The organism is Naumannella huperziae, from assembly GCF_054073625.1.
Map to the genome: position 1 here is coordinate 2,610,635 of NZ_JBSXPH010000001.1, position 56,924 is coordinate 2,667,558.

Sequence of the window (56,924 nt, forward strand, 5' to 3'; positions counted from 1 at the left end):
CGAGCGACTGCAGGTTGAAGGTGACGACCACGGGACCGGCGGCCGCCTCGGCCGCGAGCGCCTGGCCGTCGTCCTGGGTGATCCCGGTGGTCGGCACGTACCCCTCGTTCGGCGCGCTGAGCGTGCCGTTCAGCATCCCGGGCTCGTTGTTGTAGATGATCAACGCACTCGCCCCCGCCTCGCCGGCCGCCAGCGACTTCTGGCTGAACGAACAGGCGCCGCGGCTGACCAGGGCGATCTTGCCGGTGGCGTCGGTGTCACCCCACTCCGAGGCATCGCATCCGGTCACGGTGGCGGGCTGGACCAGCTCGCCGGTGATGCCGCCGACCGGGGTGTCGGGCCCGTAGCTCATCGGGCGCTGGTCGATCGATCGCGCGGTCGGTGACACCTCCTCCAGCGAGGTGGTGGTCTCGGTGTAGGTGAAGCTGAAGGGCTGGCGCCAGGTCTGATAGCCCGCCGCCTGCAGGGTCCGCTCCACATAGCGCGCGGACTCCTCGTAGCCGGACGTACCGGCCGCCCGGTTGCCGCCGTTGGCGTCGGCGATCGCCTGGAACTGCTCCAGGTGACCCATCACCGCCTCGGCGGTGACCGCCTTGGTGAACTTCTTCGGGTTGTTCGGGTTGCCCCCCGGGGCCGCCGTCGCGGGCGGCACCGAGACCGCGGCGAGCGCGATCGCCGCCGTCGCGGCCAGCACCGCGCTTCCTGGTTGAATCTTCATGAGTCTCCTCCGGTTCGACCCGGGCGGATCACACCCGGGCCAGACGTGATGTGTGTCACAGTGTGGCGGCAACCTACCCAGCCCGGAGGCGGCTGTCAGGCGATTGGCGCGCTCAGCTCCGGCCGGGATCGGTACGCCGGGGCGCGAACGCCTCGTCGGCGAGGTCCTCGTCCAGTCCCTCATCGGCCTCGACGTCCTCGGCGGTGAAGTCGACCACCCCGCGCCGCATGGCCCCGACGGCCCGGCGCGCGGCGTCGCGGACCGCGGTATTGCCGAGCTGCCCCGCCGCATTGCCGATCTGGTCGGCGAAGTCGATCACCTGGCGTACCCAACGGACGAAGTCGCCGGCGGTCAGCCCGGATTCGCCGAGCACGCTGGCCAGGCCGGCGCCCGAGGCCCAGGCATGCGCGGGGCCGGCGAACCCGGCGTCGGGATCGGGGCCGCGCTCCAGTCGGGCATCCCGCTCCGCCAGCGAGACGCGCCGATGAATCCGCCACACCTCGTCAATGGCGGCCTGCGCCGCCGCGTCGGCCACGCGCCAGACCGGACGGCGATCGTCGCTGCGCCGGGCCTCGTAGACCAGGCTGGACAGCACGGCGGCAAGCTGGGCGGGATCGAGATCGTCCAGCACGCCGGCGCGCAACACCTCGGCGGCGACCAGGTCCAGCTCGTTGTAGATCCGGGCCAGCATCCGGCCCTCCCGGGTCACCTCGTCACCGTCGAGATAGCCGTGCGACTCCAGCACCCGGCAGATCCGGTCGAAGCGGGTCGCGATCGTGTTGGTCCGCGTCTGCATCCGCCCCCGGAGCTTGGCGTTCTCGTCCTCCAGCCGCAGCGCGCGTTCGGCCCACCGGGCGTGGGCCTCGCGGTCGGGGCAGCCATGGCACGGGTGGGCGCGCAGCTCGGCGCGCAGCTCCTCGATCCGCGCGGCCACCTCCGCGTCCATCGCGCCGGGCCGGAACCGTTCGGGGGTGGCGTCGATCTCCGCCAGCCGGGCATCCATCGCCGCGCCCAGGCTGCGCCGGGAATGCGAGTCGCGCGGGGAGAACCGCTTCGGCACGCGGACCCGGCTGACCGGTTGCACCGGCACCGCGAAGTCGGCCAGGCCGAGCCTGCGGACCTGCCGGTCCTGGCCCAGCACGAGCGGGCGCGGCCCCTGGCGGTCGTCGCCGACCCCCGGTTCGATCACCACGGACCAGCCGCCGTGCCGCCCGCTCGGCACCCAGACGATGTCGCCCGGCCGCAACGCCTCCAGCGCGACCTGGGCCTCCGCGCGCCGATCGCTGCGCCGACTGCGCGCGGCCTGCGCCTCCAGCGTGGAGATCTCCTCGCGCAACCTGGCATAGGAGGCGAAGTCGCCACGCTCGCAGGCGGCGCGCTGCCACAACTCGGCCGCGGCCTCCTCGTTGCGGCTCACCCTGCGCGCGAGCCCGACCACCGAGCGGTCGGACTGGAACTGCGCGAAGCTCTGCTCCAACAGGCTGCGCGCCCGGTCCCGGCCGACGGCGCCGACCAGGTTGACGGCCATGTTGTAGGTCGGCGCGAAGCTCGATCGCAGCGGATAGGTACGCCGCGACGCCAGGCCCGCCACCGCCCGCGGGTCGAACCCCGGCTGCCAGAGCACCACCGCATGCCCCTCGGTGTCGATCCCGCGCCGACCGGCGCGGCCCGTGAGCTGGGTGTACTCCCCCGGCGTGATGTCGACGTGGCTCTCGCCGTTGAACTTGACCAGCTTCTCCAACACGACGCTCCGGGCCGGCATGTTGATGCCGAGCGCCAGCGTCTCGGTGGCGAAGACGACCTTGATCAGCCCGCCGACGAAACACTCCTCGACGCACTCCTTGAGCGCCGGCAGCATCCCGGCGTGGTGGGCGGCGATGCCGCGCAACAGGGCGTCGCGGAACTCGCCGTAGCCGAGCGCGGCCAGATCGGCCTCGGACAGGCCGGCGATGTGCCGGTCGGCGATCGCGGCGATCCGCGCCTTGTCCGCGCGCGTGGTCAGGTCGACCCCGTCGTGCAGCAACTGCCCGACGGCAGCGTCGCAGCCGGCCCGGGAGAAGATGAAGACGATCGCCGGGAGCAGGTTGTCGCGGCGCAGCGCCTCGACGACATCCCCTCGGCGCGGGATCTGGAACCGCTTCGGCACCTTGGCCCGGTGATCTCGGTGCGCACCCCCGCCGTAACCGGAGCGCCGCCCGCTCTTGCCGCGTCCCGACCTGCCCCGCGGCCGGCGGGCGTCGTCGCGGACCAGCCTGGACTCCTCCTTGGCGAAGCGCACCAGCGCCGGATTGACATCGTGCCGGGCCGCGGCGACGGGCTCCGCCGCGGCCGTCGGCGCCTCGTCGGCGAAAAGATCATGCAGCTCGCGGCCGACCATCACGTGCTGGTACAGGGGCACCGGGCGGCGCTCGGAGACCACGATCCGGATGTCACCGCGTACCTCGTCGAGCCAGTCACCGAACTCCTCGGCGTTGCTCACCGTCGCCGAGAGCGCAACCAGTTGCACCGAGTCGGCGAGCCCGATGATCACCTCCTCCCAGACCGAGCCGCGGAACCGGTCGGCGAGATAGTGCACCTCGTCCATCACCACAAAGCCGAGATTGTCCAGCGCCGCCGACCGGGCATAGATCATGTTCCGCAACACCTCGGTGGTCATCACCACCACCGGAGCGTCGGCGTTGATCGAGGAGTCCCCGGTCAGCAGGCCGACCCGGTCGGCGCCGTGGCGGCGGACCAGGTCGTGGAACTTCTGGTTGCTGAGGGCCTTGATCGGCGTCGTGTAGAACGCCTTGCGGCCCTGCTCCAGCGCCAGCTCGACCGCGAACTCTCCGGCCACCGTCTTGCCGGCACCGGTCGGCGCCGCGACCAGTACGCCGGCACCGGCCTCGATGTGATCGATCGCCTCGCGCTGGTAGTCGTCGAGCTCGAAATCGAAGGACTCGGCGAACCGCTGTGCTGTCGAGGTCCGGGCCATGCCGCCCACCGTAGCCCCCGTGCCGTGCCAGACTCCGACCGTGGCACGCAGACATTCCCAGTCCTTCGTCGTCTCGGCGCCCCCGGAGCAGGTGCACCGCGCATCCTTCGATGCGGTGGCCGACGCGACCGGCCAGCCGGCCCGGTTGAACGGGGCGCAGATCTGTGGTTCGACGAGTGTCGGGCTGACCTCCTGGGGCGAGAACCTGACGGTCGAGGTGGTCCCCGATGCCCGCGGTGCGCGGGTGAGCATCGAGTCCGCCTCGGCGCTGCCGACCCAGTTCATCAACTTCAACCACAAGAAGAACGTGGAGAAGTTCGCGCAGGCGCTGGGCGGCAGGCTCGGCGTACCGGTCGAGCCGGCCTGAGCTTCAGGGCGCGTAGACGAGCAGCGCGCCCGGATCGGCGCGCAGCGACAGCGGGGGCGGCCCGAGCTCCTCGCCGTCGCCCATCGCGTACAGCCCGGCGCCGTCGATGTCGATGGCGGGTGTGCGGAAGCGCTCGACCGACGGATCGCGGACGAAGGAACCGCCGTACATGGTCGGCAGCAGCCGGAGCAGCGTGAACCGGCTGACCGGGTGGATCACGGTGACGTCGAGCATGCCGTCGGAGGGATCCGCGCCGGGCGCGATCTGCATCCCGCCGCCGTAGTAGGCGGTGTTGGCGACCGCGACGAACATCGCCGGCAGCTCCCGCAACCGCCCGTCGATGGTGATCTTGTAGTGCAACGGCTCGAAGGTGGCCAGCTCGGCCAGCGCCGAGGCCGCATAGCGCAGCGAGCCGATCGGCAGCCGGATGTGATTGGCACGGCGGTTGACCCGGGCGTCGAACCCGCTGGCGACGACGCTGCCGACGAACCGCTCGGTGCCGCCGCGGGCGAGCGAGCCGCGGACCGCGATGGCGTCGACGGGTCGCGGCCGGCCCCGCGCGATCAGCCGGGCGGCGGCCAACGGGTGGGTCGGGATGCCGAGGCCCCGGCAGATGTCGTTGCCCGTGCCGGCCGGGATCAGTCCGAGGGGTACGCCGGTGCCGGCGACGGCATCCATGCCGAGGCCCATCATCCCGTCGCCGCCCATCACGATCAGCGCGTCACCGGGTCGGGCCGCCGCGACGCAGGCACGCGCGCCCGCATCGGCCTCGGCGAAGTCGGTGGCGCGGACCACGGAGAGCGCGACCTCGGGCAGCGACCGAACCAGGGCGGCGCTGACCTGGGGCAGGATGCGGCCGGCGCGGCCGCGGCCGGCCGACGGGTTGACCAGAAGGGTCAGCCCGCGGCGCTCGGGACTCACGAATCGGCCACCACGAGCTCGCCGCGGCGCCGCCGGCCCCGGTCGCGCAGCCGCGCGAAGACCTCCGCGGCCACGAACAGGATCGACAACGGAATCCCGAGCGCGATCATCGAGATCGGGTCACCCGGGGTGATCAGCGCGGCCGCGACGAAGCTGCCGAAGATGATGTAGTTGCGGGCCTTGCCGAGCTGCGCGCCGGTGACCACGCCGAGGATGTTCAGCATCACCAGGACCAGCGGCACCAGGAAGGCGAAGCCGAAGACCAGCATGGTGCGCATCATGAAGCTGAGGAACTCCTCGATGTTCAACAGGTTGGTGATGCCCTGGCCCTCGGGGGTGAAGCCGAGCATCACGGCGATGGCGAACGGCATGATGAAGTAGCCGAGCAGGATGCCACCGAGGAACAGCGGCGTCGCGAGGGCGAGGAACAAGATCGCCCAGCGCTTCTCCTTGGCGAGCAGGCCCGGGACGATGAACGCCCAGACCTGGTAGAGCCACAGCGGCGAGGTCAGCACCAGCCCGCTCAGCGCCGACACCTTCATGGCCAGCAGCAGCGGCGCACTCGCCCCGCTCGTCACCACCGAGGTGGCGAGCCCGGGATGGCTGATGGCGAGCGCCGCGGTCGCCCGCTGGTAGGGCAGCAGCAGCAGGCCGAGCAACTGCTGGTAGAACAACGCACTGACCGCGGCGCCGAGAACGACGATGATCACGGCCACGACCACCCGGTAGCGCAACTCCCTCAGGTGCTCGAACAGCGTCATGTTGCCGTCCGGTGGGACGGGCGGCGGCTTGAGCCAACTCAGGGACAGGCGACGGCGCTTGCCGGTCGCCTCCGTCGCGGTCATCGGCGAGGCGGCGGGTCGATCAGCGGTCGGTGCTGCGGGGCCGCTCGACGACCTCGGCCTCGGTCACGTCGTCGGCCGCTCGCTGGGTCTCGCCCGGGGTCTGGGGAGCGCTCGTGGTGGTCTGCGAGCCCGACCCGACGCCCTGGGTCTCCTCCTTGAACTCCTTGATCGCCCGGCCGGTGCTCTTACCGATCCCGGCGAGCCGGCTGCCACCGAACAGCAGCAGCGCGATCGCCAGGATGATGAGCAGCGTCCAGATGCTCGGTGTCCCGATCAGTGGAGCCATGTCTGGTTACCTCGATTCTGTTCAGGCCGGACGCGCGGCGTGTGGGTCCGGCCCGGGTCGGTTCCACTTTACGTCGTCCGCGTCCGGCGCGACAGCGGACTCCCCGCCGACCCGCGCCAGCAGATCGAGGCCCTCCCCCAGTTGCCGGGTCAGCCGGTCGGCGGACCGGAGCAGGGCACGGAACTTGCGGTAGAGCCGGAGCAGCAGCCAGCCCGCGCTGACCAGCCAGATCAGCACGATCACACCGAACAACAGCGCCCACCACATCGAAGCGAACCCTAGTCGTCCGCGCCGTCCACGGGTCCGGCGGGGCCGTCCCCACCGGCGGCGGGTCCGGCCGGGTCGGCACCGAGCGCCGCATAGGCCGCCAACGCCTCGGCCGCGGCGCGGGCGGCATCGGCGGCGGCGGCCGGCGGATCGAGCACGGTCACCTCGGCCCCGCGCTGCAGCAACAAGCGCCGCAACCAGGCCGGGTCCAGCACCGGCAGACTGACCTCGAGCACCCCGTCGGCCCCCTCGACGACATCCTCGGTCGTGTAGTACTCCGCCACCCAGCGCGCCTGCGGGCTGAGCCGCAGCCGCACCCGCCGGGCGCCGGCCAGCGCGCCGGCCCAGTCCGGGGTGGCGAGCGGGCGGTCCGGATGGTCCTCGACGGGTACGCCGAGCTCGCGCGCCGCCACGATCCGATCCAGCCGGAAGCTGCGCCAGCCGGGCGGGTCGGTCAGGCTCCAGGCCTCGAGGTAGGCGTACCCGTCGCGCGTGCTCAGCTCGGCCGGGTCGACCTCGCGGGTGGTCCGCTCGGCGCGGGAGTCGGCGTCATAGGTGAGCTCGACCCGCCGGCCCGCGGCGATCGCCGCGGCCAGCGTGGCGCGGACGGGCGAGTCCGCCCCCTCGACGGCGACGCTGAGCCGCTCGGCCCCGGCGGCGGATTCGCCGGCGACGGCACGCAGCTTGGCGAGGGCGCTGTCGACGGCCTCGACCACGCCCGGACCGGCCAGCCCGCGGACCAGGTCCAGCCCGATGATCAGCGGCGCCACCTCCGCCGGGGTGAACCGCATCGGCCGCGCCAGGTAGTCGGCATTGCTGAGATTGATCACGCCGCGGCCGTCGACGGCCTCCATGTCGATCTCGATCAGGTCGCCGGGCAGCAGGCCCGGCAGCCCGCACATGTAGAGCACGCCCAGGTCCGCGCGCAGTTGCGCCGGGCTGACGCCGAAGTGGGCGGCGACCTCGGGCAGCGGGGCATTGGGCCGCGCCTGCAGATAGGGCGTCAGGGCCAGCAGCCGGGCCACCTGGTCGACGGCGGTCACGGCGTACCCTCCACGGACGCGCCGGCGGTCTCCCGGAGCCGCGCGACCACCAGCTCGCGCAGCTCGGGCGGGTCGAGGACCAGCACGTCCGCGCCGTGGCCCGCGACCTCGGCGACCAAATCGGCGGAGTTGCGATAGCCGACGGCCAGCGTCTCGCGCCCGTCGCCCGCACCGCCGCGCGCCGTGCCGCGCCGGCGCAAGGCCGGCGCCCGGCCGGGGCGTACCGCCAGCAGCGCGGTGCGTTCGGTTCCCGTCTCGGTGATGCCGACCCGCCTGGTGTCCGCGCCCGCAGGCACCTCGAAGGCCTCGGGCCGCGAGGTGACGCGGACCCGACCGCGGATCCGGGACAGCTTGAACACGCGCCGGTCGGCGCGGTCGCGATCATGGCCGACCAGATACCAGGCGCCCCGCCGCGAGGTGATCCCCCAGGGCTCCACCGTGCGGGTCGCGAGGGCGCCGGTGCGCCGATCCGGGTAGTCGAAGGCGACCCGGGTCCGTTCGACCACGGCCCGCCACAGCGGCTCGAAGGCCGGCTCCCGGGCCGGCACCGCCGGCGCGACCCCGGCGGCGCTCGGCTGATCGACGTCCACCCCGGCGGCACGCAGCTTGGCCAGCGCGCCCTGGCTGGACGAGCGCAGACCGGCGGCGTCGAAGGCCCGCGCGGCCAGGCCGACGACGGCGGCCTCCTCCGCGGTCAGCTCGACCGCCGGCAGCTCGAAGTCGCGCGGGTCGATCCGGTAGCCGACGTCGTCGGTGAAGTAGGCGTCGTTGGACCCGGTCTGGATCGGTACGCCCATCGCGCGCAGGTCGTCCTTGTCGCGCTCGAAGGTCCGCTCGAAGGAGGCGTCGGACTGCCCGGCGTAGCCGTCGACCGCCGTGCGGATCTGCTCGCGGGTGAGGAAGCGGCGGGTCGACAACAGGCAGATCGTCAGGTTCAGGATGCGCTCGGACTTGCTGGCTGCCATGCTGGCGCGATGCCTCCCCTCCCACCCGGCGAATCGACCGCCGCGGTCGGGTCGAAACGCTACCAAGCGGGCCCGGGCGCCGGGCGCTACGCGCCGAGCCCCACCTCGGACCTGCACCTGGGCAATCTGCGCACGGCGCTGTTGGCCTGGCTGTTCGCGCGCTCGACCGGGCGTGCGTACCGGCTGCGGATCGAGGATCTGGACACCGCGCGGGTCGCGGCCGCGCCGGAGGTGGCGCGGCGGCAGTTGGCCGACCTGGCCGCGCTGGGGATGGACCACGACGGCGAGATCGTCCGGCAGAGCGAGCGGCTGGATGCCTACGCCGCGGCGGCCGCGGGCCTGGAGACCTATGAGTGCTTCTGCACCCGGCGCGACATCGCCGAGGCCTCCCGGGCCCCGCACGGCGGGTGGCGGCCCTACCCAGGCACCTGTCGCGACCTGACCGGGGCCGAGCGCGCGGTCCGGCGTACCGAGCGACCGGCGGCGCTGCGGGTGCGGGTGCCGCCGGATACGACGATGACCGTCACCGATGCGCTGGCCGGCCGCTACACCGGTCCGGTCGATGACTTCGTGCTGCGCCGCGGGGACGGGGTCTGGGCCTACAACCTCGCGGTCGTGGTGGACGACCTCGCGGCCGGCGTGGATCAGGTGGTACGCGGGGCGGATCTGCTGGATTCCGCGCCCCGGCAGGCCTGGCTCGCCGAGCGTCTCGGCGGCACCGCCCCGGGCTATGCCCACGTCCCGCTCGCGGTGAACCCGCAGGGTCGGCGGCTCGCCAAGCGCGACGGCGCGGTGACCATGACCGAGCTCGGTTGGCCGGCCGGTCGCGTGCTCGGCCTGCTGGCGGGCTCGCTCGGGCTGGCCGCGCCCGGCGAGCCGGTGGACGCCGACCTGCTGCTGGCGCGCTTCGATCCGGCGGCCCTGCCGGGCGAATCGTGGCGGGTCGACGCGCAGGCGCTGCAGCACGCGACTTGAATGGTGTTCAATGATCCCTCGTGAGCACCGAGAATCCCTCCTCCGCCCCCGCCGGCACCGCCGCCCGATCGAACGACGGGGCGGCCCGCGCGCTGGTCCGGGTCGCCGTCTTCGCCGCCCTGATCGCAGTCTTGTCGATCCTGCCCGGGGTGCCCGTCGGTCCCGTGCCGATCACCCTGCAGACCCTCGGCGTGCTGCTCTGCGGGATGCTGCTCGGCCCCCGGTTGGGCACCCTCGCGGTGCTGCTGTACCTGCTGTTGCTGGCGATCGGGCTACCCGTCGGCAGCGGGATGCGCGGGGGGCTCGGGCTGTTCGTCGGCCCGACCGGCGGGTTCCTGATCGGGTTCGCGGTGAGCGCGCTGCTGGTCGGGCTGTTGTCCCGGCCGGCGGTCCGCGGGTTGGCCGCGGGTCGGATCGGGCCCGGCCGGGCGGCGGCCGGACTGGCCGTTGCGGGCGTGCTCGGCGGGATGGTGCCGAGCTATGCCCTCGGCGTGCCGGTCCTGCAACTGGTCACCGGGTTGCCGTGGCCGCAGGCGCTGGTCTCGGGAATGGTGCTGTTCCTGCCCGGCGATCTGATCAAGGTCGCGTTGGCGGTGCTGATCACGATCGGCGTGGTCCGCGCGTTGCCGAACGCCTTCTCGCGGTGATCCGGTACGCCCGCGAGGCCGTCGCGGCCGAGCCGGGCGTGCACGCCGTCGGCGCGCTGGCCGGCCGACCATGATCAGCTTCGAGAATGTCAGCGTCCGGCACGGCGACCGGCTCGCGCTGGCCGGGATCGACCTGGCGCTGCCCGAGCGGCGGATCGGCATCCTCGGGGCGAACGGGTCCGGCAAGTCGACGTTGGTCCGCTGCCTGAACGCCCTGACCCTGCCGGACACCGGCCGGGTCCGGGTGGCCGGCATCGACGTGGCCAGGCATCCGGCGCGGGCGCGCCGACTGGTGGGCTTCCTGTCTCCCGACGCCGACGCGCAGATCATCATGCCGACGGTCCGCGAGGATCTGGCCTTCTCGCTGCGCGGCCTGCCGCGGGCCGAGGTGGACCGGCGCGTCGACGCCGCACTGGACCGCTGGGGCCTGGCCGGGCACGCCGATCACCCGTGCCATCTGCTCTCCGGCGGGCAGAAGCAGGTCCTGGCGCTGGCGGCGGTGTTGCTGGTGGAGCCGGCGGTGCTGGTCGCCGACGAGCCGACCACGCTGCTCGACCTGCGCAACACCCGCCGGCTCGGGGCGGCATTGGCGGAGCTGGACCAGCAGCAGGTCGTGGTGACCCATCACCCGGAGCTGTTGGCCGACTTCGACCGGGTCCTGGTCCTGGATGCCGGCCGGGTCGCCTGCGACGACGCCCCGGCGGCCGCGATCGCCTTCCATGATCGGCTGATGCGGTGAGCGGCCTCGGGCTGTACCGGCCGGGCGCCACGATGCTGCATCGTGCGGGCGCGGGCGGGAAGTTGCTGGCGCTGCTGGCGGCAGGGGTGCTGGCCGGGGTGGCCGGCGCGCTCACCGGCGCGCCCCAGCTCGCGCTGAGCGGCGCGCTGGCGCTGGCCGGAGCGATCGCCTGGCTGGTCGCGCGCCTGCCGGTGTCGCTGCTGCGCCCCGCGCTGGCGCCGTTCGGCGTGCTGCTGGTCGCGTTGGCCGCGGTCCAGTGGTGGAGCCGCGGGCCCGAGGCCGCGGCCGGCACCGCGGCGCGGCTGGTCGGGCTGTTGCTGCTGGCGGTCACGGTCTCGGCGACCACCCGGGTCAGCGCGATCCTCGATGCGGTGATCGCGGCGCTCGGACCCCTGCGCCGCCTCGGCGTACCCACCGCGCGGATCGGGCTCGCGGTGGCGCTGGCGATCCGCGCGATCCCTGTGCTGGCCGGCGGCATGCGACGCGCCCGCGAGGCCCGGATCGCGCGGCAGGCACCGGGCGGGCTGCGCGGCCTGCCGGGGCTGGCGGTGCCGACCGTGGTCAGCGCGCTGCGGACCGCCGATGCGATGGGCGATGCCCTGGTGGCACGCGGCGGCCCCGATCTCTCGGTGCCCGATCACCCGCCCCCCGCTCCCACACCCCCCGATCCCGACGACGCCCACCCAACACTTCCTCGGTGACCCAACACCTATAGCTGTCGGGTCACCGAGGAAGTGTTGGGTGGCGCGCGATGGCGGGGCCGGGCCGACTGATCCCGGAGCGACCCGCCGGGATCGCGATTCCTGACCCGTCAGCCGCCCGGGGTCTGCTGGGCGGGCTGGGTGTAGAGGATGTCGACGACGTAGACCAGCGTGTCGCCCTTCTCCACCACGGGCGGGCCGGGCTGGTTGCCCTCGGGGTAGGACTGGGCGGGCGGGATCACCAGCTCGACGCGGCTTCCGACCGTCTGCCCCTTCAGACCGGTACGCCAGCCCTCGATCACGCCCGAGAGCGGCGTCGTCTCGTTGCGTCCCGCATCGATCTCGGCGCGGGTCTTCCACGAGTAGCCGACGTAGTTCACGGTGACCTGGTCGTTCTCGCCAACCTTCTTTCCCTTGCCCTTGATCAGGGTCGCCGTCTGCAGCTTGGCCGGCGGATCGCCAGCGGGAATCTCGATGCTGACCTTGCCGTCGGCGCCCTCGCCGACCGCTGGCATGCCGGCCGGCGCGGCCTGCTTCTCGCCCTCGGGACCGCTGAGGGAGGTGGAGACGATGTCGACGACGAAGATCAGCGTGTCGCCGACCTGGATCGTGCCGTCGCCGGATCCACCGGAGGAGTCGTAGCCGTCGCTGCCGGGCATGGCGATCAGGACCCGGCTGCCCTGGCGCTGCTTGGCCAGGCCCTTCTGGAAGCCCGGGATCACCTGGTCGAGCGGGAACGTCACGGGCTGGCCGTTCTTGTAGGACTCGTCGAAGACCTTCCCGGTCCGGCCGTTCACGCCGATGTAGTTGACCTCCACCGTGCCGGCCTCGCCCACGGTCGGACCATCGCCTTCCTTGAGCACCTTGCTGCGGGTCTGGTCGATCGCCCAGGGCGCCTTGACCTCGATCTTCGGCGGGTCGCCGGTCACCTTGATCGCGTCGAGGTTGTCGGCCGGTTTGATCGTCGGCGTCGGGGTGGCCGACCCGCTCGGCGCGGGCTCGCCGGTCGGGGCAACGGTCGGCATCGGTTCGCCCGGGGTGGCGCCGGGTGCCGGGGCCGCGGGGTTGCCGCAGGCCGCCAGCAGGAGCAGTCCGGCCCCGGTCAGTGCCAGCGCGCGGCCGGCCGGGCGGAGGTCGAAACGATGGGTCTTCTTCGTGCGCACCCGCCGAAGGCTACCCGGTGGGTCCGGCCGGCGACCGATCCTCGCCGGCGCCGGGTCCGGGCTCGGCCCGCATCGAGGCGATCAGGCGGTCGACGCGGTCGTCGTGTGCCGCGAACGGGTCCTTGCAGAGCACGGTGGTGTTCGCCCACGAGCCGCCGGCCGGGCTCGGCCGCGGGGTCGCCCAGGCCCGCGGCACCTGGTCATTGATCTTGAGGTGTACCCAGTCGACGGTGTAGTCCACCCGCGCCTGTTGTGCGGCCTCGATGAACGCGCCGCGCAACCGCGCCCGGGTCGTCGCCGGGGCATGCTCGATGGCCTCGGCCACCTCGACGTCGTCGCAGACCTGGGCCGCGTCGCCGCGAGCCTCGAGCATCCGGAACAGGCCCCGGCCCGGGGCGATGTCGTGATAGGCCAGATCGAGCTGGGCCAGCCTCGGGTGATCGGCGGCGAGGCCGTGCCGCGCCGCGTACCGGTCGATCAGGTGCCGCTTGATCACCCAGTCGATCTCGGTCTCGACCGAGCCGAAGTCGCCGGTCTCGATGGCGGTCAGGCAGCGCCGCCACAGATCGATGCTGCGCTTGATCTCCGGGGTCTCCGGGACCCGCTCCCCGACCAGTCCGGTGACGGCCTCGAGATAGCACTGCTGCAACTCCAGTCCGCTGATCGTCTGACCGCTCGCCCGGACGACGGTACGCCGCCCGGTCACATCGGTGGCGATGTCACGGATCGCCCGGATCGGGTTCTCCAGGGCAAGATCGCGGATCGCGGTGCCGGACTCGATCAGCCGCAGCACGAGATCGGTCGAGACGATCTTGAGCAGAGTGGTCGTCTGGGACAGGTTGGAATCGCCGACGATCACGTGCAGCCGACGGTAACGCTCGGGATCCGCGTGCGGCTCGTCGCGGGTGTTGATCATCGGCCGGCACCGGGTGGTCGCCGAGGATACGCCGTCCCACATGTGTTCGGCGCGCTGGCTGATGCTGAACGCCCCACCCGGCTGGACCTTGCCGGCACCGCAGATCAGTTGCCGCGAGACCAGGAAGGGCACCAGCACATCGGCATAGGCGGAGAAGTCTCCGGTCCGGTCCACCAGGTAGTTCTCGTGGCAGCCGTAGGAGTTGCCGTGACTGTCCGAATTGTTCTTGAACAGGTAGATGTCGGCATCGATGCCCTCGTCCACCAGGCGACCGGCGGCCTGCTCGGCGAGGTCGTGCAGGATCCGCTCCCCCGCCCGATCGTGGGCAACCAGTTGGCGCGGGTCGTCGCACTCGGCGGTGGCGTACTCGGGGTGGGAACCGACGTCGAGATAGACCCGCGATCCGTTGCGCAGGAAGACATTGCTCGACTTCCCCCAGGCGACGACGGTCCGGAACAGCGCGCGGGCGATCTCGTCAGCGGTCAGCCGGCGGCCCTCGCGTACCGTGCAGGACACGCCGTACTCGGTCTCCACTCCGAAGATCCGCCGGTCCCTCGGGTGCGGCGGACGGGACGCAATGGTCGGGGTCATCTCCTCACAACCCCACCCGGTCCAGCAGCGCACCGAGCTCCTCGCGGGTCAGGTCGCGGCTCTCCCCCGGCTTCAACCGACCGAGCCGGACCGGGCCGATCGCGGTGCGGGACAGCTTGCGTACCGGGTGCCCGATCTCGTCGAACATCCGCCGCACGATCCGGTTGCGGCCCTCGTGCAGGACCACCCGGAGCAGGGTGTTCTCGGCGCTCGTGGAAACGATCTTGACCCGGTCGGGCCGGACGGGCCCGTCCTCGAGCTCCACTCCGTCGGCGAGTCGGCGCAGCGTCGCGCGGTCGACCAGACCGCGCACCTCCGCCAGATAGGTCTTGTCCACCTCGTGCGACGGATGACTCATCCGGTGCGCGAACTCGCCGTCGTTCGTCATGATCAACAGCCCCTGGGTCTCGGCATCCAGCCGGCCGACGTGGAACAACCGTTCGCGGGACTCGAGCAGGTCGGCGACGGTACGCCTGCCCTGCGGGTCGTCCATGGTGGTCACCACCCCGCGCGGCTTGTTGATCACCATGTAGCGGTGCCGACGCGGTGGCGGGATGCGCGAGCCGTCCACCCGGATCACGTCGCGTTCGGGGTCCACCCGGCGGCCCTGCTCGGTGACCAGGGCGCCGTTCACCTCGACCCGGCCCTCCTCGATCAGCGCCTCGGCCGCCCGGCGCGACGCCACGCCGGCCCCGGCGAGGACCTTCTGCAGCCGGACCCCGTCCTGGTCGGCCGGGTGCTCGTCAGCCATCGTCGCGCCCAGCCTGATCGGCGGGTTCCTCGGGAGCCGCATCCTCGGCGGCGGCCTCCTGACCCGGCGCCGGCGCCGGCCCCGGATCTGCGGCGGCGAGCTGGCCGAGCTCGGCCTCCAGGTCGGCGGCATCGGGCAGGTAGGGCGCCAGGGCCGGCAGCTCGTCCAGGCTCTGCATTCCCATCCGCTCGAGGAAGTAGTCGGTGGTCCGGAACAGCGTCGCCGGACCGCCCGCGGGATCGGGTTCGGCCTCCGCGACCAGGTTGCGCGCCACCAGCGTTCGCATCACACCGTCCACGTTAACCCCCCGGACCGCGGCGACCCGCGATCGTGAGACGGGCTGCAGGTACGCCACGACCGCCAGCGTCTCCAAAGCCGCCTGGGACAGCCGGGCCTGCTGCCCCTCCAGCACCGCGCGGGCCAGCACGTCGGCGTGCTCGGGCCGGGTCCACAGCCGCCACCCGCCGCCGACATTGCGCAACTCGAATCCGCGTCCGGTCCGGTCATAGCTGGCCTGCAACTCCGCCAGGCAGGCGGCGACCGGCGCCACCGGTACCTGCAGGGCGCTGGCCAGTTGCTCGGTCGAGACCGCCTCCTCGGCCATCAGCAACAGCGCCTCCACCGGACCGCCCAGGTCGGTCGGCGCGGGGCTCGCGGCCTCGCTCCCGGGCTCGGTCTCCGGCGCGGGCCCGGCATCGGGCTCCGCGATCACCTGCGGCTCGTCCTCGGCCGTGCTCATGTGCTCACCTTCCGCGCATCGGGCGTACCGGAATCGGAGTCGGCCGGCGCCGCCTCCTCGTCGAACTCGTCGCTGATCGCCAGGTCTCCGGAATCGCTGCCGACCCAGGCGATCTGCAGCGGCCCCAGTGGATCGGGCTGCTCGAAGCCGACCGCCCGCTCGCGGTAGAGCTCCAGCAGCGCCAGGAACCGGCACACGGTGGTCAGCTTGTCCGGTGCGTCGGCGACCAGATCGGCGAACGTCAGGCGTCGTTGCTGCCGCAGCCGGCGCACGACCAGCCTGGCCTCCTCCACCACGCTCACGGTGGAGGCATGCAGGTGGCTCAGGGAGACCTCGACGGCCTCCTTCGGCGCGAGCGCACGCGCCGCCAGGCGGGCCAGATCGTCCGGGGTGGCGCGGATCTCGACCTCGGGGAGCAGTCCGCTGAAGCGCTCCTCCAGGCCGCCGGGTCGGGGCGCCCGACGCGACTGCTGCTCCAGCCGCGCGGCGATCCAGTGCGAGACCTCCTTGAAGGCGCGGTACTGCAACAGCCGGGCGAACAACAGATCCCGCGCCTCCAGCAGGGCCAGGTCCTCGGGATCCTCGACCTCGCCGCTGGGGATCAGCCGGGCGGCCTTCAGATCGAGCAGGGTGGCGGCGACGAGCAGGAAGTTGCTCATCAGCTCCAGGTCCCACTCGGGCCCCATGGCCCGCACATGGGCGATGAACTCGTCGGTGACCCGGGACAGCGCCACCTCGGTGACGTCCAGCTTGTGTTTGGCGATCAGTTGCAGCAGCAGGTCGAAGGGGCCCTCGAAGTTGTCCAGCCGAACCACGAAGGCCGGCTCGGAGGTCACGCGCCCCTCAGTCGCTTCATCAGCTCCGAGTCGCTGCCGCGCTCGACCAGGTCGCCGAGCGCCGCCGCCACGGCCTCGCGCACGATCCGGCCCCGGTCGACGGCCAGCCCGTGTTCGGCCCGCAACGCCAGCCGGGCGTGCTCGAGCGCCAACAACTCCTCGGTGGAGATGTAGACGGTGATCTTCTCGTCGTGGCGGACCCGCCCCGTGCCACGGTGCGGCGGGGTCTGGGTCGCCTCGTCGGCCTGGGGCCGGTCCGCGGCCGACACGTCGCTGCCGTCGAGTTGGTTGACGTCGAGTTGGTTGACGTCGGGCAGTGCACTGCCCGACGTGCTCGCGTTCACTGTTCGTGGCATCTTTGCAATACCTCCAAAGCCAAGGTCCGATACGATCCCGCGCCGGCCGAGGCGGAGGCGTACGTGGTGATCGGCTCACCGGCGACGGTCGTCTCGGGAAACTTCACGGTGCGCCGGACCACGGTGTGGAAGACCTGCTCGCCGAATGCCTGCACCACGCGCTCCAGCACCTCGCGGCTGTGTAGCGTTCGGGCATCGTACATCGTCCCGAGCACGCCGAGAACGGCCAGACCCGGATTGAGCCGCTTCTGCACCTTGCGGATCGTGTCGGTGAGCATCGCGATCCCACGCAGCGCGAAGTACTCGCACTCCAGCGGCATCAGCACCTTGTCGGCTGCCGTCAGTGCGTTCACCGTCAGCAGGCCGAGCGACGGGGCGCAGTCGATCAAGATCACGTCGTAGGAGTCCCGGAACCGGTCGAGCACCCGGCCGAGGGTGTACTCACGCGCCACCTCGGAGACGAGCTGGATCTCCGCGGCCGACAGGTCGATGTTGCTGGGCAGCAGGTCCATCCCCGGCACCGAGGTCGCGGTGAGCACCTCGTCGACGTCGGCCTCGTCGTCGAGCAGCAGGTTGTAGATGCTGGTCTGCAGCGTGTGGGGGTTGATCCCCAGCCCCACCGACAGCGAACCCTGGGGGTCGAAGTCAACCAGCAGGACCTTCCGCCCGTACTCGGCCAGCGCGGCGCCGAGATTGATCGTGGTCGTGGTCTTGCCGACCCCGCCCTTCTGGTTGCACATGGCGATGGTGACCGCCTTCGTCACCTCCGGCGGCGGCCCGGGCGCCCGCAGATGCGGCAGCGGCCGGCCCGTCGGGCCGAGCCCGTCGTCATCGACCGGCCCGATGCCGGCCTCGATCAGCTTGGCGATCGGATCGCCGTTGCCCGCCGGGATCGCCTCGGCGCCGTCGCCGGCCCGTTCGCCCACCGTCTGCTCGCCCACCGTCTGCAACGTACCGCCTTCCCCCGGGCGAGCCCGGGTCCGACATCCACCGGATCACGCCCCTGCCAGCCAGATCCTGCGATCGGTTTCACCCTACCGCTTCGCCGCGCCGCCACCCGGGACCCGAGGCGAGCCATCAGTCCGCCCCTCTCGATTGTTTCCGTAGTTATGCCCGCCAACCGAGCCCGATAGCGGGCATAACTACGGAAACAATCGAGAGGGCGAGGGCGAGAGGTCACCGCGCCCGGGGGTGGGCGCTCAGGTAGACATCGCGGAGCTGGTCGACGGTGACCAGGGTGTAGAGCTGGGTGGTCGTCACCGAGGCGTGGCCGAGCAGTTCCTGGACGACCCGGACATCGGCGCCGCCGTCCAGCAGGTGGGTGGCATAGGAGTGCCGCAGGGCGTGCGGTGTCACCCGCCCGGCGAGGCCCGCCCGGGCCCCGGTCGCGGCGAGCACGTTGTGCGCGAGCTGGCGGGTGAGCCGCGTGCCGCGGCTGTTCAACAACAGGGCGGGTACGCTGCCCGCCCACGCCGGGCGACCACGCACCAGCCATGCCTCGACGGCCTGCCGGGCATAGCTGCCCAGCGGCACCACCCGCTCCTTGTCGCCCTTCCCGATCAACCGCAGTCCCCCACCCTCCAGGGCCGCGGTCACGTCGTCGACATCCAGCGCCGTGATCTCGGAGACCCGGGCCCCCGTCCCGTAGAGCAGCTCCAGCAGCGCGGCGTCGCGCAGCCCCGTGACCGTCGAGGTGTCCGGCGCGGCCAGCAGCGTCTGCACCTCCGCGACGGCCAGCGCCTTCGGCAGCCGGCGCGGCAGCTTCGGCGGCTTGATGGTGGCCGCCGGGTCGCCGGGGGTGATCCCCTCCTGCGCGGCGAACCGGTGCAGGCTGCGCACCGCGGCAACCGCGCGGGCAATGCTGGCCGGCGCGAGCGGCGGCCCGGCGGTGGGTGGCGGCTCGGCGAGCACCCGGGCGAATCCGGCGACCTCCGCGGGGGCGATCGCGGCGGCATCGTCGATCCCGGCCCCGGCCAGGTGCGCCAGATAGCGGTCCAGATCGCGCCGGTACGCGCCAACGGTGTGCCCGGACAGCCCCCGCTCGACCACCAGATGGTCGAGAAAGGCCCGCACCAGGGAGGGCGGGTTCACTGCCGGACCGAACGCGCCGGCCAGGGCGAGTCGGCGGGCCGCAGCTCCCGCCCGGTGGCCAGGGCCTGTGCCGCGGCCAGACTGCCGGCGACCAGCAGCGGATTCTGCAGGCGCCCGGCGTAGACCCCGTCGACGACCCGCGCCAGCGGCGCCCGCGCGACCCGCATGTCCGCCTCCTCCCCGACCAGGTCGAAACCGTCGGGCCGCGCGGCCGGGCGCAACCCCCGGGCCAGGAAGATCCGCGTCGACTCCGCGCTGGACCCGGGGCTGGTGAACAGGTCGACCAACACGGACCACTCGTCGGCGGCGAGCATCGCCTCCTCGGCAAGCTCGCGCTGCGCCGCGACCAGCCAGGACTCGGCCTCGACATCGAGCAACCCGGCGGGCGGCTCGATCAGCCGGAACCCGGCCGGATGGCGGTACTGCTCGACCAGCACGACCCGCTCCGCCTCGTCCAGGGCGATCACGCCGACCGCGCCGGGATGCAGCAACCAGTCGCGACCGATCGTGGAGCCGTCCGGCGCCTGCACGGTGTCGGTGACCGTCGTGGTGACGCGGCCGCGATGGCGTACCTGCCGGTCCAGGATCGGCCACCGCTCGGGCCGGTCCGCGAGGTCGGCGCCGCTCAACTCCGGCAGCTCGACCGGCGCCGGCCGCTCAGACATCGGCACGCTCCGGTACGCCCGCGTCCTGGGCAGTGGCGGGCTCGTCGGCGCGGTCCGGCTCGTCGGTGGGCAGCCGGGCCTCGATGGTGTGCCGCAGCGCGGCCCGAACCAGCGCGGAGAACAGCGGATGCGCGGCGGTCGGGCGCGACTTCAGCTCGGGGTGGGCCTGGGTGGCGACGAAGAACGGATGCTTGTCGCGGGGCAGTTCGACGAACTCGACCAGCGTCGAGTCCGGCGAGGTGCCGCTGATCACCAGGCCGGCGGCCTCCAACTGGGCGCGGTAGCGGTTGTTCACCTCGTAGCGGTGGCGGTGTCGTTCGGTGACCCGATGGCGGCCGTACGCCTCGGCGGTCAGCGAGCCGCGGGCCAGATCGGCCGGATAGGAGCCCAGGCGCATCGTGCCGCCCAGATCGCCGTCGCCGCCCACGATGTCGACCTGCTCGGCCATCGTGGCGATCACCGGGTGCGGGGTGTCGGGCTCGAACTCCGAGGACGCCGCGCCCTCCAACCCCGCCAGGTTCCGGGCGACCTCCATCACCATCGTCTGCAGCCCGAGGCACAGGCCGAGGATCGGTACGCGATTCTCCCGCGCGTAGCGGATGGCGCCGATCTTGCCCTCGACCCCGCGTACCCCGAAGCCACCCGGGATCACCACGCCGTCGACGTCACCGAGATTGCGCGCCGCACCCTCGGCGGTGACGCACTCATCGGACGGCACCCAGCGCACGTGGACCCGGGCGCGGTTGGCGAACCCGCCGGCGCGCAGGGCCTCGACCACCGAGAGGTAGGCGTCGGGCAGATCGATGTACTTGCCGACGAGGGCGATCGTCACGTCCTCGGCGGGATTGTGCACGCGTTCCAGCAGGTCGTCCCAGCGGGACCAGTTGACATCGCGGAAGGGGAGGTTGAGCCGGCGTACCACGTAGGCGTCGAGCCCCTCGGCGTGCAGGACCTTGGGGATGTCGTAGATGCTCGGGGCGTCGATGGCGGCTACCACGGCCTCCTCGTCGACGTCACACATCAGCGCGATCTTGCGCTTCACGCTCTCCGGGATCTCCCGGTCCGAGCGGCAGACCAGCGCATCGGGCTGGATGCCGACCTGCCGCAGGGCGGCGACCGAGTGCTGGGTGGGCTTGGTCTTCAGCTCACCCGACGGGCCGATGTAGGGCACCAGCGATACGTGCAGGAAGAAGACATTGTCGCGGCCGACATCGCGGCGTACCTGCCGGGCGGCCTCCAGGAACGGCAAGGACTCGATGTCGCCGACCGTGCCGCCGATCTCGTGCAACACGACGTCGACGTCCGCCCCGCCCATGGCGAGCATCTCGTCCTTGATCTCGTTGGTGATGTGCGGGATCACCTGGACCGTGTCGCCGAGGTAGTCGCCGCGGCGCTCCTTGGCGATCACCTGGGAGTAGATCTTGCCGGTGGTGACATTGGCGTCCGCGCTCAGGTCCCGGTCGAGGAAACGCTCGTAGTGGCCGATGTCGAGGTCGGTCTCGGCGCCGTCCTCGGTGACGAAGACCTCCCCGTGCTGGAAGGGGTTCATCGTGCCCGGATCGACATTGAGATAGGGGTCGAGCTTCTGCATCGTGACCCGCATCCCGCGGGCCGCCAGCAACTGGCCCAGGCTCGAGGCGGTCAGCCCCTTGCCGAGCGAGGAGGCGACGCCTCCGGTGACGAAGATGTGCTTGGTCTGATGCGCGGCTCCCACGGGCTTTCATGCTACGTGGCGCGGTCGCCCAGCGCGGAATCCACGCCGAACGAATGCGGTCACTTCCCCGCGCGCGCCGCCTCCGCCAGCAGTTCGCGCGCATGGGCCCGGGCGCTGCCCGTCTCGGCGAGCCCGGCCATCATCCGCGCCAGCTCGGCCTCGCGAGCCTTTCCGGTGACCTCGGTCAGCCCCGAGGTGGTGACCTGGCCGTCGGAGGACTTCTCGATCACGAAGTGCCGGTCGGCATAGGCAGCGACCTGGGCGAGATGGGTGACGACGATGACCTGGTGGCCGCGCGCCATCGCCGCCAGCCGCTTGCCGATCTCGAGGCCGACCTGACCGCCGACGCCGGCGTCGACCTCGTCGAAGACGACGGTGCCCCCGGTGGCCGCGCCGGCGTCGCCGAGGACCGCCTCCAGTGCCAGGCGGACCCGCGACAGCTCGCCGCCGGAGGCGGCCTTGACCAACGGCTGCGGTGCCATGCCGGCATTTGCGGAGAACACCAGCTCGATCCGGTCCGCGCCCCACGGCCCAGCCTCGACGGCCGGCTCCACGGTGAAGGCGAGCCGCGCGTGCGGCATGGCGAGCGCGGCCAGCTCGGCGCCGACCGTCGAGGCGATCCGGTCGGCCGCGGCCCGGCGCTGTTCGGTGAGGCGCGTGGCGCGCTCGGCCAGCTCTCGCGCCCGGCTCTCGGTCCGGGCGGCGAGCTCGTCGATCCGATCGTCGCTGCCCGCCAACCGTTCGAGTTCGGCGGCCGACGAGGTACGCCAGGCGAGCACCGCGTCGATATCGCTGCCGTACTTGCGCGTCAGGCCGGCCAGCGCCGCCCGACGGTCCATCACGGCGGCCAGCCGCTGCGGGTCGGCCTCCAGGGTCGATTCGTAGCGCGACAGTTCCCCGCCGAGGTCCTGCGCGGCGACCAGCAGCTCGGCGGCCGTGTCGGCGATGCCGGCCGCGGCGCCGTCGCGGTCGGCGAGTTGCCGGGCCGCAGCGGCGGTGGCGGCGAGCGCGGACTGGGCCCCGGTCCCGGGTTCGTCGTCGGCGCCGGCGAGGGCTTCGCCGGCGGTGCGGGCGGCGACCCGGAGCTCGTCGACATCGGTCAGCCGGTTCGCCTCCTCGGCGAGCCGATCGTCCTCGCCCGCCTCGGGCGCCACCTGGTCGATCTCGGCGATGCCGAACCGCAACAGGTCGATCTCGCGCGCGCGGGCCTGGGCGTCGGCGCGGAGCGCGGCGAGTTCGTCGAGCTCCGCGCGTTGGGTCGAGAACAGTTCGTGGTACGCCGCGCGCAGCTCGAGCAGCTCGGGACCGGCATAGCTGTCCAGGATGTCGCGCTGTCGGTCGGCGCGGGCAAGTTCGAGCTGCCCGGACTGCCCGTGGATGGTGATCAACTCCGCGGCCATCGAGCCGAGGCGATCGAGATTGGTCTGGGCGCCGCCGACGAAGGCGCGGGAGCGCCCGGTCGCACCGACCTGGCGGGCGATGAGCAGCTCACCGTCCTCGAGCTCGCCGCCCGCCTCGGCCACGGACTCCGACAGCGCGGACGGCAGCCGGTCGGCGTCGAAGCGTCCCTCCACCAGGGCCCGGTCGGTGCCGGTCCGCACGGTTGCGGGGTCGGCCCGCTGCGCGAGCAACAGTCCCAGGCTGGAAACGATCATGGTCTTGCCGGCTCCGGTCTCGCCGGTCAGCACGGTCAGCCCGGCGTCGGGTTCGAGGACGGCATCGGAGATCACCCCGAGATTGCGGATGCGAACTTCGGTGATCATGGTGTGGCCTCGGTGATCATGGCCCGCTGCGCGGTGATCACGACTCCCGGCTCCCTCGCCAGCCCTCCACCTGCAGCCCGAACTTGTTGACCAGCCGATCCGTGAACGGCGCACTGGACAGGCGGGCCAGCCGGAGCCGCTGCCCGCTCTTGTGCGCACGCACGCTCATCCCGGGCAGCAGCGTCACCGAACGGCGTCCGTCGCACCAGACCACGCCGCGGCGCGCGGGCGGGGTGTCCAGCAGATCGATCCGGACATCGGAGGAGGGGCCGAGCACGAGCGGGCGAGCGAACAGCGCGTGCGCACTCAGCGGCACCAGCAGCAGGGCATCCACCTCGGGCCAGACGACGGGGCCGCCGGCGGAGAAGGCGTACGCGGTCGACCCGGTCGGAGTGGCGAGCAGGATGCCGTCGCAGCTCCAGCGCGACAGCGGGCGGCCGTCCACGTCGACCATCACCTCGAGCATCCGCTCCCGGGCGTCCTTCTCGATGGACACCTCGTTGATCGCGAAGGACGACCACACGGTGCGGTCCTCGGCGTCCTCGACGAGCACCTCGATCACGAACCGCTCCTCGACGGTCCAGTCGCGATCGATCACCCGCCGGGCGATGGTGTGGATCTCCGAGGACTCCGCCTCGGCGAGGAAGCCGACGTGGCCAAGGTTCACGCCGAGCAGCGGGGTGTGGCTGGCCAGCGCGAGTTCTGCCGCGCGCAGGATGGTGCCGTCGCCGCCGAGCACGACGGCGAGCTCGCAGCCGGCGAGCGAGGTCGCATCGGCGGGCAGCGCGTGCACCTCGATGTCGCCGAACTGGCCGGCCATCTCGGTCAGGTCAGCGGCGGGCACGATGGGCTCGATGCCGGCCTCGGCGAGGTCGCGGGCCAGATCGCGCGCGGCAGCGATCGCGGCGTCCCGCCCGGTGTGGGTGAGCACCGCGACGCGACGCGGTTCGGTCGGCCCGGAGGTGGTGGTGCGCTGCTCGGTCATCGCGGCTCAGCTTAGGGGTCCGGTTTGCCCGGGGCCGGTTCCGGCCGCGGCGCCGGGATCATCCGTGCCGCCATCCAGGCGGTGGCGAAGGTCGCGACCCGGGCGTACCGGTCGGTCGGGTCGTCGGCGACCGCCCGGAGCACGACGGCGAGCAGGTCGGGGCCGATGCGCGTGCGTCCGGTGCGGCCGAGCAGGACCTGAGCGGTACGCCCGAGCGCGAACACCGTGGCCGGCTGGTCGATCGCCGCGCCCCGCCGGAACTCCTCCGGCGCCATGAATCGGGGATCCCCGGGAGCCCGCTCGGAGTCCAGCCGGTACGGCCCGCGATAGCTCTCGAGCCCGACCAGATGCGGCTCCAGGGCATCGAAGTCCCATCGGACGCGGCCGCTGTGGAAGGCCACGGCGATCAGTCCGTGCCGGGCCAGCGCGACATGTGCCCCGATCACCTTGTCCAGGCAGCCGAGAACGGTCTCGGTGTCCTGGGCCACGAACAGCTCCAGCGCCGAGTCCCCGGGGCGCGCGGGATCGACCTCGAGCGGCCGGCCCGGGAGCCAGGGCCGGATCAGGGCAAGGCCGCCGCCGGCGAGTTCGATGCGGTCGCTGATCGGGGCCAGCAGCGGAATGCGGGCGCGCACCGCCAGGGCCGCCGCGGCGTCGAGCGGGCCGCGGCGCTCCCGTGGTGCGGCGGTGACGGCGTGGCGCTGCCCGGCGCGGTCGCGGATCGCATAGTCGACGGTGCCGGGCGCGCTGCCGGGCGTCGCGGCGACGACGTCGCCGAGCGCGGCGACCTCGGCGGGCGGCGGGGGCGGACCGGCCTGCGGTGTCATGGCGTACCTCCCGGTTCGGCTCCGCGCTCACCCGGGTGTCGGGGGCCGAGCAGGTGCACGAAGTACTCGCGGTTGCCGTGGGTGCCGGGCAGTTCGCTGGGCACGGTCGCCGCGTGCCGCCAGCCCAACCCGACGCCGGTCGCGACGACGCCGTCGACGGCCCGTCGGTGGGAGTCGGGGTCGGTGACGACGCCGTGCTTGTCCAGCGCCGCGCGGCCCAGCTCGAACTGCGGCTTGACCAGCAGCAGGGCCCAACCGGCCGGGTCGACGACCCGCAGGATCGGCGCCAGCACCTTGGTCAGCGAGATGAACGAGACATCGGCGACCGCTTGATCGACCGGGGCCCCGAGGTCTGCGACGGTGAGGTCGCGCAGGTGCAGCCCCTCCAGGTTGTGCACCCGGTGGTCGCCGCGGACCGGTTCGGCCAACTGGCCGTGGCCGACGTCGACGGCGTACACCTCGGTGCAGCCGCGGCGCAGCAGCACCTGGCTGAAGCCACCGGTGGACGCCCCGGCATCCAGTGCCCGCCCGCCGACGGTCAGGTCGAGGGCGTCCAGCGCGCCGGTCAGTTTCAGTGCCGCGCGCGAGACCCAGCGCTCGCCGTGGCCGGCAAGTTCGGCCGCTGCGGTGACGATGGCCGCCGGCTTGTTGATCACGCGACCATCGACCGTGATCGCGCCGGACCGGATCAGCGCCGCGGCCTCCGAACGCGACCGGGCCAGCCCGGCCGCGGCCACGGCGATGTCGAGTCGCTCGCCCTCGGTCACCGCGGCGCCCGTCGCCGGCCGTTCACTGCGGGCGGCGGCCTTCGATGATGCCGTGCAGCGCCTCGTGCGCACTCGCGAGTCGTTCCCGAGCGATGCCCGGTTCGGCGCTGTCGATGTCGGCGAGCGCGGCGAGGACGGCGTCCACCTCGGCGTGTCCCGTGCTCGGGTGGCCGGTGCTCGGTGGGTCAGGCCGCGCGGGCTCCGGGGTGGCGTCGGTGCCGGGATCGGAGCCGGCAGGCGAGTGCTCGGGGTGGTCGGCGGCCATCGGTCCTCCTCGGTCGGACGGGCTCGGGTCGGTGGGCGGGCAAGCTGGTCGTTCAGGGCAGTCGGTCGAGTGCCGCCAGTGCGGCATCGGTCCGCGCCGCGGGTACGCCGGCCGAGTCCCGATTCCAGCACAGATTGGCCAGCGCCCACAGCAGGTCGAGCTGCTCGTCCACCGTCGTCGTGGGGCCATCGAGTATGCACACGCCCTGGTCGACGCTCGCCACGGCGGCATTCACCGCGACCTGGTCGGTGTCACCGTCGGCGGTCCGGGCCGGCCCGACCAGCCCGCCGAGTTGGGCGATCACCTGCGCCGGGCGCTGGGTGGGTACCGCGGCCACCAGGTCGGCCTTGCCGTGGGCCCCGGTCAGTACCAGGATCCCCGGCAGCCCGGCCGCGCGGGCGCCGGCGATGTCGGTGTCGAGGCGATCGCCGACGAAGACGGCGCTGTTCGCCCCGACCCGTTCGACGGCCTCGAGGACCAGCGCGGGTTCGGGCTTCCCGGCGACCAGCGGCGCCCGGCCCGGGGCCGTCACGGCAACGGCCGCGAGGCCGGCGCCGGCGCCGGGTGCGAGGCCGCGTTCGGTCGGTCGGGTGGGATCGGCATTGCTCGCCACCCACAGCGCACCGCTCTGGACGGCATAGGCCGCCTCGGTCAACTGCTCCCAGACCACGCGCGGGCCGTAACCCTGGACGACCGCGGCCGGGTCGTCCGCCGCGGAGCCGACCACCCGCAGGCCCGCGCGGCCGACCTCGTCGACGAGATGGTCCGCCCCGACCACCAACACCTTGGCCCCGGGCGGTACGCGACGCGCCAGCAGGTGGGCCGCAGCCTGGGCCGCGGTGACCACCTCTCCCGCCGTGGCGGGTACGCCGAGCTCGGTCAGATGCGCCGCGACCTCCTCGGGCGGACGCGCGGCGTTGTTGGTGACGAAGGCGATGCCGAGGCCGCGCCGCCGCAGCTCCGCGAGCGCCCGGTCCGCGCCCGGGACCCGCTCGGGCCCCCGATAGACGACACCGTCGAGATCGCAGAGCACCGCATCATGGCCGGCGATCACGCTGCCGGCGGGGACGTCCGGGGTCACCGGCCCTGGCCTCGCGATTCGGGGTCGGTCTGGCCCGGCTCGGGTTGACCGGTCTCGTCGGGCCGCGCCGGTCCGGCCGGTTCGTCGGCCTCGGGTTCCGGACCATCGTCGAGCTCGAGGCCGAGCGGGTCGAGGCGCTCCTCGGCGTCGGTGGCATCGCCGCCGGTCTCGGCGGCCCGCGCGAACCAGGCGCGCGCCTGCGCGGGGTTGTCCTCCTGGGCGAAGAGGTCGGCGACCGCGTACGCCAACCGGGCACGTGCCATCGCGGGCGCCCGGGCCTCGCGGTCCCAGGTGGTACGCAACAACCGGCGCGCCTCGGCGCGCTGACCCAAGTCGGCCCGCGCCCCGGCCTCGACGATCCGAAGCTCGATCCGGGTGGCCGGGTCCAGCGGCCTGCCGGCCCCGTCGCGAGCGACGTCCAGCGCGTCCTCGGGCTTGCCGAGGGCACGCAGACAGTCCGCGATCACGGGCAGGTACTCCTCCGAGCCGGTCATCCGGCGCAGGGTGCGGAAGTCCTGCAGCGCCGCGGAGTAGTCCCCGGCGGCATAGGCCGTCTCCGCCGCCGCCTCCCGCACGACCGGCAGCCGGGCCGCGTGCCGTCGCGCGACCTCGGTGTGCCGCCGCGCTTCATCGGGATCGGTGTCGACGAGTTGGCCGGCCATCAGCAGGTGCCCGGCAACCCGCTCCGCAAGCTCCGGGGGCAACCCACGCAGCTCGGCCCGGACCGCGCGCGGAAGCAGCCCGAGGTCGAGGTTGTCCGGCAGGGTGGGATCTCGATCGGTACGCTCGCGCGCCGGACGAGCACGGTCGTCGCGCCGATCCCGATCGCCACCGCGCCGCCGGCCGTCGCCGCCGCGCCCGCCCCGCGAGCGCTCATCGTTGATGCCAGCGCGGCGCGCGCTGCCGGGCCGTTCACTGCGGGCGGCGTACCGCGGCGAGCGCTCCCCGGATCCCGCGCGAGAACTCGCGCGGCCGCCAGACCTTTGACCCGCCCCGCGGGACTCGCCGGCCGGGCCTCGGCGGGTACGCCCGTCGGCCCGGGATCCACCCGACGCCGCGCCGTTGTTGTTCGAACCCGAGCGATCGTCGGACAGGTCGTCGCGACGCCGCCGCTCATCCCCTCGCCCGGCACCCTCGCGCCGAAAACCGCCACCCGTCGACCTGCCGCGGGCCGGCCCTCCCCGGCCGCCACTGCCCGAGCCGAAACCTCTGCCCTCGCCTCGGCCGGAGCCTGCGCCGCGGGAACCGGCCGGACGCTGAGCGGCGCCCCGGCCGCCGGATCGACCCGTTCCCTGGCCTCGGGAACCGCCCGCACCATTCCCGGAGTCGTCAGAACCTGCTCGTCGAGAGCCGCCCGTGCCATCGCGCTTCGACCAACGCCCGGCGGGGCCACTCCCACGACCGCGTGGGCCGCCTCCCCTGCCGCGGCTGCCCGCACCCCCACTCGGCGGCCCGTCCCGTCTGCTGCGACGCGGCCGATCGCCCCGGGGCTCGCTCTCATCGCCACCGGCGCTCGAAGAATCCATCACCTACCCATCGTTGTGCATGCGAAGCCGGCCCGCAAACCAACCCCGGCCTGACCGCCCCACCCGGGCCAGGCCGACAGCCGCGAACCCAACCGACAGCCGCGAACCCACCCGGCAGGCGCGAACCCAGCCGGCAGGCGCGGACTCAGCGAGCAGGCGCGACCCCAGCCAGCAGACGCGAACCCAGCCGGCACATGCGGGCCCGGTCGGGAGCCGCGAGCCCAATCGGCAGACGCGGCACGAGTAACACTCGCGGCTGCCGGTTCTGCTCGCGGCTGCGGTTCACGCCACATCACGCGGGCGCACCCGGCAGACGCGGACTCAGTCGGCACATGCGGGCCCGGTCGGGAGCCGCGAGCCCAATCGGCAGACGCGGCACGAGTAACACTCGCGGCTGCCGGTTCTGCTCGCGGCTGCGGTTCACGCCACATCACGCGGGCGCACCCGGCAGACGCGGACTCAGTCGGCACATGCGGGCCCGGTCGGGAGCCGCGAGCCCAATCGGCAGACGCGGCACGAGTAACACTCGCGGCTGCCGGCTCAGCTCGCGCCTGGCACTTCGCGCGAGGCCCTCGAGGCTACGCGGCACCAAAACGCCCAGAAATAGAACAACCCCCGGTGTCGCACGAATGCGGCCCGGGGGTTGTTGTAATGTCCGGCGACGTCCTAGTCTCCCACACGGTCCCCCGTGCAGTACCATCGGCGCTGAGAGGCTTAACTTCCGGGTTCGGAATGGAACCGGGTGTTTCCCTCTCGCCATGATCACCGAAACTCTATTGAGATGTGATCGGATGTTCCCGACCGTATCTCGGGAACCCCACAGTGGACGCGTAGCATCTTTGTAATGACAAGCCTTCGGTCTATTAGTATCGGTCAGCTCCATGCATTACTGCACTTCCACATCCGACCTATCAACCCGGTGGTCTTCCGGGGACCTTAACTCACAAGGAGTGGGAGCCCTCATCTTGAAGCGTGCTTCCCGCTTAGATGCTTTCAGCGGTTATCACTTCCCAACGTAGCCAACCAGCCGTGCTCTTGGCAGAACAACTGGCACACCAGAGGTTAGTCCGTCCCGGTCCTCTCGTACTAAGGACAGCTCTTCTCAAGACTCCTACGCGCGCAGCGGATAGGGACCGAACTGTCTCACGACGTTCTGAACCCAGCTCGCGTGCCGCTTTAATGGGCGAACAGCCCAACCCTTGGGACCGACTCCAGCCCCAGGATGCGACGAGCCGACATCGAGGTGCCAAACCATGCCGTCGCTATGGACGCTCGGGCAAGATCAGCCTGTTATCCCCGGGGTACCTTTTATCCGTTGAGTGACGGCGCTTCCACATGCCACCGTCAGATCACTAGTCCCGACTTTCGTCCCTGCTTGAGATGTCTCTCTCACAGTCAAGCTCCCTTGTGCACTTACACTCAACACCTGATTGCCAACCAGGCTGAGGGAACCTTTGGGCGCCTCCGTTACCTTTTGGGAGGCGACCGCCCCAGTCAAACTACCCATCAGGCACTGTCCCTGATCCGGATAACGGATCTAGGTTAGATAACCAGAACAACCAGAGTGGTATTTCAACATTGACTCCACGACCACTGGCGTGGCCGCTTCAAAGTCTCCCACCTATCCTACACAAGTTGCACCGATCACCAATACCAAACTGTAGTAAAGGTCCCGGGGTCTTTCCGTCCTGCTGCGCGTAACGAGCATCTTTACTCGTAGTGCAATTTCACCGAGTTCATGGTCGAGACAGCGCCCAAGTCGTTACTCCATTCGTGCAGGTCGGAACTTACCCGACAAGGAATTTCGCTACCTTAGGATGGTTATAGTTACCACCGCCGTTTACTGGGGCTTAAGTTCAGCGCTTCGCCGAAACTAACGCTTCCCCTTAACCTTCCAGCACCGGGCAGGAGTCAGTCCGTATACATCGTCTTACGACTTGGCACGGACCTGTGTTTTTGGTAAACAGTCGCTTGGGCCTGGTCTCTGCGGCCATCAACGCTTCAGGGGCGAACCCTTACACGTATCCGGCCCCCCTTCTTCCGAAGTTACGGGGGTATTTTGCCGAGTTCCTTAACCATGATTATCTCGATCGCCTTGGTATTCTCTACCTATCCACCTGTGTCGGTTTGGGGTACGGGCGGCCGGTGAACTCGCTCACGAAGCTTTTCTAGGCAGCTTAGGATCACCCACCCGACGGCACGTATGCCGCCGAGCCATCCTGTCTCGGGCACATGAGGCGCGGATTTGCCTACGCCTCGCCCTACGCACTTGGCCCGGGTCAACCATCGCCCGGGTTGGGCTACCTTCCTGCGTCACTCCGCAGCTTGCCTAATACAAGTTTGGGTCGCAGAGTCAGTCGTCATCCGTCCGAAGACATCCGACGGCCTTCCGTGCTTAGCATTACCTGCCTCGGCAGGGTCGTTCACAAGCCGGCTACGGGAATATCAACCCGTTGTCCATCGACTACGCCTGTCGGCCTCGCCTTAGGTCCCGGCTCACCCAGGGCAGATTAGCTTGACCCTGGAACCCTTGGATATTCGGCGGACGGGTTTCTCACCCGTCATTCGCTACTCATGCCTGCATTCTCACTCGTGTGCTCTCCACGGCTGGGTCACCCCGCCGCTTCTTCGCGCACACGACGCTCCCCTACCCATTCACGCGCCTGGGTACAAGTACCGGGCTAGTACGTGAATGCCACAGCTTCGGCGGATTGCTTGAGCCCCGCTAAATTGTCGGCGCGGAATCACTTGACCAGTGAGCTATTACGCACTCTTTCAAGGGTGGCTGCCTCCAAGCCAACCTCCTGGTTGTCTGCGCAACTCCACATCCTTTTCCACTTAGCAATCGCTTAGGGGCCTTAGCTGGTGATCTGGGCTGTTTCCCTCTCGACTATGAAGCTTATCCCCCACAGTCTCACTGCCGCACTTTGACTTGCCGGCATTCGGAGTTTGGTTAATTTCGGTAAGCTTGTGGGCCCCCTAGACTATCCAGTGCTCTACCTCCGGCAAGAAACATGCGACGCTGCACCTATATGCATTTCGGGGAGAACCAGCTATCACGGAGTTTGATTGGCCTTTCACCCCTATCCACAGCTCATCCCCTCCATTTTCAACTGAAGTGGGTTCGGGCCTCCACGACGTCTTACCGTCGCTTCACCCTGGCCATGGATAGATCACTCCGCTTCGGGTCTAGGGCATGCGACTCAGTCGCCCTGTTCGGACTTGCTTTCGCTACGGCTTCCCCACACGGGTTAACCTCGCCACATACCACTAACTCGCAGGCTCATTCTTCAAAAGGCACGCCGTCACCCCGTAGGGCTCCGACGGTTTGTAGGCGATCGGTTTCAGGTACTATTTCACTCCCCTCCCGGGGTACTTTTCACCTTTCCCTCACGGTACTGGTCCGCTATCGGTCACCAAGGAGTATTTAGGCTTAGCGGGTGGTCCCGCCAGATTCACACGGTATTTCAGGGGTACCGTGTTACTTGGGGTGACGTCCGAGAGTGATCACATTACGACTACAGGGGTATTACCTTCTGTGCCGAACCTTCCCAGAGTTCTTCGTCTTCTGAGATCATTTATGACTCCCTGACCAGTCGACAGCCTGGTCTGGACGGCCCCTCAACACCGCAACTGCAACGCCTGTCAGCTATCACACAGATGCGGTTTGGCCTCTTCCGCGTTCGCTCGCCACTACTTACGGAATCACTGTTGTTTTCTCTTCCTGTGGGTACTGAGATGTTTCACTTTCCCACGTTCCCTCCCACTGCCCTATGTGTTCAGGCAGGGGTCGCCGGACATGACTCCGGTTTCCTTCGAGGTTTCCCTATTCGGAGATCCCCGGATCGAAGCTTGTTTACCAGCTCCCCGGGGCTTATCGCAGGTTACAACGTCCTTCATCGGCTCTTGGTGCCTAGGCATCCACCGATCGCCCTTAGTAGCTTGTTGTTACTACAAAGATGCTCGCGTCCACTGTGAAGTTCTCAAGATACGGGCGGTACCAGGTGTTCGACCGTTGCCGGCCTCCCATACCTGGTCCGCGAAGAGTGGTTGCTGACGCGACCGACCCTTCAGGACCCAACAGCGTGCCCGGGCCGAGCTCCGCTCCGCGAGGTTCCACTCCCGTGCCACGAGGGCCCGGGTTGTACTGACGCGATGCTTCGACTCGGCTTAATGGTCAATGTTCCACATTCCGTAGCCTGCCTCGCCGAGAACGAACGTCTCGGTACGAAGCGCTTGGACGACACATCGTGTCGCCAATGGGCTCCTTAGAAAGGAGGTGATCCAGCCGCACCTTCCGGTACGGCTACCTTGTTACGACTTAGTCCTAATCACCAGTCCCACCTTCGACGGCTCCCTCCACAAGGGTTGGGCCACCGGCTTCGGGTGTTACCGACTTTCATGACTTGACGGGCGGTGTGTACAAGGCCCGGGAACGTATTCACCGCAGCGTTGCTGATCTGCGATTACTAGCGACTCCGACTTCATGGGGTCGAGTTGCAGACCCCAATCCGAACTGAGACTGGCTTTTTGGGATTCGCTAAACCTTGCGGTCTCGCAGCCCTTTGTACCAGCCATTGTAGCATGTGTGAAGCCCTGGACATAAGGGGCATGATGACTTGACCTCATCCCCACCTTCCTCCGAGTTGACCCCGGCAGTCTCCTATGAGTCCCCGGCATTATCCGCTGGCAACATAGGACGAGGGTTGCGCTCGTTGCGGGACTTAACCCAACATCTCACGACACGAGCTGACGACAGCCATGCACCACCTGTATACCGACCTTGCGGGGCACCTGTCTCCAGATGTTTCCGGTATATGTCAAACCCAGGTAAGGTTCTTCGCGTTGCATCGAATTAATCCACATGCTCCGCCGCTTGTGCGGGCCCCCGTCAATTCCTTTGAGTTTTAGCCTTGCGGCCGTACTCCCCAGGCGGGGCACTTAATGCGTTAGCTACGGCACGGAACTCGTGGAATGAGTCCCACACCTAGTGCCCACCGTTTACGGCGTGGACTACCAGGGTATCTAAGCCTGTTTGCTCCCCACGCTTTCGCTTCTCAGCGTCAGGAAAGGTCCAGAGAACCGCCTTCGCCACCGGTGTTCTTCCTGATATCTGCGCATTCCACCGCTCCACCAGGAGTTCCGTTCTCCCCTACCTTCCTCTAGTCTGCCCGTATCGGAAGCAGGCTCAGGGTTAAGCCCTGAGTTTTCACTTCCGACGCGACAGACCGCCTACAAGCTCTTTACGCCCAATAATTCCGGACAACGCTCGCACCCTACGTATTACCGCGGCTGCTGGCACGTAGTTGGCCGGTGCTTCTTCTGCTCCTACCGTCACGTTAGCTTCGTCGGAGCTGAAAGCGGTTTACAACCCGAAGGCCGTCATCCCGCACGCGGCGTTGCTGCGTCAGGCTTTCGCCCATTGCGCAATATTCCCCACTGCTGCCTCCCGTAGGAGTCTGGGCCGTATCTCAGTCCCAGTGTGGCCGGTCGCCCTCTCAGGCCGGCTACCCGTCGAAGCCTTGGTGAGCCGTTACCTCACCAACAAGCTGATAGGCCGCGAGCCCATCCTTGACCGCCGGAGCTTTCCACCCACTCAGATGCCTGTGTGGGTCGTATCCGGTATTAGACGACTTTTCAATCGCTTATCCCAGTGTCAAGGGCAGGTTGCTCACGTGTTACTCACCCGTTCGCCACTCGTGTACCCCCGAAGGGGCCTTACCGTTCGACTTGCATGTGTTAAGCACGCCGCCAGCGTTCGTCCTGAGCCAGGATCAAACTCTCCGTTGAAATTTGGCCCACATCACGCGAGGTGATGCGGAAGTCAACTTCGAGATGCCTGACCGGGTCCAAGGAAACAGGACCCATATCATTCATCAAAGGAACTCATCGTCGTCACTCTCCGGCAAGCCGGATCGTCACGACTGACGAGGTAAATGCATTGCTTGGCATTGACTTTTAAGCACGCTGTTGAGTTCTCAAGTTTCGCTCGCGCTCCGCGCTTCGATCTTTCGATCTCCGCTTGGGGCAACTCGACTTACTTTATTGGGGCTGCTCGGCGGAGTCAAATCCGCTCTGCGGCCCCGGTCCGACCGTCGTTCGAACCCCGGGTGCTCGTGGATCCTGTCCAGGACGCGCACGTATCCCGTTGTCTTCTCGCGGTTGGTACCTTCTGGCTGTGCTCCTCAGGAGCTTTCTGCCTCAGAAGGCTTGGCCTACTCTACCGGCCTCGTCGAGCTCTGTCAACTCGGCCGATCCGGACTCTCACCGGGAGGCGCACCACTGCGGCGGGCCTCAGCGGGTCCAGACTGGACGCACGCCTTACCCCTCGCTCATTGGGTGGTGCCCACGCCGTCGCGCCGAGCGCGACCGCCTCATTGGGCTTCGCCTACTGTACGGGTTGAGCCGACCCTTGTCAACTCTCGCCGCCATGGTCCCGGTTGCCCGGTTCCGTCGAGGCGGATGGCGAGATTACGCGTCCGCCACGCGCTGGGCAAATCGGAGGCCGCCGACCGTCTTGCGGCCGCGGCGGAGGACGGCGTACCGCCCATGGAGGAGGTCGTCGGGGCCGAGCCGACGGTCGGCATCGGCCACCCGCTCGTTGTTCAGGTACGCCCCACCCTCGGCAACCATCCGCCGGGCCTGCGACTTGCTGCCGACCACCCCGGCGAGTTCAAAGGCGTCGGCGACGGTCGGCAGCTCGGGCCGCTCCACGACCGGTGCACCGATCTCGGTCAGCACGCTGTCCAGGGTCGCGGCGGACAGGGCACCCAGTTCCCCGCGTCCGAACAGGGCCTGCGCGGCAGCGTTGGCAGCCTCGGTTTCCTGCGCCGAGTGAACCAGCGTCGTCACATCGTCTGCCAGGGCATGTTGGGCCCGGCGCTCGTGCGGCCGCTCGGCGGTATCGACCTCCAACTGACCGATCTCGTCGGCATCCCGGTCGGAGAACACCTTCAGGTACTCGATCACCTTGGCGTCCTCGGCATTGAGGAAGAACTGGTGGAAGGCGTACGGACTGGTCAGATTCGGGTCTAGCCAGACCGTGCCGGATTCGGTCTTGCCGAACTTCGTGCCGTCGGCCTTGGTCAGCAACGGGCTCGCCATCGCGTGCACCCGCTCGCCGGTCACCCGCCGGACCAGCTCGGCGCCGGCCGTGATGTTGCCCCACTGGTCACTGCCGCCGAACTGCAGGGTGCATCCGTAGCGGCGGAAGAGCTCGAGGTAGTCCAACGACTGCAACAACACGTAGGAGAACTCGGTGTAGGAGATGCCGTCCTCGAGCCGGTTGCGCACGACGTCACGGGCCAGCATCCGGTTCACCGGGAAGTGTTTGCCGACATCGCGCAAGAAGTCCAGCACCGACAGGCCCGCGGTCCAGTCCAGGTTGTTCACCAACCGCGCAGGGTTGTCGCCCCCGAGATCGATCAGCGAGGAGACCTGCCCCTGGATGCGTGCCACCCACTCGGCCACCACCTCGGGCGCGTTGAGAGTGCGCTCGCCGGAGTCCTTCGGATCCCCGATCAGTCCCGTCGACCCGCCGACCAGCAGCAGCGGCCGGTGTCCCGTCGCCTGCAGGCGACGGGCAATTGTCAACTGCACCAGATTGCCCATGTGAAGGCTCGGCGCGGTCGGATCGAACCCGACATAGAAGGTGAGCGGGTCGCCGGCCAGCGCCGCGGACAGCGCCTCCGGCTCGGTGGAGTTGGCGATCAGGCCGCGCCAGGACAGTTCGTCGTACACAGTGCTCACGGCCGTCATCCTGCCCGACCGGCGTCGCCCGACGGCAATCCGGTTTCGGCGCGCAGCCGGGCGGCCAGTTCCGCCACCTCGGCCAGTTGCTCAGCCACCCGGGCCGGGGCGGTGCCGCCGCGCCCGCTGCGGGCGGCGATCGCGCCGGACACCGTGAGCATTTCCAGCACCTCCGCGTCGAGTTCTGGTGAGATCTCGGCGAGATCGGTGGCGGTCAGGTCGGTCAGCTCGATCCCCCGGGCCTCGCACAGGCGTACCGCCTCGCCGGCGATCTCGTGGGCGCGCGCGAACGGCACCCGGCGCCGCACCAGCCAGTCGGCCAGATCGGTGGCCAGCGAGAACCCCTGCGGAGCGAGGGCGGCCAACCGGTCGCGGTGGAAGGTCAGCGTGCCCAGCAGGCCGGCGACCGCCGGCAGCAGGATGCGCAACTGGTCGATGCCGTCGAAGATCGGCTCCTTGTCCTCCTGCAGATCGCGGTTGTACGCCAACGGCAGGCCCTTGAGCGTGGCGAGCAGGCCGGTCAGATTGCCGATCAGCCGGCCCGCCTTGCCGCGGGCGAGCTCGGCGACATCCGGGTTCTTCTTCTGCGGCATGATGCTCGACCCGGTGGACCAGGCATCGTCCAGCGTGACGAAGCCGAACTCGTGCGTGCTCCACAAGATCACTTCCTCGCTGATCCGCGACAGGTCGACCCCGATCTGGGCGAGCACGTAGGCCGCCTCCGCGGTGAGGTCGCGGGCCGCGGTGCCGTCGATCGAATTGGGGACCGAACCGGCGAAGCCGAGGTCGGCGGCGACGGCCTCCGGGTCCAGCCCGAGCGAGGTACCGGCCAGGGCGGCCGAGCCGTACGGGCTCTCGTCCAGCCGCCCGCGCAGATCCGCGATCCGTTGCAGATCGCGCAGCAGCGGCCACGCATGGGCCAGCAGGTGGTGGGAGACGAGCACGGGTTGGGCGTGCTGCAGATGGGTACGCCCCGGCATCGGTACGCCGAGCAGGTCCTGCGCCTGGGCGGTCAGGGCGGCGATCACCGCGAGTACACCATCGGCGATCACCGTGAGTTCCTCGCGCAGATAGAGCCGGATCAGCGTCGCGATCTGATCGTTGCGGGACCGCCCGGCCCGCAGTCGGCCGCCGAGCTCGGCGCCGACGATCTCGATCAGCCCTCGCTCCAGCGCTCCGTGCACATCCTCATCGGTGGGCGCGGGCCCGAACTCCCCGGAGGCGACCCGGGCATCGAGCTCGTCGATCCCGCGCAGCAGGCCCGCCAGCTCGTCGGCGGTGAGCAGCCCGGCCGCGTGCAGCGCGCGGGCGTGCGCGCGCGACCCGGCCAAGTCGTGGCGGGCGAGTCGCCAGTCGAACTGCGTCGACCTGCTCAGCTCGAACATGGCCTCCGCGGGGCCGCCGGCGAACCGACCACCCCACAGCCGCCCCTGTCCGGCCGCGCCGGCATCGGGCGCGCGGCTCGGCTCCGGCGTCGCGGTGGCGTCGGCTGGCATGCAAATCTCCTCGGGTCCCGCGAGCACTGCTGCCCGCGTCGGTCGGTGGCTCGGTACGGGCGACGCTAGCGGCCCGCGCCGGGCAGTGATCAGTCCCCGTCACCCGCAGGGCGACGGCCGTCGGCCGGACGCAGGGCCACGAAGCGCTCCACCAGCGCGGCCGCACCCACCGGGTCCCGGCTGATCACCAGGATCGTGTCGTCACCGGCGATGGTGCCGAGGATCTCCGGCCAGGCGGCGTGATCGATCGCGGAGGCGAAGTACTGCGCGGCCCCCGGCGGGGTACGCAACACGGCGAGATTGGCCGAGGCGTCCGCGGAGACCAGGACCTCCTCACAGACCCGCGCCAGCTTCTTGTCGAACGCATCGGACTCTCCCGCCACGACCGAGCGGTCGCCGCCCTCGCCCGGCACCGCGTAGATCAACTGCCCCTCGGCGGCGCGGATCCGGGTTGCGCCGACCTCCAGCAGATCCTTCGACAGCGTGCCCTGGCTCACCTCGATGCCGTGTTGGCCGAGCAGTTCGGCCAGCTCGGCCTGGGAGCGGATGAGCCGCGAGCCGACGAGCGTGACGATCAGGCTCTGCCGGGCGGCCTTCGTGGTGATCGGTACGCTCATCGCTCCCCCGCCGATTCGTCGAGCATGATCATGATCGCCTTCTGCGCCGGACGGCGGTTGGCCGCCTCGTCCCAGACCAGCGACCTCGGCCCATCCAGCACCTCGGCGGCGATCTCCTTGCCGCGGTAGGCCGGCAGGCAGTGCAGCGCGACGGCGTCGGGCGCCTGGGCCATCAGCTCCGGGGTGACGGCGTACGGCGAGAACACCCGCGCGCGCTCCTCCGCGCCGTCCTGGCCCATCGACAGCCAGGTGTCGGTGACGACCGCGTCGGCGCCGTGCGCGCCCGGCTCGTCGGTCACCGACACCGCCCCGCCGGTCTCGGCGGCGATCGCCTGCGCCCGAACCAGGATGTCCGGATCGGGGTGGTAGCCCTCCGGTGCCGCGATCGCCAACCGCATCCCCGCCAGCGCGCACGCCAGCGCGTAGGAGTGGGCCATGTTGTTGCCGCCGTCGCCCAGATAGGTCATCCGCATCCCGCGCAGCGACGCCGCGCTGCCGTCGCCCCGGTGCTGGGCCAGGGTGAGCAGGTCGGCGAGCACCTGGCACGGGTGGTGGGCGTCGGTGAGCGCGTTGATCACCGGTACGCCGGCATGGGTCGCGAGCTCCTCGATCCGCTCGTGCGCGCCGGTGCGCCAGACGATCTGGGCGACCTGACGGCCGAGCACCCGGGCCGAGTCCGGGATCGACTCCCGGGTGCCGATGCCGGCGAGGTTGCCGTCCACCATCACGGCATTGCCGCCGAGGTCGGCAATCCCGACCTGGAACGAGAGCTGCGTGCGCAGGGTCGGCTTGTCGGAGATGATCGCCACCGAGCGCGGGCCGTCGAACGGGCGGTACGCGTAGGGGTCGGCGGCGAGCTCCGCGGCCAGATCCAGCGCGCGCGCCTGCTCGGCCGCGCTCAGGTCGTCGTTGGCGAGGAAGTGCCTGGTCATGCGGCCGCCTCGTGCGCGTCGAGCAGGCCCGGCAGGGCGGCGACGAACCCGTCCAGCTCCGCGTCGGAGATGATCAACGGCGGCGCGAGGCGCAGCACGTCCGGCCGCGGCGCGTTGATCACGAAGCCCGCATCGAGGGCGGCATCGCTGACCGCGGCCGCGATCGGGGCGTTCAGCACGATGCCGCGCAGCAGGCCGCGCCCGCGTACCTGCGCGATCAGCGGGTGCCCCAGCGCGGCCAGCGCGTCGGCCAACCGATCGCCGGCGGCCCGGGAACGCTCCAACAGGCCGTCGCGCTCGATCACGCCGAGGACCGCCAGCCCCGCCACGGCGGCCACCGGATTGCCGCCGAAGGTGCTGCCGTGCGATCCGGGCTGCAGCAGTCCCGCGGCGGGGCCGAGCGCCAGGCACGCGCCGACCGGGAACCCGTTGCCGAGCCCCTTGGCGATCGTGATCAGGTCCGGCGTGACCGACTCCGCGGAATGAGCGAACCACTCACCGGCCCGCCCGATGCCGGTCTGCACCTCGTCCAGCCAGAGCAGCGAGCCGTGTCGCGCGGTGATCTCGCGCGCGGCGGCCAGATAGCCCGCGGGCGGGACCACGATGCCGTTCTCGCCCTGGATCGGCTCCAGCACCACCGCGGCGACGGTGTCGTCGACGGCTGCGGCAAGCGCGTCGGCGTCGCCGTAGGGCACGAAGGTCACGTCGCCCGGCAACGGCGCGAACGGCTCGCGGTACTTCGGATTGTGGGTCAGCGCCAGCGCGCCCATGGTGCGTCCGTGGAAGGAACCCTCGGCGGCGACGATCCGGCTCCGGCCGGTCATCCGGGTGATCTTGAACGCCGCCTCGTTGGCCTCGCTGCCCGAGTTGGTGAAGAAGACCCGGGCGTCCTCGCCCGCGAGTTCGGTGAGCCGCTGGGCGAGGGCGACCTGGGCCGGGGTGGCGAAGAGGTTGGAGACGTGACCCAGCGTGCTCAACTGGCCCGTGATCGCCGCCAGCACCGTCGGGTGGGCATGGCCGAGCGCGTTCACCGCGAGCCCGGACAGCAGGTCGGTGTAGCGGCGGCCGTCGGCATCCCAGACCTGACAACCCTCGCCGCGCACGAAGACGCGCTTCGGCGTACCGAACGCGTTGATCATCGCGTCGGCGTAGCCGCGCAGCACCGTGGCGCTGCCCACGTGAGGCGGAACGAGGTCGGTCACGGTGCTCCTCCGTTGTAGTACTCGTGTTGCGGGATGCCGGTCTCGGCGGAGAACACCCGGCTGCCAAGCCGGATCATCCCGTCGCGGGTGATCATGGTCCCGATGCCGGCATTGGTGAAGATCTCCAGCAGCAGCGCGTGCGCGACCCGGCCGTCGCTGATCGTCGCCCGGCTGAGGCCGCCCTCGACCGCGCGCAGACACGCCTCCATCTTCGGCAACATGCCCGATTCGAGACTGGGCAAGAGTTCGCGCAGCCTGGAGGCCGGCATCTCCTTGACGATGTCGGCCGAGTTGGGCCAGTCGGCGTACAACCCCTCGACGTCGGTGAGGATGACCAGCCGCTCCGCCCCGAGCGCGACCGCCAATGCCGCGGCCGCACTGTCGGCATTGATGTTGTGCACCATGCCCTCGGCGTCGGGGGCGATGCTCGCCACCACCGGGATCCGGCCCGCCGCCAGCAGGCCGCCGATCGCCTCGGTGCGTACCCCGGTGACGTCGCCGACCAGTCCGAGATCGACCTCCTGCCCGTCGACGCTGGCGGTACGCCGGGTCGCGGTGAACAGCCCGCCGTCCTCCCCCGACATTCCGACCGCCAGGGTGGACTGGGAGTTGATCAACCCGACCAGGTCCCGGCCGACCTGACCGACCAGCACCATCCGGACGACGTCCATCACCTCGGGGGTGGTCACCCGCAGGCCGCCGCGGAACTCGCTCGAGATGCCGAGCCGCTGCAGCATCGCCGAGATCTGCGGCCCGCCGCCGTGCACGATGACCGGGAACAGCCCGCAGCGGCGCATGAAGACCACGTCCTGGGCGAACGCGCGTTTCAGATCCTCGTTGATCATGGCATTGCCGCCGTACTTGATCACGATGGTCTTGCCGGCATAGGTCTCCAGCCACGGCAGCGCCTCGGTCAGGATGGCGGCCTTCTCGACCAGGGTCAGCTCGTTCATGTCGAGTACTCCGCATTCTCCTTGACGTAGTCGTAGGTGAGATCGTTGGTCAGCACGGTGGCCGTGCTCGACCCGGCCCGCAGATCCACCCCGACCTCGACCGAACGGCCGGACAGGTCGACCAGCGCACGGTCCTCGCCGATCGCGCCGCCACGGCAGACGGTGATCTTGTTGAAGGACACGTCGACGTCCTCGGGCGAGAAGGCGACATCGGTGGTGCCGAGTGCCGACAACACCCTTCCCCAGTTCGGGTCGTTGCCGAAGACCGCACACTTGAAGAGGTTGGACCGGGCAACCGCGCGGGCGGCGGTGACGGCCTCGTCCTCGCTCGCGGCATTCACGACCGTGATCGCGATCTCGTGGGACGCGCCCTCGGCGTCGGCGATCAACTGCCGCGCGAGGTCGGCGCAGACCTCGGTCAACGCGGTGGCGAACACACCGGGGTCGGGGACGATGCCCGACGCTCCGTTGGCCAGCGCGATGACGGTGTCGTTGGTCGACATGCAGCCGTCGGAATCGGCCCGGTCGAAGGTCACCCGACAGGCGGTCTGCAGCGCGGCGGCCAGCGCATCGGGCGGGACCGATGCGTCGGTGGTGAGCACGACCAGCATGGTGGCCAGGCCGGGCGCGAGCATCCCCGCGCCCTTGGCCATCCCGCCGATCGACCAGCCGTCCCGGCCGGCGCGAGCCTGCTTCGGCACGGTGTCGGTCGTCATGATCGCCTCCGCCGCAGCGGGCCCGCCGTCGGCGGAGAGCGCGCGGGCCGCGCTCGCGATGCCGGGTTCGACCAGGCGAAGATCGATCAACTGGCCGATCAGGCCGGTGGAACACACGGCGACCGCGTCGGCGGGCAGGCCGAGCGCGGCACCGGTCGCGGCGGCCATCGCCCGGGCGTCGTCCAGTCCCTGCTCGCCGGTGCAGGCGTTGGCGCCCCCGGAGTTCAGCACCACGGCGCGCAGGTGCCCGTCGGCCGCGTGCGCGCGGGAGACGGTGACGGGGGCGGCCGGGAACCGGTTGCCGGTGAAGACGGCGGCGGCGCTGTCCTCCGGTCCGGTGTTGTGCACCACGGCGAGATCGGGGCGCCCGCTCGGTTTGAGGCCCGCGGTCGCCCCGGCGGCGGTGAACCCGACCGGGTCGGTGACGCTCATGGTGCGACCCCGATCGTGCTCAGGCCGGTACGCTCCGGCAGCCCGAGCGCCAGATTCAGGCACTGCACGGCTCCACCCGCGGTGCCCTTGGTCAGGTTGTCCAGCGCGGCGACCGCGACGATCCGGCCGGCGGCCTCGTCGAGCGCGACCTGGACGTGTACCGCGTTCGAGCCGATGACGTGCTGGGTCTGTGGCCAGGCGCCCTCGTCGAGCAGCTCGACGAACGGCTCGTCGGCGAAGGCGTCGCGCCAGGCCCGGCGTACCTCCTCGGCATCGGTGGGCCGCGCGACGGGAGCGGTGCAGGTCGCGAGGATGCCCCGGGCCATCGGCACCAGCACCGGGGTGAACGAGACGGATGGATCCTCGGCGCCCAGCGCCGTGAGGTTCTGCCGCAGCTCAGGGACGTGCCGGTGCACCCCGCCGACGCCGTAGGCCGAAGCCGAGCCCATCAGCTCCGCGCCGAGCAGGTGCGGCTTGGGCGCCCGGCCGGCGCCGGACGGACCGCTCGCGGCGACCACCACGACATCGCGCCCGTCGATCAGGCCGGAGGTCAGGCCGGGCAGCAGCGCGAGCGTCGCGGTGGTCGGATAGCAGCCGGGCACGGCGATCCGGCGAGCGCCGGCGAGTTTGTCGCGCTGGCCCGGCAACTCGGGCAGCCCGTAGGGCCAGCTTCCGGCGTGCGGGCTGCCGTAGAACTGCTGCCAGGCGGCCGGGTCGGCCAGCCGGTGATCCGCCCCGCAGTCGATCACCAGCACGTCGTCCGGCAGCTCGGCCGCCAGTGCCCCCGAGGTGCCGTGGGGCAGCGCCATGATCACCACATCGTGCCCGGCCAGGTTCTGCGCGGAGGTCTCGGCGACGGTACGCCCGGCCAGCGGCCGCAGATGGGGCTGGTGCTCGGCCAGCCGCGACCCGGCGGAGGAGCCCGCGGTCAGGGCGCCGATCTCGGCATCGGGGTGCGACAACAACAAGCGCAGCGCCTCGCCTCCGGCGTACCCCGTGCACCCGGCCACCGCCACTCGGAACGTCATGCGGATGATTATGCCATACGCGGAATAGTTATTCCACGAACTAGGATCGGGCCGTGCCCCTCACCGACGAGCAGCTTCCCCGGTTCTGCCGCGAGCTCGGCATTCCCGGCCTGGCCGACATCCACGTGCACTTCCTGCCCGAGCGGATGCTGGACAAGGTCTGGGCCTACTTCGACACGGCCGGCGAACGCCTCGGTCGCCCCTGGCCGATCCAGTATCGCCTACCCGAGCCCGACCGGCTGCGCATCGCGCGCCGACTCGGCCTGCGCGCCATCCCCTCACTCACCTATCCGCACAAGCCGGGAATGGCCCGCTGGCTCAACGAGTGGTGTGCCGATTTCGCCGCGCGGGTACCCGATGCCGTGCACTCGGCCACCCTCTACCCGGAGCCGGACGCACCGGACTATCTGGCCCGGGCACTCGCCGCCGGCGCCCGGTTGATCAAGATGCATGTGCAGGTGGGTGCCTTCGCGCCCGACGACCCGTTGCTGGATCCGTGCTGGGAACAGTTGCAGGCGACGGGCGTACCGATCGTCATCCACTGCGGTTCCGGCCCGCAGCCGGGAGCCTTCACCGGGGTTTCGCCGATCGCCCGGGTCCTTGATCGCTTTCCCGATCTGGTGCTCGTGATCGCGCACGCGGGACTGCCGGAGTACCACGCGTTCGCCGACCTGGTCGAGCGCCATCCGCGCGTACATCTCGACACCACGATGGTCGGGACCGATTTCACGCAGGCGCGTTGGCCGATGCCATCCGGGTACGCCGGGCGCCTGGCCGAGCTGGCCGAGCGCGTCGTGCTCGGCAGCGATTTCCCCAACATCCCCTACCCCTACGCCCACCAGATCGAGTCGCTGGTCCGGCTCGACCACGGCGAGGACTGGCTGCGCACCGTGCTCTGGCGCAACGGCGCGCGGTTGATGGGTTTGTCCGACCCGACGGATCGTTGACGAGACGTCACCCCCGGGGAGGTACGCCGGCCGCGCGCTCCGGACGGATCTCGATCACCACCCGGTCCTCCTCGATCATGGCTCGCCGATAGTCGGCCCAGTCGGGGTGTTCGCCGGCGATCGAGCGGTACACGTCCTCCAGCAGGCCGAGCGTGCGCGGATCGGACTGATCACGGATGGTCGCCGGGCCCTCGACCTGGACCCACGGGCCGAAGAAGGCGTCGGTCATGATCAACAGAGTCGCCGCAGGGTCACGGCGAAGGTTGCTGACCTTGGCCAGGCCGGCGCGGCTCGACACCACCAGGGCGCCGTCGATCACCCCCGCGACCACCGGCGAGAGCTGGGGTCCGCCATCGCGTCGCCGGGTGCCGAGCACGGCACGGTGGTTGGCGGCAGCGAAGTCGAGCGCGACGGAAATGTCCATGCCTCATGATGCCCCGACCCGTCCGACGGGCCGGTGGCTACCCGCCAAGACCCACCTCTCTTCGTGAGGTATCGCCGCCTGCCGACCCCGCCAGGGGGCGATAACTGACGACACGAGGGCAGGTGCCGGCCGCTCGACCGACCCGGCGGCTCAGGCGCGTTGCACGGCCCCGGTCTCCTCGGCCGCCCGGGCCACCGCGGCGTCGCGCGCCTGCGCGGCCTCGGCGTCGGTCAGCGTCCGGTCCGGTGCCCGGAACCGCAGGGCGTACGCCAACGACTTCCGGCCGTCGCCGACCTGAGGGCCGCGATAGATGTCGAACAGCCGCACCGACTCCAACAACTCGCCGGCGCCGGCGGCCAGGGCCCGCTGCACCTGCGCCGCGGTGATCTCCTCGTCCACGACGAGCGCAACATCCTCCTTCGCGACCGGGTGACCCGATACCGGCGTGACCACACCGAGCGCGGGCGCATGCGCGAGCAGCCGATCGAGATCCAGCTCGACGGCACAGGTACGCTCCGGCAGCCCGTAGGCCGCGATCACGCTCGGATGCAGCTCGCCCGCGTACCCGATCACCTCCTCGCCGATCAGCAGCGCCGCACAGCGACCCGGGTGCCAGGGCGCCTGCTCGGCGGCCCGGCGGTCCAGCCGCACCCCGACGGAGCGTGCTGCCAACTCGGCGAGCGCGACGGCGTGTTGCCACCCGACCGGCCGGGCGGGCCCGGTCCAGCCCGGCGGGTCCCACTGACCGGTCAGGACCCCGGCGAAGTGCCAGGGCTGGTCCGGCAGCGCGGCCGCCAGCGCGGACAGCTCGGCATCGGAGGGCCGGCGATCGACCGGCGGCACCGGCGCGCTCGGCCGGGCAGCGCCGGTGAAGACGGTGCCGGTCTCGAACAGGGCGAGGTCGTCATTGGAACGGCTGGTGTTGCGGGCGACCGCGCCGAACAGGCCGGGCAGCAGGCTGCTGCGCAGGTTGGGCTGGCGGTCCGACAGCGGGTTGGCCAGGGTGACGAGATCGCGGCGCGGATCGTCGTCGGGCACCCCCAGCCGGTCCAGGTCCTCGACCGAGATGAACGGGAAGCTGAGCACCTCGACGAAGCCGGCGGCGATGGCGGCACGGTTCACCGCGCGCCGCCCGCGCTGACCACGGGTCAGACCGCGCCCGACCGGGGCCGTCGGCACGACCGGCTCGATCCGGTCGACGCCCCATTTGGCCCCGACCTCCTCGACGTAGTCGAACGGATCGATCAGGTCGCCGCGCCAGGTGGGCGGGACAAGACTCAGTGAGTCGCCCAGCGCGGTCACCTCGACGCCGCTGCGCTCGAGGATGTCGATCACCTCGCCGGTGCCGATCGGAGCGCCCAACACCCGTCCGGGCAGCGTCGCGTCGATCCGCTGGGCCGGCATCGGCGCGACCTTGCCGACCACCGTCGTGCCGGTCACGGACCCGCCCCCGTGGGTGGTCAGGAGATCGGCGGCGCGGAGCGCGGCCGCATAGGCCGCGTCGGCGTCGATCCCGCGCTCGAACCGGCGCGAGGCCTCCGAGACCAGCTTGAGCCGACGCGAGGTACGCCCCACCTGGATCCGGTCGAACACGGCCGACTCGATGATCACGCGCGTGCTCGCATCGGAGATCTCGGTACTGGCCCCGCCCATCACGCCGGCGAGACCGATCGGACCGGAGTCGTCGGTGATCAACAGATCACCGGGCTGCAGCTCGCGGTCCTTGTCGTCGAGCGTGGTCAACCGCTCCCCGGCTGCGGCTTCCCGGACCACGATCGCGCCCGCCACCTTGTCGGCATCGAAGGCGTGCAGCGGCTGGCCGATCTCCAACATCACATAGTTGGTGACGTCGACGGTCAGCGAGATCGGGCGTACCCCGGAGAGCTGGAGGCGCCGGGTGATGAACTGCGGCGTCGGCCTGGTCGGGTCGATGCCGTCGACGGTGATCATCGTGTAGAGCGAGGCCTTCGGGGTCTCCAGCCGAACCGGCCAGCCGCCGGCGGTCTCGGCCGGCACCGGCTGCTCGACCGGGTCGGTGAACGTCACGTCGTTGGCCAACGCGGCCTCCCGGGCGATCCCGCGGATCGACAGGCAGTACGCCAGATCCGGCGTGACCGCAACGTCGAGCACGTCCTCGCGCAGGCGCAGGGCATCGGCCGCGTCCTGACCGGGGCGCAGCGCGACACCATGATCATCGGTGGGCGGCAGCACGAGGATGCCCTCGTGCTCGTCGCCCAGGCCGAGCTCGCGAGCCGAGCAGATCATCCCGTCCGAGATGTGCCCGTAGGTCTTGCGTGCCGAGATCGCGAAATCGCCGGGCAGCACGGCACCGGGCAGCGCCACCACGACCAGGTCGCCCGCGGCGAAGTTGTGCGCGCCGCAGACGATCCCCCGCGGGCCACCGCCGGTGACCTCGGATGTCGCGTTGTACTCCCCCACGTCGACGGCGCACCAGCGGATGATCTTGCCGTTCTTCTGCGGCTCGTCGGTGAAGGACTCCACGCGACCGATCACCACCGGCCCGGTGACATCGGCACCGGCGCGATCGATGGCCTCGACCTCCAGCCCGCCGCGGGTCAACTGCTCGCGCAGCTCCACGGGATCAAGATCATCGCGCAGGTCGGCGTACTCACGAATCCAGCCGATCGGCGCCCTCATCGTGCCTCCCCGACCAGCGAACGGCTGAATCGCACATCGCCCTCGGCCATGTCGCGCATGTCCTCCACTCCGTTGCGGAACATCAATGTGCGCTCGATGCCCATCCCGAACGCGAACCCGGTGTAACGATCGGTGTCGACACCGGCGGCCGCCAGCACCCGCGGGTTGACCACGCCGCTGCCGCCCCACTCGATCCAGCCCTCCGACCGGCAGGTCCGGCACGGTCGGTCAGGATTGCCCACCGACTCGCCGTGACAGACGAAGCACTCCAGGTCCACCTCGACGCTCGGCTCGGTGAACGGGAAGTAGTCGGGTCGCCACCGCAGCCGGATGTCACCGAACATCTCGCGGGCGAAGTGCTCCAGCGCGCCCATCAGGTGACCGAGCGTGATGCCCTCGTCGACGACCAGCCCCTCGACCTGGTGGAAGACCGGGAGGTGGGTCGCGTCGAGTTCGTCGGCGCGGTAGACCTTGCCGGGCGCGACGACGTAGACCGGCAAGGGCCGCTCCAACAGCGCGCGAAGCTGGACCGGGGAGGTATGGGTCCGCAGCACCAGACTGCGATCCCTGGGCTCGACGAAGAGCGTGTCCTGTTCGGCGCGCGCCGGGTGGTCGGGGTGCAGATTGAGCGCATCGAAGTTCATCCACTCCGACTCGACCTCCGGGCCCTCGGCGATCTCCCAGCCCATCGCGACGAAGACGTCGGCGATCTTGTCGATCAGCGCCGTGACCGGATGCGCGGCACCCTGCGGGCCGAGCTCGACCGGCAGCGTGACGTCCACCCGCTCGTCGGCCAGCCGCTGCGCCAGCTCGGTCTCGACGATCTCGGCCTCGCGGGAGGCCAGGGCCGCATTGACACGACCGCGGGCCTGGCCGATCCGGCGGCCGGCGTCCTTGCGATCGGCCGGAGGGAGGGATCCGATTTCCCGGTTGGCCAGGGCGAGCGCCGAACGGTCGCCGGTGTGGGCGATCCGGGCGGCCTTGAGCTCGGCGGTGCTGCCGGCCGCGGCGAACGCGGCCTCCGCCTCCGCGACCAGGCGCTCGACGCTCGCGGCGTCGAGCGCGGCGGGCGGCGCCGGCTCGTTGTCGTTCGGACTGGTCAAGGAGACTCCTTCGGGTGGTTCTGCGCCGGCCAGTCTAGGGAATGCGCGCCGGGGCGGCGTGCGGGTTTCGGGCGCCGGGCGCGCGTCGCCGCTCAGGGCTGGGAGCGCAGGTGACCGAGGTGGCGTACCGCCTCGTCGTAGACCGCGGAGACGTGATCGTCGAACAGCCGGTAGCGGACCCGGCGTCCCTCGCGCTCGCCGACCACGAGCCCGAGATGGCGCATCAGCCGTAGGTGATTGGACACCGATGCCTGCCCGGCGTCGATCGCCACGCACAACTCGGTCACGGTCGCCGGCCCGGATCGCAGCACCCCGAGCAGCCGGAGCCGGACCGGCGAGGCCAGCCCCTGCATCACCTCGGCCAACCGGTCGGCCTCGGCGACGCCCAGCGGGTCCGTCGCGTACCGGTCCTCGGGTGCGTCGCAGGTGGTCATGACAACCATTCTGCACACCCGGGTGCAGCCAGGGCCCCGCGCGACCGCTCAGCGCAGCAGGACGAGCTTGCCGACGGCGTCGCCGGCCTCGATGCGGGCGTGCGCCGCCCGCAGGTTCGCGGCCGTGATGCCGTCGACCGTCTCGGCCAGGGTGGTACGAAGCGTGCCGTCGTCGATCAGCCGGGCGACCCGGTCCAGGATCTCGTGCTGCCGGACCAGATCCGCGGTGGCGAACGTCGGCCGGGTGAACATCGACTCCCAGCAGACCGTGATCGATTTGGCCTTGAACGCACGGACGTCGAACTCGGCCGGGTCGTCGATCAACACCAGCGAACCCTGCGGGGCGAGCACCTGCGCGAACTCCGCCGCCCGGCCGTCGCTGTGGGACGAGAAGACAAGGTCGACCGGCCCGTCGATCTGTTCGGTGAGCGGGCGCCGATGATCGATCACGGCGTCGGCGCCCAGTTCGCGTACCCACTCGGCGGACTCCTCGCGGGACGCGGTGCCGATCACCGTCAGCCCGGTCAGTCGCCGGGCGAGCTGGATGATCATGGAGCTGACCCCGCCCGCTCCGCCCATCACCAGCAGCCGGCCGGTGGTCTGGGTCCCGACCCGGAGCCGATCGAACAGCGCCTCCCAGGCCGTGATCGCGGTCAGCGGGACCGCCGCGGCCTCGGCGTCCGAGAGCGTGGCCGGCGCGGTGCCGACGATGCGTTCGTCGACGAGTTGGTACGCGGCATTGCTACCCGGCCGGTTTCGGTCCCCGGCGTACCAGACCCGGTCGCCGACGGAGAACAACGCAACCTCGGCGCCGACCTCCCGGACGGTCCCGACCGCGTCGTAACCGAGGATCTTCGGCGGCTCCTGTCGGCCCGCCGAGCGGCGGATCTTGGTGTCCACCGGGTTCATCGCGACCGCGGCGATCTCGACGAGCAGATCGCGCGGACCCGGCCTGGGCACCGGGACCTCGATGTCGACCAGCGACCGGTCGTCGGTCGCGGGCAGCGAGTCGGTCATCGCGACCGCGGGCATCGTGGCGGGCAGTTCGGCGCTCATTCCCCGACGATAGTCAGTCTGTCGGACGCGATTGGTCAGTCCAGCTCGACAAGACGACCGGCGTCGATTCGGTAGCGATTGATCTTCCATGATCGCCTGGAGCCGGCCATGCAGGTTCCTGACGCGAATCAACGACCGGTCGGGTGCTGCGCGGTGGTCGAGGCGTAGAGGCAGACGGCGGCCGCGGTCGCCAGATTGAGGCTCTCGGCGGACCCGCGGATCGGCACCGCGACCCGCGCATCGGCGAGCGCCGCGTCGGCCGGCGGCAGACCCCATGCTTCGTTGCCGAACAGCCACGCGGTCGGCCGGGCAAGTGCGCCGTCGGCGGCGAGTTGATCGGTGCGGCGATCCGCGGAGCCGTCGGCGGCGTAGACGGCGAGCCCGCGGTCGCGGCACGCGGCGATCGCATCCGCGACGGGTACGCCGGTCGCGATCGGCAGGTGGAAGATGCTCCCGACGCTGGCCCGGGCGACCTTGGGGCTGGTCAGCTCCACCGAACCCTCGGTCATGATCACCGCATCCGCACCGAACGCGTCGGCGCATCTGATCACCGTGCCCGCATTGCCCGGATCGCGGATCTGCGCGCAGATCACCACCAGGCGCGGATCCCCGGCGAGGGCCGTGACGAGATCGGTCCCGATGCTGCGAGCGATCGCGACGATGCCCTGGGGATGGACGGTGTCCGCCAGCAGGGCGAGCTGTTGATCATCGACCACACGCAGGCGTACCCCCGCGGCGTCGGCTGTCGCGATCAGGTCTGCGTGCCGGGCGGCCGCCTCGCTGGTGGCGAACAGTGCCGAGACCAGGCCGGGTACGGCGAGCGCTTCGCGGGCCGCCTGCGGACCCTCGACCAGGAACTCCGCCCGCTCGCGACGCTGCTTGCGCGCCGACAACCGACGGGCCGACCGCAGCTCCGCCGCGGAGGCGGGTGCGATCGGCCCGGGGGTCGACGAAGTCAACGGCTGCGGCTTAGGCGGCCTGGACGCCCTGGTTGGCCTTGGCGACCTCGACCAGCGCGGTGAACGCCTTCGGGTCGCTGACGGCCAGCTCGGCGAGGATCTTGCGGTCCACCTCGACGCCGGCGGTCTTCAGGCCGGAGACGAACCGGTTGTAGGTCATCCCCTCCGCGCGGACGGCGGCGTTGATCCGCTGGATCCACAGCTTGCGGAAGTCGGCCTTGCGGGCGCGACGATCCCGGTAGGCGTAGACCAGCGAGTGGGTAACCTGCTCCTTGGCCTTGCGGTACAGGCGCGAGCGCTGCCCGCGGTAACCGGAGGCCTGCTCCAGGACCTCGCGGCGCTTCTTGTGCGCGTTGACGGAACGCTTCACGCGTGCCATGTCGATCTCTCCTTGTCGGGGCGCCGGGGGGGCCGGCACGAAGTTGGTCGCGCCGGTCGGGCGCGGACGGGGTGTTCAGCGGCTCACTTGCCGAGCAGCTTGCGGGCCTTCTTGGCGTCGCCGGTCGACATCACCGCATCGCCGTCGAGACGACGGGTCCGGGTGGACGGCTTGTGCTCGTTCAGGTGCATCTTGCCGGCCTTGCGGTGCATGACCTTGCCCGAGCCGGTGATCCGGAACCGCTTCTTCGCACCGGAATGCGTCTTCATCTTGGGCATGGTGGGCCCTCCTTCTGCTGCCAGGGCCGGCGTACCGGCCTTGCTTGTGATCGGCGCTCGCGCCGACCGGTTCCTACAGGTCGATGTCGGGGTCCATGTTGTCGGCCGGACCCTTTTTCTTCTTCTTCGCCGGGGCGGCGGCAACCTTCTCGCGCCGTTCGGCCAGCTCGACGCGCTCGGCCTCGGCGCTCTCGGTACGCTCCGCCGCGCGGCGGTCGCGATCGGCGTCGACGTCGGCCTTGGCCTCCGACTTCTTCTTGTGCGGGCCGAGGACCATCAGCATGTTCCGGCCGTCCTGCTTGGGATTGGACTCGACGAAGCCGAACTCCTCGACATCGTCGGCCAGCCGCTTCAGCAGGTTGAAGCCGAGCTCCGGGCGGGACTGCTCCCGGCCGCGGAACATGATCGTGATCTTCACCTTGTCGCCCGCCTTCAGGAACCGGACCACGTGACCCTTCTTGGTCTCGTAGTCGTGGCTGTCGATCTTCGGTCGGAGCTTCATCTCCTTGATCACCGTGTTCGACTGGTTCCGCCGGCTGTTGCGGTCCTTCTGCGCACTCTCGTACTTGAACTTGCCGTAGTCCATGAGCTTCGCCACCGGCGGACGGGCCATCGGGGCGACCTCGACCAGGTCGAGATCGGACTCGCGGGCCAACCGCAGAGCGTCGTCGATGCGAACGATCCCCACCTGCTCCCCCGCCGGGCCGACCAGTCGGACCTCGGAGACGCGGATGCGATCGTTGATGCGCGGTTCAGTGCTGATGTGTCCTCCTCGTGGACGATTGCCGGTTACGCCACCGCCTGGCGCAACCAAGAAAGGCCCCCGCGTCCGCGGAGGCCTGATCGGAGGGCGCGGACGGCAAACGCCCGCGACCCGTGAACCCGGCAACTTCCGCAACCTGTGGTCGTGGCGCCGCTCGGGTGGGAGATCAGATCCCCGCTTGTTCGGTGGGACCACCGATGGTGACAACCCGTCGGTGATCGCGGTCAATGGTAGCGGCTTGCGCGATGAATCTCACATCGCGCGACCACAAGGGTGGAACGCGTGCCGGGCCGCGACTATTCCGTCGGCTCCGCCGGGGCGGTGCGGGCCCAGCCGAAGCCGTCGGGCAGACGGACCAGTCGATGCCCCTGGGCGAGTTCGCCGAGCACCTCGCCCTCGATCGTCAGGGGCGCCGGGCCGACCACATCGACCAGCACCGTGCCCGCCCCCTCCGCGAGAGCGGTCTGGGCAACCCGGTCCAGGGTCGCGGGAATCGGTCGGGCCTGCGGATGCCAGGCCGCCGCCGAGTCGCTGCCCGTGAACACCGGCAGGGCTCGAGCGCCGTCCGGTCGCTGCAGCAAGACGGCGGAGACATCGCCCTCCCGGTTCGGATCGGGGGTCAGCGTCTCGTCCCCGGCGGCAAGGACGGGGACGAGCAGCCGCGCGCCGCACAGGGCGACGACCGCGTCCAGGTAGGCCTCGGGGCGGCCGCTGCCGGCCGCGACCAGCCGGTCGCGTACCAGCGCATCCGGCGAGCCGTCGTCGTCGGCGAATCGTTCGTCGTAGCCGCCGAGTTCCCGGCCGCTCACGCGCGTACCCTCACTCGATCCCCCGCTTGCGGAGCAGGGCCTCGATCTCGTCCAGCTCGGGATCGGCGGGCTGCTTGCCGCCCGCGGCCTTCTTCGGCGGCGTGCCGGGCTGCGCGGTCGAGCTCCGGGGCGCGGGTGCGACCGCGCCGGCGTCGGCCGTCCCCGCGGGAAGCGCCTTGGCCGCGGCCCGTGCTGCCGCGATGCCGCCGATCACCCACAACACGATCGCCAAGCCGACGAAGCCGAGGCCGACCCAGACCACGGGGGCGAGGATCAGCGCAAAGGCCCAGGCGATGACCCCGGCCACGAAGTTCCAGACCAGCAGCAACAGACCGGTCAGGTAGAGCCCGACGGGCAACAGCGCCAGCCCGAACATCTGGACGGCCTTGCCGCGCCGCTTGCTGGTCCGCCAGGTGATCACGGTGGCGACCAGGCCGACCAGGGTCAGCCCGATGCACAGCGGCAGGAGATAGGCCTGGGGATTCATGGCTCCTAGGCTGCCACAGTCGGGCGGGTGCGGCCGTCGTCCGACGGTCGCTCTGCGGGAAGGATCGGGGTCGCACTCCGGGCCAGCACCAGCGCGACCGCGGTGGCGATGCCGCCGGCGGCGAGCAGCAGCCCGTGCGACATCCGACCCGCCGGCGGAGTGAAGAACTGCGGCAGGTAGACGACGAGTCCGAACGCCATCGGCAGCATCAGCGCCCTCGGCCGCTCCCGGCGCCACCAGCCGACCGCGAGCGCCACACCGAGAACCGCGAGCGCCAGCAGCCCGAGCGCGAAGGTGATGGTCGGCACGAGCGCGTAGCGGACGTCGGCGAAGGTCGACAGCAGCGACCAGTCCTCGTCTGCCACGGCGCGCCGGGCGATCGAACCGAGGCCGAAGGTCTCCGCCCCGTAGTACGGCAGCAGGGCCGCCCCGGCGCCGACGGCGAGCGGACCCAGCCAGGCGTACCGCCTCCCCCAGCGGACCGCGATCAGCGGCACCCAGAACATCAGGGCGACGATGCCGACCATGGCGAGCGTGTGGGCGCCCGTCCAGGCGTTCGAGGCGACCGCGGCCGCTCCGACAGCCCCGGTCTCGGGGTTCGTGGGCGGATAGGGCCGCAGTATCTGGTAGGCCGCGAAGCACGAGCCGGCGAGCGCCGGCAGCGCGATCAGGGACAGGCGACGGATCATGATCGCTCCTCGGTGGACAATTCGAGAGCGGTGCTCTCTGTCAACCAAGGCTGCCGCGCCTCCGGCACGAAGTCAAGAGCACTGCTCTCTGTTGTGAGCGAAACCCTCCCGCACCGTCGCGGAGCTGGCAGGATCGGTTCATGGCCGGATCGAGCACACCGCGCGCCCGCGCCCGGGCCCGCACCCTGGACGAGATCACCGAGATCGCGCGACGCCAGATCGCCGAGCAGGGCGCGGCGACGCTCAGCCTGCGCGGCGTCGCCCGCGAACTCGGCGTGGTGTCGTCGGCGGTCTATCGCTACTACCCCTCGCGGGATGCGCTGATCACGGCGCTGCTGATCGACTCCTTCGGGCGGCTGGGTGATGCCGTCGAGCAGGCCGCCGGGCGGCGTGCTGCGACACCGCGCGCCCGGTTCGTCGCCGCCTGTGCGGCGCTCCGCGACTGGGCGCGCGACCATCCGCACGAGTTCATGTTGATCTACGGCTCGCCGATCCCGGGGTACGCCGCCCCGGCCGATACCGTGCCCGCCGCGGCCCGGGTGGTCACGCCGTTCGTCGAAGTGCTCGTCGCCGCCGGGGACGCGCTCGGCGCGGCCGAGGAGGTGCCGGGGCCCGCGGCCCTGGTGCGCCAGCTCGGCGGCATCGCCGACCGGCTGGGCGCCCCGGAGCTGGCGCCCGCGACCGTCGCCGCGCTGTTCTCGGTGCTCAGCGAGCTGATCGGATTCACCAGCCTCGAGCTGAACGGCCACCTGGTCGGCACCATCGACCCGGCCGACCGGTACTCCCGACTCGCCTTCGACCGGCTGGCGGACCGGGTCGGGTTGGGCGCGGACTGAGCGCGGCCGGCCGGAAGGCCCGCGCGTGCGGTCAGCTCGCGGCGCGGTGCAGCTCGCGCAACATGCGCACGGCTCGATCGGCGCGTTCGCCGTCGACGCGTTGGATGCCGAGCATCGGGCGACGCGGCGGATCGTGCTCGCCGCTGTTCCGGAGCACGAGATTGGCCCAGGGATCCGAGCGCCGGTAGCTCACCGCCGCGACGTCCGACCACGGGTACCGCCGGGTGCGCGGCCCGTTGCGCACGGTGACGCCGCCGACGTCCGCGCGGACCGCCGAGGCCGACAACGACCAGATCACCGCGTCCAGGGCGACCAGGAAGCCGATCAGCGTGAGCACCTGCGGGATCGTGAAGAGCGCCCGGCTCGACTCCGGCAGTGCGAACCAGCCGAGGACCGCGGCGACCGTCAGCACACCCGTGCCGAGGGCGGCACCGATGATCGACACCCGCGAGGTGAAGCGGTACGCCCGATCGCTCACGCGAACCCGCTCAGATCCGGCAGGCGGCGATGTCGGTGACCAGGATCGCGCGGGCACCGAGCGCATACAACTGGTCCATGATCAACTGCGAACCCTCGCGGCGTACCATCGCGCGCACCGCGACCCAACCCTCGCGGGCCAGCGGGGACACGGTCGGCGATTCGAATCCCGGTGTCAGGGCGGCGGCACGGTCGGCCAGCTCGGCCGCGATGTCGTAGTCCATCATCACCCAGTTGCGCGCGACCAGCACCCCGTCCAGGCGCCGCGCGAGCTGATCAAGGCCGGCGGGCGGCACCTCGCCGCGCCGCGCGATCAGGATCGCCTCGGATTCCAGGATCGGCTCGCCGAACAGCTCCAGCCCGGCCCGGCGCAGCGTGGTCCCGGTCTCCACGACGTCCGCGACGGCATCGGCGACGCCGAGCCGGATCGCGGACTCCACCGCACCATCGAGCTTGATCAGGCGCGCATCGACGCCGCGGTCGGCCAGATATGAGCCGACCAGTCCCGGATAGGAGGTGGCGATCCGGCTGCCCGCCAGCCGCTCGACCGACCAGTCCTGACCCGCCGGCGCGGCAAAGCGGAACCGGGTACCGCCGAATCCGAGCGCCGCCGTCTCGTCGGCCGCCGCCCGGGAATCGAGCAGCATGTCCCGGCCGGTGATCCCGACGTCCAGCGTGCCCTCGCCGACATAGACGGCGATGTCGCGCGGTCGCAGATAGTAGAACTCCACGCCGTTCGCGTGGTCGGCGAGGATCAGCTCCTTGTTGTCACCCCGCTGCCGGTACCCGGCCTCGCGCAACATCTGGATCGCCGCGTCGGACAGCGAGCCCTTGTTGGGCACGGCGACGCGCAGCAGCGGACGGTCAGGACTGGGTTCCACGGGGCGCCAGCCTAGCCGCTCGGCACACACTCGCCGCCCGGGCGCGAGCCGGCGAGATCACAGGTGGCGCCAGACGTCCTCGGGCGCCAGGTCGAGGGCCAGCATCAACACCTGCAGGTGATAGATGAGCTGACT

At 70.7% G+C, this 56,924-nt stretch carries 54 protein-coding genes, 3 rRNA genes and 1 pseudogene (2 of these 58 running past the window's edge); 7 read left to right on the forward strand and 51 right to left on the reverse strand.

Translation table 11 applies throughout. The annotated features are described in order from the left end of the window. Together ACXDC7_RS12375 and ACXDC7_RS12380 are read right to left on the reverse strand one after the other, a co-directional pair. Positions 1-718: the 5' portion of a M20/M25/M40 family metallo-hydrolase gene (locus ACXDC7_RS12375; RefSeq protein ID WP_179446105.1), read on the reverse strand. Its footprint begins 821 nt before the window's first position; 718 of the gene's 1,539 nt are visible here — the first part of the coding sequence; it begins with the start codon at positions 716-718; its stop codon lies beyond the left edge, outside the window. A 193-nt stretch (positions 719-911) separates the two neighbouring features. After that, positions 912-3,692, reverse strand: a pseudogene (locus ACXDC7_RS12380) (DEAD/DEAH box helicase); the annotation flags it as partial. A 40-nt stretch (positions 3,693-3,732) separates the two neighbouring features. On the opposite strand from ACXDC7_RS12380, the gene ACXDC7_RS12385 reads away from it, so the two are divergent. Further along, a complete protein-coding gene (locus ACXDC7_RS12385; protein WP_459222326.1) occupies positions 3,733-4,059 on the forward strand; it encodes a hypothetical protein in 327 nt (108 codons plus the stop codon). A 3-nt stretch (positions 4,060-4,062) separates the two neighbouring features. Here the strand turns inward: ACXDC7_RS12385 and ACXDC7_RS12390 are convergent, their stop codons facing one another. The 6 genes from ACXDC7_RS12390 to ACXDC7_RS12415 are packed head-to-tail and all read right to left on the reverse strand — an operon-like array spanning position 4,063 to position 8,386. Continuing rightward, positions 4,063-4,980 carry a diacylglycerol/lipid kinase family protein gene (locus ACXDC7_RS12390; protein ID WP_459222327.1) on the reverse strand — a complete coding sequence of 306 codons (918 nt, stop codon included), beginning with the start codon at positions 4,978-4,980 and terminating at the stop codon, positions 4,063-4,065. After that, positions 4,977-5,825, reverse strand: a complete 849-nt coding sequence (gene tatC / locus ACXDC7_RS12395; protein ID WP_459222328.1) for a twin-arginine translocase subunit TatC — start codon at positions 5,823-5,825, stop codon at positions 4,977-4,979. Before tatC ends, ACXDC7_RS12390 begins: the two co-directional genes overlap by 4 nt. A gap of 19 nt (positions 5,826-5,844) precedes the next feature. Continuing rightward, positions 5,845-6,111 carry a twin-arginine translocase TatA/TatE family subunit gene (gene tatA, locus ACXDC7_RS12400; RefSeq protein WP_179446099.1) on the reverse strand — a complete coding sequence of 89 codons (267 nt, stop codon included), beginning with the start codon at positions 6,109-6,111 and terminating at the stop codon, positions 5,845-5,847. 21 nt (positions 6,112-6,132) lie between these two features. Continuing rightward, positions 6,133-6,378 (reverse strand): hypothetical protein, encoded by a 246-nt coding sequence (locus ACXDC7_RS12405; protein ID WP_179446098.1) that lies wholly within the window; start codon positions 6,376-6,378, stop codon positions 6,133-6,135. 11 nt (positions 6,379-6,389) lie between these two features. Continuing rightward, positions 6,390-7,421 (reverse strand): helix-turn-helix transcriptional regulator, encoded by a 1,032-nt coding sequence (locus ACXDC7_RS12410; RefSeq protein ID WP_459222329.1) that lies wholly within the window; start codon positions 7,419-7,421, stop codon positions 6,390-6,392. Then, the gene (locus tag ACXDC7_RS12415; protein ID WP_179446096.1) at positions 7,418-8,386 is read right to left on the reverse strand and encodes a helix-turn-helix transcriptional regulator; all 969 of its coding nucleotides are present in this window, start codon (positions 8,384-8,386) and stop codon (positions 7,418-7,420) included. Before ACXDC7_RS12415 ends, ACXDC7_RS12410 begins: the two co-directional genes overlap by 4 nt. 9 nt (positions 8,387-8,395) lie before the next feature. Between ACXDC7_RS12415 and gluQRS the strand changes: the two genes are divergently transcribed. The 4 genes from gluQRS (at position 8,396) to ACXDC7_RS12435 (ending at position 11,448) form a co-directional block, all read left to right on the forward strand. Further along, a complete protein-coding gene (gene gluQRS / locus ACXDC7_RS12420; RefSeq protein ID WP_459222330.1) occupies positions 8,396-9,361 on the forward strand; it encodes a tRNA glutamyl-Q(34) synthetase GluQRS in 966 nt (321 codons plus the stop codon). A 20-nt stretch (positions 9,362-9,381) separates the two neighbouring features. Beyond that, a complete protein-coding gene (locus ACXDC7_RS12425) occupies positions 9,382-10,008 on the forward strand; it encodes a biotin transporter BioY (protein WP_459222331.1) in 627 nt (208 codons plus the stop codon). Between the two features lie 70 nt (positions 10,009-10,078). Beyond that, entirely contained in the window at positions 10,079-10,747 is a 669-nt protein-coding gene (locus ACXDC7_RS12430) for an energy-coupling factor ABC transporter ATP-binding protein (RefSeq protein WP_459222332.1), read from the forward strand. Further along, positions 10,744-11,448, forward strand: coding sequence for a CbiQ family ECF transporter T component (locus ACXDC7_RS12435; RefSeq protein ID WP_459222333.1), 705 nt, complete (start codon positions 10,744-10,746; stop codon positions 11,446-11,448). Before ACXDC7_RS12430 ends, ACXDC7_RS12435 begins: the two co-directional genes overlap by 4 nt. Positions 11,449-11,558: 110 nt before the next feature. Here ACXDC7_RS12435 and ACXDC7_RS12440 read toward each other — a convergent pair whose 3' ends face one another. The 28 genes from ACXDC7_RS12440 to argC form a co-directional block, all read right to left on the reverse strand. Further along, the gene (locus ACXDC7_RS12440) at positions 11,559-12,611 is read right to left on the reverse strand and encodes an FKBP-type peptidyl-prolyl cis-trans isomerase (RefSeq protein WP_343045983.1); all 1,053 of its coding nucleotides are present in this window, start codon (positions 12,609-12,611) and stop codon (positions 11,559-11,561) included. A 10-nt stretch (positions 12,612-12,621) separates the two neighbouring features. Then, positions 12,622-14,118, reverse strand: coding sequence for a Pup--protein ligase (pafA, locus tag ACXDC7_RS12445; protein WP_179446090.1), 1,497 nt, complete (start codon positions 14,116-14,118; stop codon positions 12,622-12,624). 4 nt (positions 14,119-14,122) lie between these two features. Beyond that, positions 14,123-14,869: a pseudouridine synthase gene (locus ACXDC7_RS12450; protein ID WP_459222334.1), complete on the reverse strand. Its 747-nt coding sequence runs from the start codon at positions 14,867-14,869 to the stop codon at positions 14,123-14,125. Continuing rightward, on the reverse strand, positions 14,862-15,608 hold the full coding sequence (gene scpB, locus ACXDC7_RS12455) for an SMC-Scp complex subunit ScpB (RefSeq protein ID WP_459222335.1): 747 nt from the start codon (positions 15,606-15,608) through the stop codon (positions 14,862-14,864). Before scpB ends, ACXDC7_RS12450 begins: the two co-directional genes overlap by 8 nt. Then, a complete protein-coding gene (locus tag ACXDC7_RS12460; protein ID WP_459222336.1) occupies positions 15,605-16,444 on the reverse strand; it encodes a segregation and condensation protein A in 840 nt (279 codons plus the stop codon). Before ACXDC7_RS12460 ends, scpB begins: the two co-directional genes overlap by 4 nt. Further along, entirely contained in the window at positions 16,441-16,800 is a 360-nt protein-coding gene (locus tag ACXDC7_RS12465) for a hypothetical protein (protein WP_459222337.1), read from the reverse strand. The genes ACXDC7_RS12460 and ACXDC7_RS12465 overlap by 4 nt, the downstream gene beginning before the upstream one ends. Beyond that, the gene (locus ACXDC7_RS12470) at positions 16,785-17,669 is read right to left on the reverse strand and encodes a ParA family protein (protein WP_343046026.1); all 885 of its coding nucleotides are present in this window, start codon (positions 17,667-17,669) and stop codon (positions 16,785-16,787) included. Before ACXDC7_RS12470 ends, ACXDC7_RS12465 begins: the two co-directional genes overlap by 16 nt. Before the next feature lie 307 nt (positions 17,670-17,976). After that, the gene (locus tag ACXDC7_RS12475) at positions 17,977-18,891 is read right to left on the reverse strand and encodes a site-specific tyrosine recombinase XerD (protein ID WP_459222338.1); all 915 of its coding nucleotides are present in this window, start codon (positions 18,889-18,891) and stop codon (positions 17,977-17,979) included. Continuing rightward, positions 18,888-19,556 (reverse strand): NUDIX domain-containing protein, encoded by a 669-nt coding sequence (locus ACXDC7_RS12480; RefSeq protein WP_459222339.1) that lies wholly within the window; start codon positions 19,554-19,556, stop codon positions 18,888-18,890. The genes ACXDC7_RS12475 and ACXDC7_RS12480 overlap by 4 nt, the downstream gene beginning before the upstream one ends. Continuing rightward, complete coding sequence (locus ACXDC7_RS12485; RefSeq protein ID WP_179446086.1) at positions 19,549-21,270, reverse strand: CTP synthase; 1,722 nt, start codon at positions 21,268-21,270, stop codon at positions 19,549-19,551. Before ACXDC7_RS12485 ends, ACXDC7_RS12480 begins: the two co-directional genes overlap by 8 nt. 59 nt (positions 21,271-21,329) lie before the next feature. After that, positions 21,330-23,033 (reverse strand): DNA repair protein RecN, encoded by a 1,704-nt coding sequence (gene recN, locus ACXDC7_RS12490; RefSeq protein WP_459222340.1) that lies wholly within the window; start codon positions 23,031-23,033, stop codon positions 21,330-21,332. A 37-nt stretch (positions 23,034-23,070) separates the two neighbouring features. After that, positions 23,071-24,018, reverse strand: a complete 948-nt coding sequence (locus ACXDC7_RS12495) for an NAD kinase (RefSeq protein WP_179446084.1) — start codon at positions 24,016-24,018, stop codon at positions 23,071-23,073. Positions 24,019-24,029: 11 nt separating this feature from the next. After that, positions 24,030-24,845 carry a hypothetical protein gene (locus ACXDC7_RS12500; RefSeq protein ID WP_459222341.1) on the reverse strand — a complete coding sequence of 272 codons (816 nt, stop codon included), beginning with the start codon at positions 24,843-24,845 and terminating at the stop codon, positions 24,030-24,032. Continuing rightward, positions 24,842-25,612, reverse strand: a complete 771-nt coding sequence (locus ACXDC7_RS12505) for a TlyA family RNA methyltransferase (RefSeq protein WP_459222342.1) — start codon at positions 25,610-25,612, stop codon at positions 24,842-24,844. The genes ACXDC7_RS12500 and ACXDC7_RS12505 overlap by 4 nt, the downstream gene beginning before the upstream one ends. A 22-nt stretch (positions 25,613-25,634) precedes the next feature. After that, positions 25,635-25,877, reverse strand: coding sequence for a hypothetical protein (locus ACXDC7_RS12510; protein WP_459222343.1), 243 nt, complete (start codon positions 25,875-25,877; stop codon positions 25,635-25,637). A gap of 52 nt (positions 25,878-25,929) precedes the next feature. Further along, a complete protein-coding gene (locus ACXDC7_RS12515) occupies positions 25,930-26,958 on the reverse strand; it encodes an HAD-IIA family hydrolase (RefSeq protein WP_459222344.1) in 1,029 nt (342 codons plus the stop codon). After that, on the reverse strand, positions 26,955-27,662 hold the full coding sequence (locus tag ACXDC7_RS12520; protein WP_459222345.1) for a hypothetical protein: 708 nt from the start codon (positions 27,660-27,662) through the stop codon (positions 26,955-26,957). The genes ACXDC7_RS12515 and ACXDC7_RS12520 overlap by 4 nt, the downstream gene beginning before the upstream one ends. 1,475 nt (positions 27,663-29,137) lie before the next feature. Then, positions 29,138-29,254 (reverse strand): 5S ribosomal RNA (gene rrf / locus ACXDC7_RS12525). A 73-nt stretch (positions 29,255-29,327) separates the two neighbouring features. After that, positions 29,328-32,432, reverse strand: a 23S ribosomal RNA gene (locus ACXDC7_RS12530). 324 nt (positions 32,433-32,756) lie between these two features. Further along, positions 32,757-34,274: ribosomal RNA gene (locus ACXDC7_RS12535) — 16S ribosomal RNA — on the reverse strand. The 16S, 23S and 5S rRNA genes sit together here, the layout of an rRNA operon. A gap of 681 nt (positions 34,275-34,955) precedes the next feature. After that, positions 34,956-36,233: a tyrosine--tRNA ligase gene (tyrS, locus tag ACXDC7_RS12540; RefSeq protein ID WP_459222346.1), complete on the reverse strand. Its 1,278-nt coding sequence runs from the start codon at positions 36,231-36,233 to the stop codon at positions 34,956-34,958. Positions 36,234-36,238: 5 nt separating this feature from the next. Beyond that, entirely contained in the window at positions 36,239-37,729 is a 1,491-nt protein-coding gene (gene argH, locus ACXDC7_RS12545; protein ID WP_459222347.1) for an argininosuccinate lyase, read from the reverse strand. A gap of 89 nt (positions 37,730-37,818) precedes the next feature. Continuing rightward, the gene (locus ACXDC7_RS12550) at positions 37,819-38,346 is read right to left on the reverse strand and encodes an arginine repressor (RefSeq protein WP_179446076.1); all 528 of its coding nucleotides are present in this window, start codon (positions 38,344-38,346) and stop codon (positions 37,819-37,821) included. Next, positions 38,343-39,278: an ornithine carbamoyltransferase gene (gene argF / locus ACXDC7_RS12555; protein ID WP_459222348.1), complete on the reverse strand. Its 936-nt coding sequence runs from the start codon at positions 39,276-39,278 to the stop codon at positions 38,343-38,345. The genes ACXDC7_RS12550 and argF overlap by 4 nt, the downstream gene beginning before the upstream one ends. After that, positions 39,275-40,480 carry an acetylornithine transaminase gene (locus ACXDC7_RS12560; protein ID WP_459222349.1) on the reverse strand — a complete coding sequence of 402 codons (1,206 nt, stop codon included), beginning with the start codon at positions 40,478-40,480 and terminating at the stop codon, positions 39,275-39,277. Before ACXDC7_RS12560 ends, argF begins: the two co-directional genes overlap by 4 nt. Continuing rightward, positions 40,477-41,433 carry an acetylglutamate kinase gene (argB, locus tag ACXDC7_RS12565; protein ID WP_459222350.1) on the reverse strand — a complete coding sequence of 319 codons (957 nt, stop codon included), beginning with the start codon at positions 41,431-41,433 and terminating at the stop codon, positions 40,477-40,479. Before argB ends, ACXDC7_RS12560 begins: the two co-directional genes overlap by 4 nt. Continuing rightward, a complete protein-coding gene (gene argJ / locus ACXDC7_RS12570; RefSeq protein ID WP_459222351.1) occupies positions 41,430-42,581 on the reverse strand; it encodes a bifunctional glutamate N-acetyltransferase/amino-acid acetyltransferase ArgJ in 1,152 nt (383 codons plus the stop codon). Before argJ ends, argB begins: the two co-directional genes overlap by 4 nt. Beyond that, positions 42,578-43,609 carry an N-acetyl-gamma-glutamyl-phosphate reductase gene (gene argC / locus ACXDC7_RS12575; RefSeq protein WP_179446071.1) on the reverse strand — a complete coding sequence of 344 codons (1,032 nt, stop codon included), beginning with the start codon at positions 43,607-43,609 and terminating at the stop codon, positions 42,578-42,580. Before argC ends, argJ begins: the two co-directional genes overlap by 4 nt. 53 nt (positions 43,610-43,662) lie before the next feature. Between argC and ACXDC7_RS12580 the strand changes: the two genes are divergently transcribed. Beyond that, a complete protein-coding gene (locus tag ACXDC7_RS12580) occupies positions 43,663-44,556 on the forward strand; it encodes an amidohydrolase family protein (RefSeq protein WP_459222352.1) in 894 nt (297 codons plus the stop codon). Positions 44,557-44,563: 7 nt separating this feature from the next. On the opposite strand, the gene ACXDC7_RS12585 is transcribed toward ACXDC7_RS12580, so the two are convergent. From ACXDC7_RS12585 to ACXDC7_RS12640, 12 genes are all read right to left on the reverse strand, one after another. Continuing rightward, entirely contained in the window at positions 44,564-44,980 is a 417-nt protein-coding gene (locus ACXDC7_RS12585; protein ID WP_179446069.1) for a PPOX class F420-dependent oxidoreductase, read from the reverse strand. Positions 44,981-45,130: 150 nt separating this feature from the next. Further along, positions 45,131-47,638: a phenylalanine--tRNA ligase subunit beta gene (pheT, locus tag ACXDC7_RS12590; protein ID WP_459222353.1), complete on the reverse strand. Its 2,508-nt coding sequence runs from the start codon at positions 47,636-47,638 to the stop codon at positions 45,131-45,133. Further along, entirely contained in the window at positions 47,635-48,741 is a 1,107-nt protein-coding gene (gene pheS, locus ACXDC7_RS12595) for a phenylalanine--tRNA ligase subunit alpha (RefSeq protein ID WP_179446067.1), read from the reverse strand. Before pheS ends, pheT begins: the two co-directional genes overlap by 4 nt. A gap of 92 nt (positions 48,742-48,833) precedes the next feature. After that, a complete protein-coding gene (locus ACXDC7_RS12600) occupies positions 48,834-49,175 on the reverse strand; it encodes an ArsR/SmtB family transcription factor (RefSeq protein ID WP_179446066.1) in 342 nt (113 codons plus the stop codon). A gap of 48 nt (positions 49,176-49,223) precedes the next feature. Further along, positions 49,224-50,231 carry a zinc-binding alcohol dehydrogenase family protein gene (locus ACXDC7_RS12605; RefSeq protein WP_246292658.1) on the reverse strand — a complete coding sequence of 336 codons (1,008 nt, stop codon included), beginning with the start codon at positions 50,229-50,231 and terminating at the stop codon, positions 49,224-49,226. 128 nt (positions 50,232-50,359) lie between these two features. Continuing rightward, a complete protein-coding gene (locus ACXDC7_RS12610) occupies positions 50,360-51,190 on the reverse strand; it encodes a TrmH family RNA methyltransferase (RefSeq protein ID WP_459222354.1) in 831 nt (276 codons plus the stop codon). Positions 51,191-51,200: 10 nt separating this feature from the next. Next, the gene (rplT, locus tag ACXDC7_RS12615) at positions 51,201-51,569 is read right to left on the reverse strand and encodes a 50S ribosomal protein L20 (protein WP_179446064.1); all 369 of its coding nucleotides are present in this window, start codon (positions 51,567-51,569) and stop codon (positions 51,201-51,203) included. A gap of 83 nt (positions 51,570-51,652) precedes the next feature. Then, positions 51,653-51,847, reverse strand: coding sequence for a 50S ribosomal protein L35 (gene rpmI, locus ACXDC7_RS12620; RefSeq protein WP_179446063.1), 195 nt, complete (start codon positions 51,845-51,847; stop codon positions 51,653-51,655). 73 nt (positions 51,848-51,920) lie between these two features. Continuing rightward, positions 51,921-52,661: a translation initiation factor IF-3 gene (gene infC, locus ACXDC7_RS12625; protein WP_179446062.1), complete on the reverse strand. Its 741-nt coding sequence runs from the start codon at positions 52,659-52,661 to the stop codon at positions 51,921-51,923. A 245-nt stretch (positions 52,662-52,906) separates the two neighbouring features. Next, positions 52,907-53,419, reverse strand: a complete 513-nt coding sequence (locus tag ACXDC7_RS12630) for an SseB family protein (RefSeq protein ID WP_459222355.1) — start codon at positions 53,417-53,419, stop codon at positions 52,907-52,909. Positions 53,420-53,429: 10 nt separating this feature from the next. After that, positions 53,430-53,906, reverse strand: a complete 477-nt coding sequence (locus tag ACXDC7_RS12635; RefSeq protein WP_459222356.1) for a hypothetical protein — start codon at positions 53,904-53,906, stop codon at positions 53,430-53,432. A 5-nt stretch (positions 53,907-53,911) separates the two neighbouring features. Next, positions 53,912-54,595 (reverse strand): hypothetical protein, encoded by a 684-nt coding sequence (locus tag ACXDC7_RS12640; RefSeq protein ID WP_459222357.1) that lies wholly within the window; start codon positions 54,593-54,595, stop codon positions 53,912-53,914. A 140-nt stretch (positions 54,596-54,735) separates the two neighbouring features. Here ACXDC7_RS12640 and ACXDC7_RS12645 point away from each other — a divergent pair, with 140 nt between their 5' ends. Then, complete coding sequence (locus ACXDC7_RS12645; protein WP_459222358.1) at positions 54,736-55,431, forward strand: TetR/AcrR family transcriptional regulator; 696 nt, start codon at positions 54,736-54,738, stop codon at positions 55,429-55,431. A 31-nt stretch (positions 55,432-55,462) separates the two neighbouring features. On the opposite strand, the gene ACXDC7_RS12650 is transcribed toward ACXDC7_RS12645, so the two are convergent. The 3 genes from ACXDC7_RS12650 to ACXDC7_RS12660 form a co-directional block, all read right to left on the reverse strand. Continuing rightward, positions 55,463-55,909 (reverse strand): PH domain-containing protein, encoded by a 447-nt coding sequence (locus tag ACXDC7_RS12650; RefSeq protein WP_459222359.1) that lies wholly within the window; start codon positions 55,907-55,909, stop codon positions 55,463-55,465. 10 nt (positions 55,910-55,919) lie between these two features. Then, positions 55,920-56,765 carry an ATP phosphoribosyltransferase gene (gene hisG / locus ACXDC7_RS12655; protein ID WP_459222835.1) on the reverse strand — a complete coding sequence of 282 codons (846 nt, stop codon included), beginning with the start codon at positions 56,763-56,765 and terminating at the stop codon, positions 55,920-55,922. An 81-nt stretch (positions 56,766-56,846) separates the two neighbouring features. Continuing rightward, positions 56,847-56,924, reverse strand: the final stretch of a protein-coding gene (locus ACXDC7_RS12660; RefSeq protein ID WP_179446057.1) for a phosphoribosyl-ATP diphosphatase. The gene runs 189 nt beyond the window's last position; only the last 78 of its 267 coding nucleotides appear in the window; the start codon falls outside the window, past its right edge — the gene reads right to left on this strand; its stop codon occupies positions 56,847-56,849.

Excerpts from the sequence above, each read along its gene's own strand:
- argC (WP_179446071.1), bottom strand. The coding sequence starts at position 43,609 with ATGACGTTCCGAGTGGCGGTGGCCGGGTGCACGGGGTACGCCGGAGGC.
- ACXDC7_RS12645 (WP_459222358.1), top strand. The coding sequence starts at position 54,736 with ATGGCCGGATCGAGCACACCGCGCGCCCGCGCCCGGGCCCGCACCCTG.
- ACXDC7_RS12450 (WP_459222334.1), bottom strand. The coding sequence starts at position 14,869 with ATGGCTGACGAGCACCCGGCCGACCAGGACGGGGTCCGGCTGCAGAAG.
- gluQRS (WP_459222330.1), top strand. The coding sequence starts at position 8,396 with ATGCCTCCCCTCCCACCCGGCGAATCGACCGCCGCGGTCGGGTCGAAA.
- ACXDC7_RS12510 (WP_459222343.1), bottom strand. The coding sequence starts at position 25,877 with ATGGCCGCCGACCACCCCGAGCACTCGCCTGCCGGCTCCGATCCCGGC.
- ACXDC7_RS12635 (WP_459222356.1), bottom strand. The coding sequence starts at position 53,906 with ATGAATCCCCAGGCCTATCTCCTGCCGCTGTGCATCGGGCTGACCCTG.
- tatC (WP_459222328.1), bottom strand. The coding sequence starts at position 5,825 with ATGACCGCGACGGAGGCGACCGGCAAGCGCCGTCGCCTGTCCCTGAGT.
- rplT (WP_179446064.1), bottom strand. The coding sequence starts at position 51,569 with ATGGCACGCGTGAAGCGTTCCGTCAACGCGCACAAGAAGCGCCGCGAG.
- ACXDC7_RS12600 (WP_179446066.1), bottom strand. The coding sequence starts at position 49,175 with ATGACCACCTGCGACGCACCCGAGGACCGGTACGCGACGGACCCGCTG.
- ACXDC7_RS12430 (WP_459222332.1), top strand. The coding sequence starts at position 10,079 with ATGATCAGCTTCGAGAATGTCAGCGTCCGGCACGGCGACCGGCTCGCG.
- ACXDC7_RS12550 (WP_179446076.1), bottom strand. The coding sequence starts at position 38,346 with ATGAGCGTACCGATCACCACGAAGGCCGCCCGGCAGAGCCTGATCGTC.
- ACXDC7_RS12465 (WP_459222337.1), bottom strand. The coding sequence starts at position 16,800 with ATGCCACGAACAGTGAACGCGAGCACGTCGGGCAGTGCACTGCCCGAC.
- ACXDC7_RS12605 (WP_246292658.1), bottom strand. The coding sequence starts at position 50,231 with ATGAGCGCCGAACTGCCCGCCACGATGCCCGCGGTCGCGATGACCGAC.
- argJ (WP_459222351.1), bottom strand. The coding sequence starts at position 42,581 with ATGAGCGTCACCGACCCGGTCGGGTTCACCGCCGCCGGGGCGACCGCG.
- pafA (WP_179446090.1), bottom strand. The coding sequence starts at position 14,118 with ATGACCCCGACCATTGCGTCCCGTCCGCCGCACCCGAGGGACCGGCGG.
- argB (WP_459222350.1), bottom strand. The coding sequence starts at position 41,433 with ATGAACGAGCTGACCCTGGTCGAGAAGGCCGCCATCCTGACCGAGGCG.
- ACXDC7_RS12495 (WP_179446084.1), bottom strand. The coding sequence starts at position 24,018 with ATGACCGAGCAGCGCACCACCACCTCCGGGCCGACCGAACCGCGTCGC.
- argH (WP_459222347.1), bottom strand. The coding sequence starts at position 37,729 with ATGCCAGCCGACGCCACCGCGACGCCGGAGCCGAGCCGCGCGCCCGAT.
- ACXDC7_RS12640 (WP_459222357.1), bottom strand. The coding sequence starts at position 54,595 with ATGATCCGTCGCCTGTCCCTGATCGCGCTGCCGGCGCTCGCCGGCTCG.
- ACXDC7_RS12415 (WP_179446096.1), bottom strand. The coding sequence starts at position 8,386 with ATGGCAGCCAGCAAGTCCGAGCGCATCCTGAACCTGACGATCTGCCTG.
- pheT (WP_459222353.1), bottom strand. The coding sequence starts at position 47,638 with ATGAGGGCGCCGATCGGCTGGATTCGTGAGTACGCCGACCTGCGCGAT.
- argF (WP_459222348.1), bottom strand. The coding sequence starts at position 39,278 with ATGACCAGGCACTTCCTCGCCAACGACGACCTGAGCGCGGCCGAGCAG.
- ACXDC7_RS12405 (WP_179446098.1), bottom strand. The coding sequence starts at position 6,378 with ATGTGGTGGGCGCTGTTGTTCGGTGTGATCGTGCTGATCTGGCTGGTC.
- tatA (WP_179446099.1), bottom strand. The coding sequence starts at position 6,111 with ATGGCTCCACTGATCGGGACACCGAGCATCTGGACGCTGCTCATCATC.
- ACXDC7_RS12585 (WP_179446069.1), bottom strand. The coding sequence starts at position 44,980 with ATGGACATTTCCGTCGCGCTCGACTTCGCTGCCGCCAACCACCGTGCC.
- ACXDC7_RS12480 (WP_459222339.1), bottom strand. The coding sequence starts at position 19,556 with ATGTCTGAGCGGCCGGCGCCGGTCGAGCTGCCGGAGTTGAGCGGCGCC.
- rpmI (WP_179446063.1), bottom strand. The coding sequence starts at position 51,847 with ATGCCCAAGATGAAGACGCATTCCGGTGCGAAGAAGCGGTTCCGGATC.
- recN (WP_459222340.1), bottom strand. The coding sequence starts at position 23,033 with ATGATCACCGAAGTTCGCATCCGCAATCTCGGGGTGATCTCCGATGCC.
- scpB (WP_459222335.1), bottom strand. The coding sequence starts at position 15,608 with ATGAGCACGGCCGAGGACGAGCCGCAGGTGATCGCGGAGCCCGATGCC.
- ACXDC7_RS12500 (WP_459222341.1), bottom strand. The coding sequence starts at position 24,845 with ATGACACCGCAGGCCGGTCCGCCCCCGCCGCCCGCCGAGGTCGCCGCG.